Source organism: Collinsella aerofaciens (assembly GCF_040926265.1).
GTDB classification, from domain to species: Bacteria; Actinomycetota; Coriobacteriia; order Coriobacteriales; family Coriobacteriaceae; genus Collinsella; species Collinsella aerofaciens_BB.
In genome coordinates this window covers 1-57,671 of the sequence record NZ_JBCOIL010000015.1, presented here as the reverse complement: position 1 = coordinate 57,671, position 57,671 = coordinate 1, and the positions used below count along the sequence as shown (strand labels likewise).

General features: G+C 60.7%; 45 protein-coding genes and 5 tRNA genes (1 of these 50 running past the window's edge). 13 read left to right on the top strand and 37 right to left on the bottom strand.

The window, feature by feature from the left end; all coding sequences use genetic code 11:
* The 10 genes from rpsG to AB5767_RS05920 all read right to left on the bottom strand — a co-directional run.
* Positions 1-135: the 5' portion of a 30S ribosomal protein S7 gene (rpsG, locus tag AB5767_RS05965; RefSeq protein WP_006235013.1), read on the bottom strand. The gene continues 339 nt to the left of window position 1, outside the view; 135 of the gene's 474 nt are visible here — the first part of the coding sequence; it begins with the start codon at positions 133-135; the stop codon falls past the left edge of the window.
* Positions 136-208: 73 nt separating this feature from the next.
* Positions 209-586 carry a 30S ribosomal protein S12 gene (gene rpsL, locus AB5767_RS05960; protein ID WP_006235012.1) on the bottom strand — a complete coding sequence of 126 codons (378 nt, stop codon included), beginning with the start codon at positions 584-586 and terminating at the stop codon, positions 209-211.
* 336 nt (positions 587-922) lie between these two features.
* Entirely contained in the window at positions 923-1,999 is a 1,077-nt protein-coding gene (locus AB5767_RS05955; RefSeq protein WP_368132572.1) for a DUF4179 domain-containing protein, read from the bottom strand.
* On the bottom strand, positions 1,950-2,468 hold the full coding sequence (locus AB5767_RS05950) for an RNA polymerase sigma factor (RefSeq protein ID WP_368132847.1): 519 nt from the start codon (positions 2,466-2,468) through the stop codon (positions 1,950-1,952). The genes AB5767_RS05955 and AB5767_RS05950 overlap by 50 nt, the downstream gene beginning before the upstream one ends.
* Positions 2,469-2,778: 310 nt before the next feature.
* The gene (locus AB5767_RS05945; RefSeq protein ID WP_368132848.1) at positions 2,779-7,257 is read right to left on the bottom strand and encodes a DNA-directed RNA polymerase subunit beta'; all 4,479 of its coding nucleotides are present in this window, start codon (positions 7,255-7,257) and stop codon (positions 2,779-2,781) included.
* A gap of 6 nt (positions 7,258-7,263) precedes the next feature.
* Positions 7,264-10,755, bottom strand: coding sequence for a DNA-directed RNA polymerase subunit beta (rpoB, locus tag AB5767_RS05940; RefSeq protein ID WP_271745422.1), 3,492 nt, complete (start codon positions 10,753-10,755; stop codon positions 7,264-7,266).
* 287 nt (positions 10,756-11,042) lie between these two features.
* Positions 11,043-11,951: a UTP--glucose-1-phosphate uridylyltransferase gene (locus AB5767_RS05935; protein ID WP_055250255.1), complete on the bottom strand. Its 909-nt coding sequence runs from the start codon at positions 11,949-11,951 to the stop codon at positions 11,043-11,045.
* A gap of 315 nt (positions 11,952-12,266) precedes the next feature.
* Entirely contained in the window at positions 12,267-12,644 is a 378-nt protein-coding gene (gene rplL / locus AB5767_RS05930; protein ID WP_006235005.1) for a 50S ribosomal protein L7/L12, read from the bottom strand.
* Positions 12,645-12,746: 102 nt separating this feature from the next.
* Positions 12,747-13,268, bottom strand: coding sequence for a 50S ribosomal protein L10 (gene rplJ, locus AB5767_RS05925; RefSeq protein WP_006235004.1), 522 nt, complete (start codon positions 13,266-13,268; stop codon positions 12,747-12,749).
* A gap of 505 nt (positions 13,269-13,773) precedes the next feature.
* Positions 13,774-14,910: a pyridoxal phosphate-dependent aminotransferase gene (locus AB5767_RS05920; protein WP_368132134.1), complete on the bottom strand. Its 1,137-nt coding sequence runs from the start codon at positions 14,908-14,910 to the stop codon at positions 13,774-13,776.
* 93 nt (positions 14,911-15,003) lie between these two features.
* On the opposite strand from AB5767_RS05920, the gene AB5767_RS05915 reads away from it, so the two are divergent.
* Positions 15,004-15,672 carry a hypothetical protein gene (locus AB5767_RS05915; RefSeq protein ID WP_368132133.1) on the top strand — a complete coding sequence of 223 codons (669 nt, stop codon included), beginning with the start codon at positions 15,004-15,006 and terminating at the stop codon, positions 15,670-15,672.
* On the opposite strand, the gene AB5767_RS05910 is transcribed toward AB5767_RS05915, so the two are convergent.
* From AB5767_RS05910 to AB5767_RS05890, 5 genes are all read right to left on the bottom strand, one after another.
* On the bottom strand, positions 15,669-16,232 hold the full coding sequence (locus tag AB5767_RS05910) for a uracil-DNA glycosylase family protein (RefSeq protein WP_368132132.1): 564 nt from the start codon (positions 16,230-16,232) through the stop codon (positions 15,669-15,671). The two genes, AB5767_RS05915 and AB5767_RS05910, sit on opposite strands and share 4 nt — an antisense overlap.
* A gap of 3 nt (positions 16,233-16,235) precedes the next feature.
* Positions 16,236-17,612 carry an alpha-amylase family glycosyl hydrolase gene (locus tag AB5767_RS05905; RefSeq protein WP_368132131.1) on the bottom strand — a complete coding sequence of 459 codons (1,377 nt, stop codon included), beginning with the start codon at positions 17,610-17,612 and terminating at the stop codon, positions 16,236-16,238.
* Between the two features lie 153 nt (positions 17,613-17,765).
* Positions 17,766-18,962 carry an MFS transporter gene (locus AB5767_RS05900; RefSeq protein WP_368132130.1) on the bottom strand — a complete coding sequence of 399 codons (1,197 nt, stop codon included), beginning with the start codon at positions 18,960-18,962 and terminating at the stop codon, positions 17,766-17,768.
* A 120-nt stretch (positions 18,963-19,082) separates the two neighbouring features.
* A complete protein-coding gene (feoB, locus tag AB5767_RS05895) occupies positions 19,083-21,494 on the bottom strand; it encodes a ferrous iron transport protein B (protein WP_368132129.1) in 2,412 nt (803 codons plus the stop codon).
* Between the two features lie 417 nt (positions 21,495-21,911).
* A complete protein-coding gene (locus AB5767_RS05890; protein WP_368132128.1) occupies positions 21,912-22,811 on the bottom strand; it encodes an alpha/beta hydrolase in 900 nt (299 codons plus the stop codon).
* A 243-nt stretch (positions 22,812-23,054) separates the two neighbouring features.
* Between AB5767_RS05890 and AB5767_RS05885 the strand changes: the two genes are divergently transcribed.
* The 9 genes from AB5767_RS05885 to AB5767_RS05845 all read left to right on the top strand — a co-directional run bounded on the left by AB5767_RS05885 (position 23,055) and on the right by AB5767_RS05845 (position 33,124).
* A complete protein-coding gene (locus tag AB5767_RS05885; protein ID WP_022093882.1) occupies positions 23,055-23,618 on the top strand; it encodes a PTS sugar transporter subunit IIA in 564 nt (187 codons plus the stop codon).
* Between the two features lie 181 nt (positions 23,619-23,799).
* Positions 23,800-25,203, top strand: a complete 1,404-nt coding sequence (gene asnS, locus AB5767_RS05880) for an asparagine--tRNA ligase (RefSeq protein WP_055285210.1) — start codon at positions 23,800-23,802, stop codon at positions 25,201-25,203.
* Between the two features lie 258 nt (positions 25,204-25,461).
* Positions 25,462-26,250: a hypothetical protein gene (locus AB5767_RS05875; protein ID WP_368132127.1), complete on the top strand. Its 789-nt coding sequence runs from the start codon at positions 25,462-25,464 to the stop codon at positions 26,248-26,250.
* Positions 26,251-26,410: 160 nt separating this feature from the next.
* Positions 26,411-27,391, top strand: a complete 981-nt coding sequence (locus AB5767_RS05870; protein WP_368132126.1) for an ABC transporter substrate-binding protein — start codon at positions 26,411-26,413, stop codon at positions 27,389-27,391.
* A gap of 204 nt (positions 27,392-27,595) precedes the next feature.
* The gene (locus AB5767_RS05865; RefSeq protein ID WP_006234992.1) at positions 27,596-28,519 is read left to right on the top strand and encodes an ABC transporter permease; all 924 of its coding nucleotides are present in this window, start codon (positions 27,596-27,598) and stop codon (positions 28,517-28,519) included.
* Positions 28,512-29,306, top strand: coding sequence for an ABC transporter ATP-binding protein (locus AB5767_RS05860; RefSeq protein ID WP_368132125.1), 795 nt, complete (start codon positions 28,512-28,514; stop codon positions 29,304-29,306). Before AB5767_RS05865 ends, AB5767_RS05860 begins: the two co-directional genes overlap by 8 nt.
* Before the next feature lie 335 nt (positions 29,307-29,641).
* Positions 29,642-30,409, top strand: a complete 768-nt coding sequence (locus tag AB5767_RS05855) for a mechanosensitive ion channel family protein (RefSeq protein WP_368132124.1) — start codon at positions 29,642-29,644, stop codon at positions 30,407-30,409.
* Between the two features lie 91 nt (positions 30,410-30,500).
* Positions 30,501-32,417, top strand: coding sequence for a BMP family ABC transporter substrate-binding protein (locus tag AB5767_RS05850; protein ID WP_368132123.1), 1,917 nt, complete (start codon positions 30,501-30,503; stop codon positions 32,415-32,417).
* Positions 32,414-33,124, top strand: coding sequence for a metallophosphoesterase family protein (locus AB5767_RS05845; protein WP_368132122.1), 711 nt, complete (start codon positions 32,414-32,416; stop codon positions 33,122-33,124). Before AB5767_RS05850 ends, AB5767_RS05845 begins: the two co-directional genes overlap by 4 nt.
* Positions 33,125-33,249: 125 nt before the next feature.
* On the opposite strand, the gene rplA is transcribed toward AB5767_RS05845, so the two are convergent.
* The 17 genes from rplA to disA all read right to left on the bottom strand — a co-directional run bounded on the left by rplA (position 33,250) and on the right by disA (position 44,125).
* Positions 33,250-33,957 carry a 50S ribosomal protein L1 gene (gene rplA / locus AB5767_RS05840; protein WP_022093892.1) on the bottom strand — a complete coding sequence of 236 codons (708 nt, stop codon included), beginning with the start codon at positions 33,955-33,957 and terminating at the stop codon, positions 33,250-33,252.
* A gap of 117 nt (positions 33,958-34,074) precedes the next feature.
* Complete coding sequence (gene rplK, locus AB5767_RS05835) at positions 34,075-34,503, bottom strand: 50S ribosomal protein L11 (RefSeq protein ID WP_022093893.1); 429 nt, start codon at positions 34,501-34,503, stop codon at positions 34,075-34,077.
* Positions 34,504-34,623: 120 nt separating this feature from the next.
* A complete protein-coding gene (gene nusG, locus AB5767_RS05830; RefSeq protein WP_368132121.1) occupies positions 34,624-35,160 on the bottom strand; it encodes a transcription termination/antitermination protein NusG in 537 nt (178 codons plus the stop codon).
* A 3-nt stretch (positions 35,161-35,163) separates the two neighbouring features.
* A complete protein-coding gene (gene secE, locus AB5767_RS05825; RefSeq protein ID WP_035137537.1) occupies positions 35,164-35,502 on the bottom strand; it encodes a preprotein translocase subunit SecE in 339 nt (112 codons plus the stop codon).
* A gap of 76 nt (positions 35,503-35,578) precedes the next feature.
* Positions 35,579-35,654 (bottom strand) — tRNA-Trp (locus tag AB5767_RS05820).
* A 13-nt stretch (positions 35,655-35,667) separates the two neighbouring features.
* Positions 35,668-35,817, bottom strand: coding sequence for a 50S ribosomal protein L33 (gene rpmG, locus AB5767_RS05815; RefSeq protein WP_022093895.1), 150 nt, complete (start codon positions 35,815-35,817; stop codon positions 35,668-35,670).
* A 279-nt stretch (positions 35,818-36,096) separates the two neighbouring features.
* Positions 36,097-37,287, bottom strand: a complete 1,191-nt coding sequence (gene tuf, locus AB5767_RS05810) for an elongation factor Tu (RefSeq protein WP_035137538.1) — start codon at positions 37,285-37,287, stop codon at positions 36,097-36,099.
* Positions 37,288-37,383: 96 nt separating this feature from the next.
* Positions 37,384-37,460: transfer RNA gene (locus AB5767_RS05805), tRNA-Met, on the bottom strand.
* 3 nt (positions 37,461-37,463) lie between these two features.
* Positions 37,464-37,539, bottom strand: a tRNA-Thr gene (locus AB5767_RS05800).
* A gap of 10 nt (positions 37,540-37,549) precedes the next feature.
* Positions 37,550-37,631, bottom strand: a tRNA-Tyr gene (locus tag AB5767_RS05795).
* A gap of 733 nt (positions 37,632-38,364) precedes the next feature.
* A tRNA-Thr gene (locus tag AB5767_RS05790) sits at positions 38,365-38,439 on the bottom strand.
* A 224-nt stretch (positions 38,440-38,663) separates the two neighbouring features.
* Positions 38,664-39,341 (bottom strand): NYN domain-containing protein, encoded by a 678-nt coding sequence (locus AB5767_RS05785; RefSeq protein ID WP_006234978.1) that lies wholly within the window; start codon positions 39,339-39,341, stop codon positions 38,664-38,666.
* Between the two features lie 3 nt (positions 39,342-39,344).
* The gene (gene rlmB / locus AB5767_RS05780) at positions 39,345-40,259 is read right to left on the bottom strand and encodes a 23S rRNA (guanosine(2251)-2'-O)-methyltransferase RlmB (RefSeq protein WP_368132120.1); all 915 of its coding nucleotides are present in this window, start codon (positions 40,257-40,259) and stop codon (positions 39,345-39,347) included.
* Between the two features lie 143 nt (positions 40,260-40,402).
* Positions 40,403-41,869 (bottom strand): cysteine--tRNA ligase, encoded by a 1,467-nt coding sequence (gene cysS / locus AB5767_RS05775; protein ID WP_368132119.1) that lies wholly within the window; start codon positions 41,867-41,869, stop codon positions 40,403-40,405.
* Between the two features lie 3 nt (positions 41,870-41,872).
* The gene (gene ispF / locus AB5767_RS05770; RefSeq protein WP_138374749.1) at positions 41,873-42,367 is read right to left on the bottom strand and encodes a 2-C-methyl-D-erythritol 2,4-cyclodiphosphate synthase; all 495 of its coding nucleotides are present in this window, start codon (positions 42,365-42,367) and stop codon (positions 41,873-41,875) included.
* Entirely contained in the window at positions 42,357-43,085 is a 729-nt protein-coding gene (ispD, locus tag AB5767_RS05765; protein WP_138374748.1) for a 2-C-methyl-D-erythritol 4-phosphate cytidylyltransferase, read from the bottom strand. Before ispD ends, ispF begins: the two co-directional genes overlap by 11 nt.
* Positions 43,085-44,125, bottom strand: coding sequence for a DNA integrity scanning diadenylate cyclase DisA (gene disA / locus AB5767_RS05760; RefSeq protein ID WP_369796797.1), 1,041 nt, complete (start codon positions 44,123-44,125; stop codon positions 43,085-43,087). Before disA ends, ispD begins: the two co-directional genes overlap by 1 nt.
* Before the next feature lie 373 nt (positions 44,126-44,498).
* On the opposite strand from disA, the gene AB5767_RS05755 reads away from it, so the two are divergent.
* From AB5767_RS05755 to AB5767_RS05745, 3 genes are all read left to right on the top strand, one after another.
* Positions 44,499-45,077 (top strand): manganese efflux pump MntP, encoded by a 579-nt coding sequence (locus AB5767_RS05755; RefSeq protein WP_368132455.1) that lies wholly within the window; start codon positions 44,499-44,501, stop codon positions 45,075-45,077.
* Between the two features lie 120 nt (positions 45,078-45,197).
* The gene (locus tag AB5767_RS05750; RefSeq protein WP_368132454.1) at positions 45,198-45,665 is read left to right on the top strand and encodes a helix-turn-helix domain-containing protein; all 468 of its coding nucleotides are present in this window, start codon (positions 45,198-45,200) and stop codon (positions 45,663-45,665) included.
* Positions 45,666-45,668: 3 nt separating this feature from the next.
* Positions 45,669-46,973, top strand: a complete 1,305-nt coding sequence (locus AB5767_RS05745; protein ID WP_368132453.1) for a type II toxin-antitoxin system HipA family toxin — start codon at positions 45,669-45,671, stop codon at positions 46,971-46,973.
* A gap of 127 nt (positions 46,974-47,100) precedes the next feature.
* Here the strand turns inward: AB5767_RS05745 and AB5767_RS05740 are convergent, their stop codons facing one another.
* From AB5767_RS05740 to AB5767_RS05720, 5 genes are all read right to left on the bottom strand, one after another.
* Complete coding sequence (locus tag AB5767_RS05740) at positions 47,101-48,558, bottom strand: aminoacyl-histidine dipeptidase (RefSeq protein WP_195232412.1); 1,458 nt, start codon at positions 48,556-48,558, stop codon at positions 47,101-47,103.
* Between the two features lie 214 nt (positions 48,559-48,772).
* Positions 48,773-51,415: an ATP-dependent Clp protease ATP-binding subunit gene (locus AB5767_RS05735; RefSeq protein ID WP_368132452.1), complete on the bottom strand. Its 2,643-nt coding sequence runs from the start codon at positions 51,413-51,415 to the stop codon at positions 48,773-48,775.
* 192 nt (positions 51,416-51,607) lie between these two features.
* On the bottom strand, positions 51,608-52,297 hold the full coding sequence (locus AB5767_RS05730; RefSeq protein ID WP_368132451.1) for a TetR/AcrR family transcriptional regulator: 690 nt from the start codon (positions 52,295-52,297) through the stop codon (positions 51,608-51,610).
* The gene (locus AB5767_RS05725; RefSeq protein ID WP_368132450.1) at positions 52,281-56,720 is read right to left on the bottom strand and encodes an acyl-CoA dehydratase activase; all 4,440 of its coding nucleotides are present in this window, start codon (positions 56,718-56,720) and stop codon (positions 52,281-52,283) included. The genes AB5767_RS05730 and AB5767_RS05725 overlap by 17 nt, the downstream gene beginning before the upstream one ends.
* Positions 56,721-57,001: 281 nt before the next feature.
* Complete coding sequence (locus tag AB5767_RS05720) at positions 57,002-57,550, bottom strand: DUF2798 domain-containing protein (protein WP_022094319.1); 549 nt, start codon at positions 57,548-57,550, stop codon at positions 57,002-57,004.
* Positions 57,551-57,671 lie beyond the last annotated feature (121 nt).

Genomic DNA, 57,671 nt, shown 5'->3' with positions numbered 1-57,671 from the left:
GGTGTAAACGATGCGCTCAGCGGTGGCCTTCTTGCCGTCAAGAAGGACCTTGTTGATGAGCTGAGTCACCAGGCGGTTGTTGTAAACGGCGTCAGGCTGAACCTCACGACGATTAGCTGCTGCACGACGCGGCATGTGAAATCTCCTTAAGTGTCTACCGTGCGGCGCTTAGGCGGCACACGGCGAAAGTATCAAAACGTTATCTGGCTTATTTAGCCTTAGGGCGCTTAGCACCGTACTTGGAACGGGCCTGCATACGGTTCTGGACCGGAGCAGCGTCGTAGGCGCCACGGATGACGTGATAACGGACACCAGGGAGGTCACGGACACGACCGCCGCGGACGAGCACGATAGAGTGCTCCTGCAGGTTGTGGCCCTCACCCGGGATGTAAGCAGTAACTTCGATGCCGTTGACGAGGCGAACACGGGCAACCTTACGAAGAGCCGAGTTCGGCTTCTTGGGGCTCGTGGTGAAGACGCGGGTGCACACGCCGCGCTTCTGGGAGTTGTGCTGCAGAGCAGCGTTCTTGGACTTCTTGGGCACGGAACGACGGCCCTGGCGAACCAGCTGGTTAATAGTAGGCAAAGCGTACTCCTTCTCGAATGATTCCAGCTTTCTGTAAAGTGCAACGGCTTGAATCGAGGGGTCAGCATCCCCCTACGAAACACGCAGTTCGATAGGATACGTGGCGTTAGCTGTGCCGTCAACAGACCACGCCGCCGGGCGTATCCTAAAATAAGCATATTTCCGCAAAGCCTACACAAATGGAATCCCCTCCTGTGCGCGGTGGTGGATCCCCGGCCCGGGCGGCCTATCAAGATTTTGCCGCATACTTCCGAAATTCAGACGAATACCGCTCGCTTTAACCGCCCATTTACCGCAAAAGAGGCCGCTTCCCCTAGTAGGAAGCGGCCCCAAATCTTACGAATAGACGATGGCAAAGGGTACTTCTGTTTCGGTCTCTCCTGCTGATGTGTATCTCGTGCCCTCAAGGGTTACCGAGACCACTTGGTCGACATCAATCAACTTCGTTGGCACCCAGTTGTTCTCTCCGCTATTGCGTGCCAGCGAAACATAGAAGTTGAACACCCCTGCGTCGTCATCTTCGATAATCTGCTCCGATCCATCCTTGTAGGTGACGGTCAGTTTATGATCAACTGCTTCATAGCCCAGATCATCGATATGCGTCTGGATGGAAAACGGACTGATCTCGAGAGGCGAGTCATCGGAGCGGAGTTCCTTTGTATCGACGTGCGCTCCGACGTTAAACTCTGGCGTCGATACCTCGATCACCTTCGCATCCTCACCTTTGCCCTCCGTCCAGCTGATATTCCAGGTGACCGCATGTCCCAAATCTCGCTCGCGATCCCACGAGGCAAAGTACATCGTGCCGTTAATGACCGTGTCGCTTGATGTGTCCTTATCAATTGTGCAGCGTGTGTCAGCCCATTCCTCGCCGAAGTTCATGCTTGGCGTGCCGATGCCTTGTTCTTCTTTACCATAAAGAACAAGTTCGCCTGTCTCTGCTGCTGGCTTGTAGTAGTTAACTCCATTTGGATTTGACAACGTAAACGTCACGGCGCCGCAGCCGTTTTGGTCAATAGCCATCTCATGGATATCGAGCGTATAGCCGTTACCCTCGACGGACAGATTAACTTTCTGAACTGCACCCTCCAGGCTTTGGGGCGCGATGCCATCACCAAACTCTCTGGTGTAGGTGTATTTAGTCCCCGATGAGCCACCGTTGGTCCAGGTAATGGAATCCCCGTTGCCGTGGTTTCCCCAGGCTGAGGCAAAATATCTGGAATTGACGACGGCGTAGGCGACCCCTCCGGTCGCCAGCACTCCGACAAGACATCCGATTACGGCAACATAGAGAGGCTTCGCGTGGCCCTTTCGATGAAGCGGCTCACCCGCAGCGGTATTAAGGACGCGATCTGCAAGATTGCTATCGGCTTGGATGGACTCGAAGGCCTGCTTGATTTGATTGGATTTCACGGTCGCCCTCCTCTAGGATGAATTTGAGCTTCGATCGACCGCGAGCTAAACGCGTTCGAACGGTCGCGGCTGGTACATGCAACAACTCGGCAATCTCTGAGGTCGAAAAGCCTAGATAGTAATAGAGCACGATGGGAACACGGAATCGTTCCGGAAGTCGCATAACGTCTGACAGGACCACCTTGGTCTCATCCTGCGCTGCCGAGAGTGAATCGGCCAAGTTCTCAATATCCTCTATGCGCCTCCATGGCTTTCGAAAGAGCGATTTGCATTCATTGATCGTGACCCGAATAAGCCAGCGACGAAGATGCTCCCAACTTTCAAAGTGTCCATCGCTTTTGAGCAACTTAAGAAAGACATCTTGGGCAACATCGTCGGCATCGGCACGATCGCGTAGGTACGTCAATGCGATCCGAAACACGACATCCCGGTGATCTTCGACCGCCTGTCTAAATGCTTGTTCTTCCATAATCACCTCCCGGTGATGCTGATGTTTCTTGCTGAGGCCCTCACCATAGATACGCTTTGACCGAACGAAATGTTTCAAATTCAAGCAGGAATAACCTACCAAAAAAACCCTGCCCCTTATTGGCAAGGGAGCGACGGAACGCAACAGGTTGAGCATACGCAAGCGAGCGGCCCCCAGAGCGTACAAGGTGGCATGAAAAAGGCAGGGCATTGACCTTTTGGTCATGCCCTGCCTTTTGAATGACAGATTGTAGCTCTGGGGGCCGCGCAGCGACGGAGATCGCCGCCGTTCGTTAGAACGGCGGAACTAGTTACTCCTCGTCGTTGTCCTTGGCCTCTTCGGCGTCGTCGGTGTCCACGAGCTGGTTGAGCAGCTCGTCGAGGGAAGCCATGTCCTCGTTGATGGCACCGTTGGCGGGAGCCTTCTTGTCGTCGATCGGGGCGCCCAGGAGCTCCTCGTCGGCGTCGGCGTGATGCGTCGGCGCAGCGGAGGTGCCCAGCAGGATGTCGTCCGGACCGTCGGGGCTAAAGACCATCTGCAGCAGCTGCGAGAGGTCTTCCTCGTCGGCAACGTCGTCGTTGTTCTCGAGGATGTAGAGCAGGTCGTGGGCCTCCAGACCGTCACGGAGCTCCTCGATCGCCTTGGCACCGATGCCATCGATGCGCAGCAGATCCTCCTCGGACTTGCCGACCAGGTCGCCGACCGTCTCGATGCCGACGTCGCTGAACTTGTTGGTCCAGCGCTGCGACACGCCCAGGTCGTCGAACAGGTACAGGCGAGCCTTCTCGGCGGAGATGGTGTGGCCGTTGCGGGTGAACGAACCGTCAGCACCACCGAACTCGTCGTAGCCGGCCCAGTCGAGCTGCTGCGGGAGCTGCTCGTCCAGGTCCTTGAGCTCCACAGGAGCCCACTCGGGCAGCGACTTGGCGTTGGGCGAAGCCGGGCCGTCGATGTCCACGTAGCCGTCGGCCGTGCGATACGTCAGCTTGGCGTTGGCGTACGGCTTGAGGCCGGTACCAGCCGGGATCTTCTTACCGACGATGACGTTGGACTTAAGGTCGAGCAGGTGGTCGACCTTGCCCTCGATGGCAGCCTCGGTAAGGACGCCGGCGGTACGGATGAACGAAGCGCTCGACAGCCAGGAGTCGATGTTGGACGCGACCTTGAGCGTACCCAGGATGACGGGCTCGGCCACGGGAGCCTGACCGCCCAGACGGGCAACGCGCTCGACCTCGTCGGCGAACTCGTAGCGGTCGACGTACTGACCGAGCAGGTACTTGGAGTCGCCGGGGTTGGTGATCTGAACGCGACGCAGCATCTGACGTGCGAGCACCTCGATGTGCTTGTCGTTCAGGTCAACGCCCTGGCTGGTGTAGACGTCCTTGACGCTCTCGACGAAGGTGTGCATCGTCGACTCGATATCGGTCAGCTTGCGCAGGTTGCGGAAGTTGACGAAGCCCTTGGTGATCTGGTCGCCGGCGCGAACCTCGCAGCCGTCCTCGATCTCGGGCATAAAGCGCACCGAAGCGGGGACGCGACGCTCGTCGAGGACACGGGTGTGATCCTCGGAGTCGGTGAGCGTCAGCACGTACTCGGACTTCTCGGGCTTAATCGAGAGGTGGCCGGAGTACGGAGCCAGCTCGGCCTCGCGACCCAGGATCTTCTCGTTGACGTTGCCGACGATATCGAACATACGGCTGACCGTAGGCAGACCCTGCGTAATATCGTCGACGCCAGCGACGCCGCCGGAGTGAATGGTACGCATCGTAAGCTGCGTACCGGGCTCGCCGATGGACTGGGCGGCAATAATGCCGACCGCGGTACCGATGGCGACCGGACGACGGGTGGAAAGATCCCAGCCGTAGCACTTCTGGCACACGCCGTACTTGGAACGGCAGGTGAGCAGCGCGCGAAGCTTGACCTTCTTAAGGCCGGCATCGACCATCTTCTGGATGTCGGCGACCTTCTCGATGTAGCCGTCCTGCTCAAAGAGCACGGTGCCATCGGGAGCCACGACGTCCTCAATGAAGCAACGGCCGACGAGGTCGGTGTTGAGGTCGGTGGTGCCGGGGATGATGAGGTTGTAGGTGACGCCCTCGTGCGTACCGCAGTCCTCCTCGCGGACGATGACGTCCTGGGCCACGTCGACCAGACGACGGGTCAGGTAACCAGAGTCCGAGGTGTGGGATGCGGTATCGACCAGGCCCTTACGGGCGCCGTAGGTCGAAATGAAGTACTCGAGCGGCAGCAGGCCCTCGCGGAAGTTCGCCTTAATGGGAAGGTCGATCGTCTCGCCGGACATGTCTGCCATCAGGCCACGCATGCCGCCGAGCTGACGCAGCTGGGTCTTAGAACCACGGGCGCCGGAGTCGGCCATCATGTAGAGCGGGTTCTCCTCGTCGAACATGTCGAGCATGAGCGCTGCGACCTTGTCGGTACAAGCGGTCCACTCGTTAACGACTTCGATGTGGCGCTCCGTCTCGTTGATGAAGCCCTCCTCGAAGTACTCGTTGATCTGGTCGACGTTGGCCTGGGCGCGATCGAGCAGCTCCTGCTTCTCGGCAGGGATGAGAGCGTCCCACACCGAGATGGTAAGGCCGGCGCGGGTAGCGTAATGGAAGCCGGAGTACTTGATGGCGTCGAGGATCGGACCGACCTTGGCCTCGGGGTAACGATCGCAGCAGTCCGCAACCAGCTTGGCCACGTCGCCCTTGACCATCTTGTAGTTCATGAACTCATAGTCTTCGGGCAGGCACTGGCGGTTGAAGATGATGCGGCCGATAGAGGTCTCGAAGCGCGCGGTCTTGTTGCCGGTGACGTCGTAGTCGACAAACTCGTTCTTGCCGTTCTTGACGCGGAAGATACGGGTGCCGTCCTCGTTGATCACGTTGGCATCGGCAGCGGACACGCGGACCTGGATCTTGGCCTGCATGTCGACCTCGGAGCGGCAGTCATAGGCGTGCAGCGCGTCGTCGAAGCTGGCGAACACGTGGTTCTCGCCCGGCAGACCCTCGCGAACCTGGGTGAGGTAGTACACACCGATGATCATGTCCTGCGAAGGGATGTTGACCGGCTTGCCGGATGCCGGCGAGCGCAGGTTGTTCGCAGAGAGCATGAGCACGCGGGCCTCGGCCTGAGCCTGGCTGGACAGCGGCACGTGGACAGACATCTGGTCGCCGTCGAAGTCGGCGTTGAAGGGCGAGCAGACCAGCGGGTGCAGGTGGATAGCCTTGCCCTCGACCAGCACCGGCTCAAAGGCCTGGATGGACAGACGGTGCAGGGTCGGTGCACGGTTGAGCAGCACGACGCGGCCGTCGATGACCTCTTCGAGGATATCCCACACAAAGGTGGCACCGCGGTCGATAGCGCGCTTGGCGCCCTTGATGTTCTCGACCTTGCCAAGCTCGACCAGGCGCTTCATGACGAAGGGCTTGAAGAGCTCCAACGCCATGGTCTTGGGCAGACCGCACTGGTGCAGCAGCAGCTTGGGGTCGGTAACGATGACCGAACGGCCGGAGTAGTCGACACGCTTGCCCAGCAGGTTCTGACGGAAACGACCCTGCTTGCCCTTGAGGGCCTCGGCGAGCGACTTGAGCGGGCGACCGCCACGGCCAGAGACCGGGCGACCACGACGGCCGTTGTCGAACAGGGCGTCCACGGACTCCTGGAGCATGCGCTTCTCGTTGTTCACGATGATCGCAGGGGCGTCCAGGTCGAGCAGGCGCTTGAGTCGGTTGTTACGGTTGATCACGCGACGATACAGGTCGTTGAGGTCGGACGCGGCGAAGCGGCCGCCGTCGAGCTGGACCATCGGGCGCAGATCGGGCGGAATGACCGGGATGACATCCAGAATCATGTTCGCGGGGCTGTTGCCGCCCTTCAGGAAGGCGTCAACGACCTCGAGGCGCTTGACGGCCTTCTCGCGCTTCTGCTTCTGGGAGTCCTCGTCGGCGATGATGGCCTTGAGCTTCTCGGCCTCGGAAGGAAGGTCGATGGCAGCGAGCAGGTCGCGGACGGCCTCGGCACCCATGCCACCCTTGAAGTACATGGAGTAGTAGCGAGTCATCTCGCGGAACAGCGGCTCATCGGAAATGAGGTCGCGCTCGCTGAGCTTCATGAAGGCGTTGAAGGCGTCCGTGCGGAGCTGCTTCTCGTCCTTGCACTCTTCCTCGATGTCGACGATGCCAGAGGCGATCTCCTCGGGAGTCAGCGGCTCCTCGTCGGAGAACTCGTCAAAGTTCTCGGGGTTGCCCTGCTCCTTGAGGGACTCGATCTGGCGGGCGCACTCGGCATCGATCTCTTCCAGATCGGCGGCGAGCTCCTCGCGCAGGTCGTCGGCGTCCGCCTCGCGAGCCTCGTAGTCGACCTCGGTGATGATGTAGCTGGCAAAGTACAGAACCTTCTCGAGGTCCTTGGACTTGATGTCGAGCATACGGCTCATCGGGAAGCTCGTGGGGCTCTTGAAGTACCAGATGTGGGACACGGGAGCGGCGAGCTCGATGTGGCCCATGCGGTCGCGACGCACCTTGGCCGAGGTGACCTCGACGCCGCAGCGCTCGCAGACGATGCCCTTAAAGCGGATGCCCTTGTACTTGCCGCAGGAGCACTCCCAGTCCTTGGCGGGACCGAAGATCTTCTCGCAGAACAGGCCGTCCTTCTCGGGCTTGAGGGTACGGTAATTGATGGTCTCCGGCTTCTTGACCTCACCGTGCGACCAGGAACGGATCTGGTCGGCGGAGGCAAGGGAGATCTTTACCGAGTCAAAATCAGTAGCTTCGAAATCTGCCACAGTCAACTACTCCTTATCAGTGGTCGTGGCGGCGACAGCCTCGGGTGCCTCGGCGGTCTCGGCATCCTGGGCCTCGACGTCGGCGTCAACGCCGGCGAGCGCAGCCAGGTCGTCGAGAGCAGAGGTCTCCTCGGCGGTCACAGGGGCGGAGGCGTCCTCGTCAGCATCGTGCATGGGCTCGATGTCCAGCGCGAGGGAACGGATCTCCTTGACGAGAACCTTGAAGGACTCGGGGATACCCGGAACCGGGACGTTCTCGCCCTTGACGATGGACTCGTAGGTCTTGACGCGGCCCACGGTATCGTCGGACTTGACGGTCAGGATCTCCTGCAGGACGTTGGAAGCACCGTATGCGTACAGTGCCCAAACTTCCATCTCGCCGAAGCGCTGGCCGCCGAACTGGGCCTTGCCGCCCAGAGGCTGCTGGGTAACCAAGCTGTAAGGGCCGGTCGAACGGGCGTGGATCTTGTCGTCGACCATGTGGCCGAGCTTGAGGATGTAGGACGTACCCACGGTAATGGGCTCGCGGAACTCCTCGCCGGTGCGGCCGTCGAACAGACGGGTCTTGCCGCGCTCGTCAAGCTGGGTGACGAACTCGGGACGCATGTGATCGCCAAAGGCAGCGGTGGCCTTGTTGAGCATGTTCTTGTTGGCACGACGAATGACCTCGGCGATCTCGTCCTCCTTGGCGCCGTCGAAGACGGGCGTGGCGGTGAAGAACGGACCGGGGACGTACTTGTCGGAGTCGGCCTGCTCGGTATCCCAACCGCAGGCAGCAGCCCAGCCAAGGTGGCACTCGAGCAGCTGGCCGACGTTCATACGCGAAGGAACGCCCAGCGGGTTGAGGATAACGTCGATCGGGGTACCGTCAGCCATGTAGGGCATGTCCTCGACCGGCAGAACGTTACAGATAACACCCTTGTTGCCGTGGCGGCCGGCGATCTTATCGCCCTGCTGGATCTTACGACGCTGGGCGACGTAGACGCGCACCTGCTCGTTGACGCCGGGGGCCAGATCGTCGCCGTTCTCGCGGCTAAAGCGGACGACGTCGATGACGCGACCGTAAGCGCCGTGAGGCATCTTAAGGGAGGTGTCGCGGACGTCGTGGGCCTTGGCACCGAAGATGGCGCGCAGCAAGCGCTCCTCGGCGGTCAGAGCGCTCTCGCCCTTAGGCGTGACCTTGCCGACCAGGATGTCGCCAGGGCCGACCTCGGCGCCGATGCGGATAATGCCGTCCTCGTCGAGGTTGGCAAGCATATCCTCAGAGAGGTTCGGGATCTCGCGGGTGATCTCCTCGGGGCCGAGCTTGGTGTCGCGGGCATCGATCTCGTGACGGGTGATGTTGATGGTCGTCAGCAGGTCCTCGGCCACCAGGCGCTCGGACACGACGATACCGTCCTCGTAGTTGAAGCCTTCCCACGGCATGTATGCCACGGTGAGGTTCTGACCCAGTGCGAGCTCGCCATGATCGGTCGAAGGACCGTCGGCCAGAGGCTCGCCCTGCTCAACGGTGTCACCGACGCGCACGAGCGGACGGTGGTTGATGCAGGTGGACTGGTTGGAGCGCTGGTACTTGGCCAGGTGATACTCGTCCATGCCGCCGGCATGCTTGACGATAATCTTGGCGGCGTCGGCAAAGATGACCTCGCCGGCGTTCTTGGCCAGGGTGACCTCGCCGGAGTCCAGAGCGGCGCGACGCTCCATGCCGGTACCGACATAGGGAGCGGCAGGGTGAACCAGCGGCACGGCCTGACGCTGCATGTTAGCGCCCATCAGCGTACGCTTGGCGTCGTCGTGCTCGAGGAACGGGATCAGCGTGGCTGCGACGGAGAGCATCTGACGCGGCGAGACGTCCATGTAGTCGACGTCCTCGACGGGCACGTCGGCGGGAGCGCCGAAGGAGCCGTCGAAGTCGCGGGTACGGGCGATCACGCTGTGCGGGCGGACGATCTTGCCCTCGGCATCGGTCGTGATGAACTCGTTGGTCTTGGGATCGAGCGGCGTGTTGGCCGGCGCGATGACGTGCTTCTCTTCCTCGTCAGCGGTCATCCAGTCGATCTGGTCGGTAGCAACGCCGTTCTCGACGCGACGGAACGGAGCCTCGATGAAGCCGTACTCGTTGACGCGGGCGTAGAGGGCGAGCGAGCCGATCAGGCCGATGTTGGGGCCTTCGGGGGTCTCGATCGGGCACATGCGGCTGTAGTGCGAGTTGTGAACGTCGCGGACGGCCGTCGGCACGTTGGTGCGGCGGCTGGAGCCGGACTTGTGGCCGGCAAGACCGCCAGGGCCGAGTGCGGACAGACGACGCTTGTGGGTCAGACCGGTCAGGGGGTTCGCCTGGTCCATGAACTGCGAGAGCTGCGAGGAACCGAAGAACTCCTTGATGGAGGCCACGATCGGGCGGATGTTGATGAGCGACTGCGGGGTGATCTCGTCGATGTCCTGGGAGCTCATGCGCTCACGGACGACGCGCTCCATACGGCTCATGCCGATACGGAACTGGTTGGCGACGAGCTCGCCGACGGTGCGGATACGGCGGTTGCCAAAGTGGTCGATGTCGTCGACCTTGAAGCCCTGCTCGCCGGCAGCGAGGGACAGCAGGTAGCGCAGCGTCGCGACGATATCCTCGTCGGTGAGCACCGTGACCTCTTCCTCGGTGGTGAGGTTAAGCTTCTTGTTGACCTTGTAACGACCGACGCGGGCCAGATCGTAGCGCTGCGGGTTGAAGAGCAGACCCTCGAGCAGGCTGCGGGAAGCATCCACGGTGGGAGGCTCGCCCGGGCGCAGGCGACGGTAGATCTCGATAAGGGCATCCTCGCGGGTGAGGGCGGTGTCGCGCTCCAGGGTGCGCTTGATCACATCGGAGTTGCCGAGCAGCTCGATGATGTCGTCGTTGGTGACGGCAATGCCAAGGGCGCGCAGGAACATCGTGGCGCTCTGCTTTCGCTTACGGTCGATGGAGACCATGAGCTGGTCGCGCTTGTCGACCTCAAACTCAAGCCAGGCACCGCGGGACGGGATGATCTGGGCCTTGTAGATCTGCTTGCCCGAATCCATCTCGGAGCTGTAGTACACACCCGGGGAACGGACGAGCTGCGAGACGACGATACGCTCGGTACCGTTGATGATGAAGGTGCCCTGATCGGTCATCATGGGGAAGTCGCCCATAAAGACGAGCTGCTCCTTGATCTCGCCGGTCTCCTTGTTGGTGAGACGGACGTCGGTCAGAAGCGGGGCCTGATAGGTCATGTCCTTCTCGCGGCACTCCTCGACGGTGTGCGCGGGGTCGCCGAACTGATGCTCGCCGAAGGTAACCTCGAGAACATGGTTCTGGCTCTGGATGGGGCTGGATTCCTTGAACGCCTCACGAAGGCCCTCGTCCTTAAAACGCTCAAAGGATTCCCTTTGAACAGAGATAAGGTTGGGGAGCTCCATGGCCTCCGGGATTTTCCCGAAGCTGACGCGCTTGCGCTCAGTGGCAGTGTATGCGTAGGTCACCAGGTTTTTCCTCCTTCACGGAAATGCTCGGTGGGTTGGCGAGGCATAGCTTCGCCAGTTATCGCAACCTAATAGTTTATCAGGTAGCGACCGTTGGGCAAGAAAAGCCTTGACGCGATTGAGTTTTTGGAGTAGCAAAGTTTTTCGACAGAAAACACGCAGGTAGATGTATGTGTATCGAACATCTGTTCATATATTTTCTGTGAACAGAGAGCCGGCAATCGCAGCTCTTATAAAAAACGGGCGCGAACCGAGGTCCGCGCCCGTAAATGTCGATGCCCGAAGGCTTACTTGCGCATCAATCCGCCGCGCTCGTCGATGGCGTCCCAGAAGGCATCGGCAAAGCGGGGATCGCTTGCAGCCATGAGGGCGTTGGTGGCCATCCAGCCAGAGGGAGTGCCGGTGTCGTAGCCCGACAGCGGGTCGATGACGACGGCATACATGGCCTCACGGTCGAGCGAACGGGCCATGGCGTCGGTGAGCTGGATCTCGCCGCCCTTGCCGGCCTGCTGATCTGCCAGCAGGTCCATGACCAGCGGGCTCAGCAGGTAGCGACCGACGATGTACAGGTTGGACGGAGCCGCCTCGGGAGCGGGTTTCTCGACCAGACCGCCGATACGCCAGACAGCGCCCGGCTCTGCATCGGCAACGTCCTCGGCGCCCTCGAGCGAACCGACGCGCTCGCCGGCGATAACGCCGTAGCGGCTGACTTCCTCGGGCGAGCAAGCAGCGACGGCGATAACCGAAGCTCCACCGTGCTCCTTGGAAACGGCGAGCATCTTGTCGCAGATGTCGCGATTAGGCACAACGTAGTCGCCCAGAAGAACCAGGAAGTTCTCCCCTGCCACGGCGTCGGCAGCAGAGCGAATAGCATGGCCGAGGCCCTTGGGCTCGTACTGATAACGGAAGTCGACCGGCATACCGCCAGCGTGGGCGACGGCGTCGGCATAGGCGTTCTTGCCGCGCTCGCGCAGCAGGTTCTCGAGCGAGCGATCGGGCTGGAAGTAGTTCAGTAGCTCGGGCTTACCGGGAGAAGTAACGATGATAGCATCGTCGACTTCCTCGGGGTCGAGCGCCTCCTCGACGACGTACTGAATGACGGGCTTGTCGAGCACCGGCAGCATCTCTTTGGGCGTGCACTTGGTGCCAGGCAGAAAACGCGTGCCAAGACCGGCGGCGGGGATGATTGCCTTCATGTTATTCAAAGATCCTTTCGCAGGCGCAAAAGCGCCCTGTGCGTGCGGCACGGCGGCCGCAGACCAAATTGCGATACCCAAGCATCTTACCGCTGGAACTATATGTCGCTACAAGGCAGAGACAATTCTTCAGCAGGTCAACGCAAATTATTGCTCGAATGGTGCAATTTTATTGCCCAACGGCAGGGTGCCCGATACGACGCAAATTACAGAACATGGCAGTTTGAGCAACCGATGTCGAGGGACCGAAAAACAAAAAAGACGGGGCTCGCAATGCGAACCCCGTCTGCAAAGAAATCTGGCGAGAAAGCCTGATTACTTGAGGGTGACAGCAGCGCCAGCAGCCTCGAGCTTCTCCTTGGCAGCCTCGGCGTCCTCCTTCTTGGCACCCTCGAGAACAGCCTTAGGAGCGCCCTCGACGACCTCCTTGGCCTCCTTCAGGCCAAGGTTGGTGAGCTCACGGACGGCCTTGATGACCTGGATCTTGTTGTCGCCGAAGCCCTCGAGCACGACGTCAAACTCGGTCTTCTCCTCGGCCTCAGCAGCGCCAGCAGCGGGAGCGGCGACAACAGCGGCAGGAGCAGCGGCGGAAACGCCGAAGGTGTCCTCGATAGCCTTAACGAGCTCGGAAGCCTCGAGAAGGGTCATTTCCTTAAGAGCATCGATGATCTCATCGGTGGTAAGCTTAGCCATTTCTAAGTCCTTTCGGTTTCCGTGCGAATGCACGGAGATCAGTTAAAACACGGCGCGAATGCGCCAGGGGTGCGGCGTTGCCGCCGCGGGTGAAAACAGCGACTAGGCTGCCTTCTGCTCGGAGACCTGCTGGATCGAACGAGCGAGACCAGAGGAAACGCCGTTGACGCAGACAGCGATGTCGCGAGCGAAACCGGAGATGAGACCGGCGATCTGGCCGAGAAGCTGATCCTTGGTGGGCAGCTCGGCGATAGCCTTAACATCATCAGCGGAAACGGCCTTGCCGTCGGAGATACCGCCCTTGATCTCAAGGACGCCCTTGGACTTAGCGGAGAAGTCCTTAAGGGCCTTAGCGGCCTCGACCGGCTCGGACTCGTAGAACACATAAGCGACGGGGCCGGCGAGAATCTCGTCGAGCTCGGGCTGCTCCTGGTTCTTGAGAGCGATCTTGACCAGGTTGTTCTTGTAGACCTTCATCTCGGCGCCGCACTCGCGAAGCTGATGACGCAGCTCCTGAGCCTGCTTAACCGTCAGACCGTTGTAGTTGACGACGAACAGACCGGCGTTCTCGGCGATACGGGACTCGATCTCTGCAACCTTGTCGATTTTGTACTGCTGGGGCATGAATTACACCTCCTCGAATTCTTTCCGGGCACGGTCCGCCACAAGGACGTGACGGGGGCATGTCCAAAAAGAAAGCCCCCGCGCTGCATGAGCGACGGGGGCGAGAAGACATATCTACTCGACCACCTCGGCTGGCGGGAAGTCCCATTAAGCTCGCGGGTAAGGCCCGTTTGCGCCGGCTGTCTCTGGCAGCGGATTCGTGCGTGAACCGAAAGTATTATGGCGGGGACCCCGGCGTCGGTCAACGGACACGAGGATTCGTACACAAACCCTGCATACGCTCCGACCGGGAGGGGCAGGGCGAGTTTTCCGCTCGGTCAAGTCCTGGGCTCGCACGAAGGCCACATTAAGTGGCCTTCGGCTCGTGCGGAATCTACGGAAAACTCGCCCTGCCCCTCCCGGCCGGAGCTACGTTGCCTTTGCTGCGAATCCTCGTGTCCGTTGAGCGACGCGCCCCACTCATAATGCTTGGGTCGGTGGGCTGATGATTTTGGGTCCCGTTGGGCTACAGGGTTGAAACGAAGTTGGACAGGCGGCTGAGGCCTTCGTCCAGATCTTGGTCGGAGACGCAGTAGCTTAGGCGGATGTGGCCTTCGGTGCCGAAACAGTCGCCCGGGACTAGGGCTACGTTTGCTTCTTTGATGGCTTTGATGCAGAAAGCTTCGCTGGTTAGGCCGAACTTTTTGATGCTCGGGAAAGTGTAGAAGGCTCCTGCGGGCTCTACTACGTCGAGGCCCATGGCGTCTAAGGCTGCGAGTACGCGTTCGCGGCGGGCTCGGTAGACTTTGAGCATGGGGGTTGGGTCGACGGTCAGGGCTCGGGCTGCGGCGTCCATTTCGAAGGAGACGGCACTCGATACTAAGTATTGGTGAGCCTTGGCGATCTCGGCGATGACGGGTGCCGCTGCCGCGAGCCAGCCCAGGCGCCAGCCGGTCATGGACCAGGGCTTGGAGAAGCTCTCGATGATGACCGTCTGTTCACGCAGCTCCGGGTGACGCTGGGCAAAGCGCTCGTAGCCATCCACATAAACCAGGCGGTTGTATACGTCGTCGCAGACCACGTAGATGCCCGCCTGCTCTGCCACGCGCGCCACGGCGTCGAGCGAAGCCGCGTTGAGGATGCAACCCGTAGGATTGTTGGGCGTGCAGATGACGATGGCCTTGGTCGCCGGCGTCACGCAAGCACGAAGTGCGTCCTCGTCAATCTGGAATTGCGCAGGCTCCGTATCCAAAAAGACCGCCTTGGCGTGGTTGGCCACGACGATGCTCTCGTACAGGCCAAAGGCAGGCGTGGGGATGATGACCTCGTCGCCGGGGTTGAGCATAGCCATGAATGTTGCCGACAGTGCCTCGGTCGCACCGTCGGTCAGGATGACCTCATCGGCGGAAAACGTAAGGCCCGCGTCCCCCATGTAGGCAGATAACGCCTCACACAGGGCGGGGCGCCCGTTGTTGGGCGGATAGTGCGTGTCACCGCGGTCCAGTGCGGCGGTCACCTCGGCGCTAATCACATCGGGCGTGGGAAAATCGGGCTCGCCAAGCGCAAGCGCAATGCACCCCGGGTGCTGGGCGGCGAGCGCGTTGATTCGGCGGATACCGGAGGGCTTGAGCGTGGCAAGCGAGGTATTCATGGGCAGTCGCATGGCGTTCCTTTCGTAAGGGTTGCACTAGGATAGCGCGGCGGGGCGCCGCCGGACGGTGTAACCTAAACGGAAACCAACCGGAAAGGAGGCAGCATGGAGCCGACCGCGCGCAGCGATGTACCAAAAACGCTGCAAACCATTGCGTATATCAGCATTCCCAATAGTGCCGATCTTGAGTTTTTGCTCTGGGACCTGCAGGATGCCATCGCCGCCTATGCACAGCTTTCCGGCACCGCACTCCCCCGCCCGGTCGACTTGAAGGCAAATGACGCCGGCAGCGTTGCCGATGGCATCGTGCTGGCCATTGAAGATGTGGCTGACGATGAGACGTTGACAGCCATCGAGCAGGCGCTTGAGCGCTTTGGCGGTACGGGAACGCGCGTCTATGCCGCGATTCGAGCCGCACAAGAGAGCACTGAGCAGGCGCGTGGGACCGCCGTTCGCCTGCACAAGGCATGTGAGCGCCATGACCAATTGTGGTGTGGCGGCGTTGCCATCTGCGCCGGCAGCGGCATCGCAGCGCTTCGCCATTCCCCACGCATGGGCCTCTTGCGCCGACCATTTTCGGAAGCGATAGATAAGCTTGTGGGCGCTGTGCGCATGGGCTGCTCCGTCGAGCATGCACAGCGACTTGGCGGCGGCAATGCCGCCAACGTCGACACCGACGGCATGGTTTGCGCCGAGCCAGCCGTGCCCGCGCCGATCTGGCGAGGCGTTCTGAAACGTCTGGGCGCCCACGCTCAAGACAAAAATCTAAATTAAATTACAACCCAGTCAACGGCCTCGCGCCAGCGCTCGACAAGGCGTTCCAGGCGCCATGCCGCATTGGCGGGACTTGTCGACGGCAGAACGATGGCCGGCAGCCCGGTGCGCTCTTGTAGATAGCGCTTGTAGAGCCGCCCTGCCGTGCCGCCGTTACAGACAACGACCTCGATAGGAGCTGCGCCGGTAATGCGCTCGACATGCGCCGGAACGACGTTTTTGATGCTGGCGTCACTCGAACCCTTAATGTCGCAGCTCTCGATCACATCCCACAGGGCCACGCCGCCGTTCAGCAGCATGGACCGCTTGGCGGCAATGGAGGCATCAAGCGTCGCGGGCTCACCGCTTGCCAAAGGGTCGCCCTCGTTGGGCGGCACAGGCACACCGAGGCACGCGGCCATCACGCGCCAAAAACGATTCTGAGGGTTGCCGTAATAAAAGGAATTGGCGCGCGAAAGCACCGAGGGAAACGACCCCAGCACCAAAATGCGCGAGCGCTCGTCAAACACGGGCTCAAACCCATGCTCAATATGTTGATAACCCTCATCCAGTGTGGCCACGAGCTAGGCCCTCAGCAGATAGCGCACCTCGTAGGGTGCAAGCTCAAGGGTGCCCGCCAGCTCGACCGTGGGCGCATCGTCGGCAAGCAGATCGACAAAGGAGCCGTTGAGTTCGCCGGCGCCAAAGGTGTAAGGCTCACCCACGGCATTCACCGCCACGAGTACCGTCGCGTCGTCGCAGGCGCGCTCGAACAGCAGCTGCTTGTTCTGGATTACCACGTTGCGATAGGCACCGTAGTTGAGGGCACGGGCTGCCGCGTCATCGGCCGAGCGTAGGTGCGCAAGTTGCGTGATGAAGGCCGTCAGCTCGTTGGGCGCAGGCTCATCGAGCGCAGGGCGCAGCGCCCAGTCGCCATCGGGGCCGCCCTTTTCGCCAGGAATCCCCCACTCGCTGCCATAGTAGACGCACGGGATGCCTGGCATGCCAAAGAGCATGCCGTAGGCGGGACGCAGACAGGACTTGTCGGTGAGGATGCTCGCCAGGCGCGGCACATCGTGGTTGTCGACAAACGACAGCAGATGTTTGCCGCGGTAGATGCACCAAGGGTCGCCGCCAAACTGACGGTGCAGCGAATGGGCGATCTCGAACATGTTGACCGAGTTAAAGCTGGAGTACAGGCCCTTGTAGCACTCGTAGTTGGTGCAGGAGTCGAGCATCTCGTCGTTGACGATTTGGTTGTAGTCGCCGTGGAGCGTCTCGCCGATCAGCACAAAGTCGGGCTTGAGCTCACGGGTAAAGACGTGCAGGCGGCGCATAAAGTCGCGGTCGAGCATATAGGCAACGTCCAGGCGCAGGCCGTCGACGCCAAAGACGTCGGCCCAACGGCGCACGGACTCTAGCAGGTAATCGACCACAGCGGGATTTTGCAGGTTGAGCTTCGCAAGCTCAAAATGGCCTTCCCAGCCCTCGTACCAAAAGCCATCGCCATAGCAGGAATCGCCGTCAAAGCTAATGTGGAACCAGTCCTTGTACGGCGAGTCCCACTTGCGCTCCTGCACATCGCGGAAGGCCCAAAAACCGCGGCCGACGTGGTTGAAGACGGCATCGAGCACCACGCGGATGCCATGGGCATGCAGTGTGTCGCACACGGCGGCAAAGTCGGCATCCCCACCCAGGCGACGGTCGATATGGCGCAGGCTGCGTGTATCGTAGCCGTGACTATCGGACTCGAGCGGCGGGTTGATGAGCACGGCGCCAACGCCGAGTTCCTGCAGGTAGTCGGTCCATTGGGCGACCTTCATGATAGGAGCATCGGGGTTGGGCGCGGCGTTGGCAGCCTGGGCGAGCTCATCCTCGGCAACGGGCGCGGCGTTTTCGCGCGGAGCCCCGCAAAAGCCCAGCGGATAGATCTGATAGAACGTCGTCTCGTATGCCCACATAACAGCCTCCCGGTAAGCTCAACACAACGACATCCATTGTATGCCCAGCTTGTATCCCCTCCCCCAAAATAAGTTGCGGTGGAATAGTTCCTGCTTGGGCCTTCAAAGGCCTTAAACAGGAACTATTCCACCGCAACTGATGAGGGGACGTGGCTAGGCGACGGGCTTGGCGCGGCGGATGGCTGGGAACATCACCGTGACGGCGAGGATAACGCCCACGACGGCAATCGCCCCGCCCACAAAGCCGATCCAAGCGATACCGGGACCCGAAACCACGGCACCGCCGATTGCGGTGCCCGTGCCAATACCCAGATTGAACAGGCCCGAGAAGATTGACATGGCGACAGCCGACGAATCCGCGGGCGTGTACTTGATGAGCTCGGCCTGAAACGCCACGTTAAAGGCCGTGGCGCAGCAGCCCCACAGCGCGCAAACGCCAAGAACCGCGGCGAGCGACGACGCGGCAGGACCCATAAGCAGCAAGGCGACCGGTACCCCGGAGAGCGTGATAGCAAGGAACGGGAAGCGATGCCCATCGAACAGGCGGCCAAACAGCCAGCTTCCGAGCAGACCAGAGCAGCCAAACGCCGTCAGCGTCATGGTGATGGCGCCCGCATCGACGTGCGCGACCTGCGCCAGGAAGGGCTCGATATAGCTGTAGCTTGCGTAATAGCCGGTCGCCATGAAGACCGTGACTGCGTAGAGCGCGATGAGGAGCGGGTTCTTGAGCAGCTCGGGCAGCTGTTTGACGGTAAAGCGCTCACCCGCCGGCATGGCCGGGAACACCGCTGTCTGGTAGACGACCGCGATGGCTGAGAGGCCCCCGACCACGGCAAACGTCATGCGCCAGCCCACGGCCAAGCCAATGGCGCGACCGAGAGGCAGGCCAAAGATCTGCGCGATGGACGAGCCCGTGGCGATCATGCTGATGGCGAGCGCGCCGTGGCGAGTGTCGACCAGGCGCGAGGCCATAATCGAGGCGACTGACCAGAACACGGCATGTGCGCAAGCGACCACCAGGCGCGCGCAGACCAGGATGGGATAGGTCGGCGCCACAGCGGACAGGAACTGACCGAGCGAGAACACGGCAAGCACGCCCAGCAGCATCCGCTTAAACTCGAAACGCGAAGCGAACACCATGAGCGGCAACGACAGCAGCATGACGCCCCAGGCATAGACCGAGATCATGATGCCCGCCTGGGCCTCGGTGAGCGAGAACGACGCGGCGATATCAGTCAAAAGGCCGATGGGCATAAACTCCGACGTGTTGAACACGAACGCACAGCAGGTGAGCCCGACGAGTGGGAGCCACTGCCTGAGCGTGATGCCGTCTTGCCTTGCCTGAGTCATATATAACGTCTCCAATCGTTTTGAGCGGAGGCGATTATATAGCAACGGCCCCGCATCCGTCAGTACAGAAGCGGGGCCGAAAACAATTCGATACACAGAGGTTGCGTCGTCAATTCATAACTAAGCCAACCCCAGCAATATGCCCGCCGAATGCACGACAAACGCCACGATCCAGGCAACGGCGACCTGAAACGCGAATACGGCCACGGCATAGCGCGCGCCCAACTCGCTCTTGACAGCGCCGATAGCGGCCACGCAAGGCGGGTACAGCAGCGTAAAGACCAAGAACACGTAGGCGGTAAACGGCGAAAACATGGTTGACAATGCCGCGGGCGAGGTTGCACCCAAAAGCACCGTGAGTGTCGAGATGACACTCTCCTTGGCGATAAGTCCGGTGACGAGCGCCGTCGAGGCGCGCCAGTCGCCAAAGCCGAGTGGGGCCAACACCGGCGCGATGATGCTACCCAGACCGGCAAGTAGACTCTGCGACTGATCGGCGACCACATTAAAGCGAATGTCGAACGTCTGAAGGAACCAGATGACCACGGTAGCGGCAAAGATAATGGTAAAAGCCTTGGTAATAAAGTCCTTGGCCTTATCCCATGCCAGCATCACCGTCGTCTTGACGCTCGGCAGGCGGTAATTGGGGAGCTCCATGATAAACGGCACCGGGTCGCCCTTAAATGCCGTGCGGTTGAGCACCAAAGCCGCGATGCAGCCGACCACGATACCGATCAGATAGAGCGAGACCATGGCGGGAACCGTCGCCTGCGGGAAAAAAGCCCCGCACAGCAAGCCGTAAACCGGCAGCTTGGCTGAGCAGCTCATAAACGGCGTGAGCATGACCGTCATCTTGCGGTCGTGCTCGGATGGGAGCGTACGGGTCGACATGATAGCCGGCACGGTGCAGCCAAAACCGACGAGCATGGGCACGAAGCTGCGGCCCGACAGGCCAAAGCGACGCAGCACCTTATCCATGACAAAGGCTACGCGTGCCATGTAGCCGGAGTCTTCCAGAATGGAGAGGAACAAGAAGAGCACGACGATAATCGGTAGGAAGGTCAGCACGCTGCCCACACCCGTAAGTACGCCGTCGACAGCCAGTGAGCGCACCACGTCGTTGGTTCCGAATGCCTTGAGGCCCGCATCGGCCGAGGCGATGATGGCAGCGATACCGTCCTCCATGAGTCCCTGCAACGCCGCGCCAATCACGCCAAACGTCAGCCAAAAGACGAGGCCCATGATCACCAGAAACGCCGGAATGGCTGTGTAACGACCTGTCAGGATGCGGTCAATCTTGACGGAGCGCACGTGCTCGCGGCTCTCGTGCGGCTTGACGACGCAACGCCCGCACACGTCGCCGATAAAGCTAAAACGCATATCGGCCAGCGCAGATAGGCGGTCGGTGCCGGCCTCGCCCTCCATCTGGGTAATGATGTGCTCGATAGCGTCGAGCTCATTGCGATCCAGGTGAAGCGCCTCGGTTACCAGCTCATCGCCCTCGACCAGCTTGGTCGCCGCAAAGCGCACCGGAATGTGCGCCGTCACGGCATGGTCCTCGATCAGGTTAGCAATACCGTGGATGCAGCGATGCAGCGCACCGCCGTCCGGGCCGTCGGGCGCACAAAAGTCCAGGCGACCAGGGCGCTCGCGGAACCGTGCCACGTGCAGGGCGTGGTCCACCAACTCGCCGATGCCCTCGTTGCGGGCAGCGCTAATGGGGACAACGGGCACGCCCAACAGGCTCTCGAGCAGGTTGACGTCCACGGCGCCGCCGTTGGCGGTCACCTCGTCCATCATGTTGAGCGCGATGACCATAGGACGGTCAAGCTCCATGAGCTGCAGTGTCAGGTACAGGTTACGCTCGATGTTGGTGGCGTCAATGATGTCGATGATGGCGTCCGGGCGCTCGTCAAGGATGAACTGACGGCTCACGACCTCTTCGCCTGTGTACGGCGACAGGGAGTAAATGCCAGGCAGGTCGGTAACGCTCGCCTCGGGATGGTTACGGATGGTGCCATCTTTGCGGTCGACCGTCACGCCGGGAAAGTTACCGACGTGCTGGTTGGAGCCCGTCAGCTGGTTGAATAACGTGGTCTTGCCGCAGTTTTGGTTGCCGGCGAGGGCAAAGTGCAGCGGCGCGCCCTCGGGCACGGCCGTCTTTGCCGCACGGGGCGAATACGTCCCCTCGCCCAGGGCCGGATGCTCCGTCGTGCCGATTGCGGCGTTAGCGCGCGGACCCGTATCGGTGTCGTGAATACCCACGAGCTCGATGCGAGCGGCATCGTCCTTGCGCAGCGTCAACTCGTAGCCACGTAGGCGGATCTCGAGCGGGTCACCCATGGGGGCGTACTTCATCATGGTGACTTCGGTGCCCGGCGTTAGACCCATGTCCAAAATATGCTGTCGGAGTGCCTGATCGTCCGATGCCACCGATGCGACAACGGCGTCCTTTCCAATCTCGAGTGTATCGAGCTTCACGTCCGTGCTCCTCCCCCGGCGCCCGCAGGGCGTTGTATTTATGTTCACCATGGCTAACCGTTTGCCATGGCTAACCAATTTTAAACTTACATGATAGCGTGAACACACAACGACGTTCAATCAGCAGATTGGCGCAATGGGGACAGGCAGGAGAGTTCAGGGCCATAGTTTCCCGATGAGGCCTCTCGGGGAAACTACATCCCAGAATTCTGGCTCGAAACGGGATATAGTTTCCCAAACAGGCCTCTTACGGAAAATGCATCCCGGAATCCCCACTCGAAACGGGACGCACTTTCCCAGTCGAGGCCCTATGGGAAACTGCGTCCCACCTTGAAGGGCGAGACTGGGATGCAGTTTCCGGACGGGGCATCAAAACCAAAATTGCGGTGGAATAGTTCCTGCTTGGGCTGGTTGAGGCCTTAAATAGGAGCTATTTCACCGCAAGTTATTGAGGGGATATCCGTCCTCTTACAGATAGCGCTCCAGGAAGCGGAAGGCTAGGCGAATCCAAGGGCGGACCGCCACCTGCTTGTCCTCGTTGTCGACCGCGGTGTTGGCGTTGCCGAGCGAAAGGCCGTGACCACCCTGGTCGAAGACGTGCATCTCGCATGCAACGCCCTCCTCGGCCATGCGCTGCGCAAACGGGTAGACCTGCGCGATCGGCGCCGTCTTGTCGTCGGACACGCCCCACACAAAGGTCGGCGGCATCTGACGCGAAACATGCGTGGTGGGGCAGATGTCGGCCAAATGCTCGTCAGTTGCCTCGCCGCCCGTCACCATCGACAGGTAGTCGTTGAGCAAATCGCGCCCCGTCTTGCCGCCCGTCTTGGGCACACGCAAGTCAATGCGCGGATCGCGCGTCTGCATGTCGCGCACATAAGCAAAGTCGAGCAATGGATAACCCAGCACCACGGCATCGGGACGAATGTCGTCCGGACGCGCCCCGGCAAGTGCCGCGAAGGGGCCGGTCTTCCACTGCGTTGCCAGCGAGGCACAGATCATGCCGCCCGCCGAGAATCCCACGACGCACACGCGCTTAGGATCGACATGCCACTCGTCGGCGTTGGCGCGCACCGTGGCGACCATCTTGGCAAGGTCTGCCTGGGGGTGCGGAAAGCTCACGTCACCCGTAGAGCTCGTGACATAGTTGAGCACAAAGGCCTGGTAACCGTGATCCAAAAACGCAAACGCCACCGGGTCCTGCTCGTGCGGAGCGATATGCGTAAACCCGCCTCCGCCGCAGATGATCACCGCGGGGCGGCGGCCATTCGGTTTATCGGGCAACGGCTCGGCACCCAAATACGTAAACGTCGCCGGATAATCCTCGGTCGGCTCCTCGCCCCACAGCGCATGGTTCTCGACAATCATATGTGCTCCCTTCGCGCAAATTATGCGCCCTTGTTTTTCGCCTTCAAGCGTACCCCACTTGAACCCGTGGTGCAGAAACACTCCGGCAATAAGTTTCCCTTCAACTGATATATCACATAATCCCAGTTCAGAGGTATCGTTGAGCAGCGTAGAATAGGGGCGTTGACCAAGCCGCGAAACACATGTGAAACGTTTCCGGCAAACCAAACGCGCGATATGCGCCTATTTAAGTTGGAGGCAACTATGGGTCTGCTCGATTCGCTTAAGTCCACCTTCACCTCGACCGGCGAGGCGTCCGTTCCGCCCGCAGCAAGCTTCGCTACCCGCGAAGGCGTCATCTACGCCCCCGTCAACGGCGTGCTCGTCAACCTGGACGAGGTTCCCGACGAGACGATCGCCTCGGGCATGCTTGGCCAGGGCTATGGCATCGAGCCCATTACCGGCACCATCTATGCGCCCGCCAACGGCCGCATCGGCGCCACCACTGTCACCAACCACTCCATTGGCATGATCACCGAGGACGGTCTTCGCGTGTTCATTCATGTTGGCCTGGGTACCGTGGAAATGAACGGCAAGGGTTTTGCCCGCTTTGTCGAGATGGGCGATGTGGTCAAGGCAGGCCAGCCGCTCATCAGCTTCGACCGCGAGGCCATTAAGGCCGCTGGTCACGAGGACATCGTGACCGTCATCGTCTCCGAGCTCGACCGTCTTAAGAGCATCGACCATGTCGGCGAGTCCGGAACGCTTATCGGCGGCAACCCGCTCGTCAAGCTGGGCGACCCGCTGCTGGTGGCCAAGACCAAGTAGCCAAGTCCCGCGCCACACAGCCAAAAGGCACCACGCCAAGCGCCCGCGACCATTTGGCCGCGGGCGCTTTTCGTTTGAAAAACCATCCCGCCAATGCCTTATCTGTATAGCCCAAATGAGCCGAGCTGCTAGAATATCGAACTGTATGGATAACTATCATTCAACCGTTATGGGAGGATACGTGAACCGCACCAAAATCGCGCAGCTCTATGCCGATGCCGAGTCGCTCGGCGGCCAGACCGTCACCGTCGCCGGCTGGGTCAAGTCCGTCCGCGACATGAAGAACTTTGGCTTTGTTACGCTCAACGACGGCAGCTGCTTCCGCGACCTGCAGGTCGTCATGAACCGCGAGGCACTCGACAACTACGACGAGATCGCCCATCAAAACGTCTCGGCCGCACTCATTTGCACCGGCACCGTCAAGCTGACCCCCGATGCGCCCCAGCCTTTCGAGCTTTCTGCCACCTCCATCGAGGTCGAGGGCACGAGCGCCCCGGATTACCCGCTGCAGAAGAAGCGCGCAACCGTCGAGTTCCTGCGCACCCAGCAGCACCTGCGCCCGCGCACCAACCTGTTCCGCGCCGTGTTCCGCATCCGCTCTGTCGCGGCTGCCGCCATCCACCGCTTCTTCCAGGAGCAGGGCTTTGTCTACGTCAACACCCCCATCATCACCACGAGTGACTGCGAGGGCGCCGGCGAGATGTTCCGCGTGACCACGCTCGACCCCAAAAATCCGCCCCTCACCGAGTCCGGCGAGGTCGACTGGAGCCAGGACTTCTTTGGCAAGCATGCAAGCCTCACCGTGTCCGGCCAGCTCAATGCCGAGAACTTTGCCATGGCCTTTGGCGACGTGTACACCTTTGGCCCCACCTTCCGCGCCGAAAACTCCAACACCACGCGCCACGCCGCCGAGTTTTGGATGATCGAGCCCGAGATGGCCTTTGCCGACCTTAACGACTACATGGATAACGCTGAGGCCATGCTCAAGTATGTCCTCAAGGACGTCATGGCCACCTGCCCCGACGAGCTCAATATGCTCAACAAGTTTGTGGACAAGGGTCTGCTCGAACGCCTAGACCATGTCGCCAACTCCGACTTCGCCCGCGTTACCTACACCGAGGCCGTCGAGATCCTGGAGCAGGCCGTCGCCGCCGGTCACAAGTTTGACTACCCCGTGAGCTGGGGCATCGACCTGCAGACCGAGCACGAGCGCTTCCTGACCGAGGAGCACTTTAAGCGCCCGACCTTCGTAACCGACTACCCGGCCGAGATCAAGGCCTTCTACATGCGCATGAACGAGGACGGCAAGACCGTCGCCGCCGCCGACTGCCTGGTTCCCGGTATCGGCGAGATCATCGGTGGCTCCCAGCGCGAGGAGCGCCTGGACCTGCTCGAGGCCCGCATCAAGGACCTGGGCATGAATCCCGAGCAGTACAAGTACTACCTTGACCTGCGCCGCTACGGTTCCTGCAAGCACGCCGGCTACGGTCTGGGCTTCGAGCGCTTGGTCATGTATCTGACCGGCGTGGGCAACATCCGCGACGTCCTGCCGCACCCGCGCACCGTGGGCAACGCCGACTTCTAATCGTCGGACGCTAGCTCGTGTCGCCACACGCCAACGCTCATCGCACAAGCGCCTCTCGGCATCGGTCGAGAGGCGCTTTTTTCAACAGCATCCATCAAGCTTTTGGCAAGTTTTTGGTCAGTTGAGCAGGGCTGTTGAAAACTCAACCCGCCGTTTGCCGACGACTACCGACCGCCCAGAGCGCCCTGCGCCCCTGGGAAAGCCCCACGTCCTAGGCTCCATACCGTCGCCACCCAAAACGGAAAGGACGTGGGCACGATGACCGAAGCCGCTGTTGAAACCTACGACATCACGACGAGGGGCGCCGCCTCGATGGCAGCCTATCGCGCCGTTCGCATCCTGCAGCTCTTGAGCGAAAACACCGGCGAAGACAAGGCCATGCTTTCCGATGAGCTGATCCGGCGCCTCGCCCATCCCGACGACCCCGCCCGCATGCCCATCTCGGCGGCGCGGCGCAGCATCTACACCGCCATCTCCGCGCTTCGCCATGCCGGATACGAAATTGAGTACAAACGCGGCGTGGGCTACAAACTTCTTACCCGCCCGCTCACCGACGAAGAGATCATCCGGCTCCACGGTATGGTCATGCGCAACCGCTCCACGCCTATCGCTATCCGCAAGAGCATGGCGCAGCACTTAGTTGCCATGGCGAGCGCCGACGTTCGCGGCTACCTCGATACACCCGAACCCGCTCCAAGCGCAGGCAGCAAGGCTACCAAGGCAACACGCACGCCCATCAAGCGCATCGACACGTGCGAGCTCGTCGAGCAGGCCATCGACCACGGAACCACGGTGAGTTTTGATATTTCGAGCGTCACGACACGCGGCGAAACCGAAGCAGCACGGATGACACTCCGTCCCTTTGCCATCAGGCAGCGCGATGGCATCTCGTATCTGCTGGGAACGGTCTACGACGCCCGAGGCACCGACGATACGCTGCGCACCGTCGAGATCGCCCGCATGAGAAACGTCACCACACGTCTCCTCGACGGCAAGAAGCTCTTCGCCGCCCTCGACGAGGAGGACGACGCCTCCTCCGCCGCATAAGACCCTCCGCCGCCCATTCGACTACCCGTACCGCCCATCCGATTCTGTATTAAAAAACCCGCCAGGCTGTTGTAAAAATGGACATCAGCGCTACTATAGTTCCACTTGCACTTTGTCCCAGTGCAGTGTTTCCAGCCATTTTTATACTGGGGGTAATGATATGAAGGACATCACCATCAGTCGCAGGAGCCTTCTGGTCTCCGCCGGCCTGCTCGCGCTCGCCCCGCTCGCCGGATGCGGCGGCAACTCTGGTTCCGGCTCTGCTGCCGCCGGTTCCGACTACACCATCGGCGTTCTGCAACTCACCGAGCATTCCGCACTCGATGCCGCCAACGACGGCTTTGTCAAGGCCATCAAGGAGAGCGGCCTTAAGGTCAAGATCGACCAGAAGAACGCCCAGAACGACCAGTCCACGTGTAAGTCCATTGCCGACAAGTTTGTGGGCGACAACGTCAACCTGATTTATGCCATCGCCACGCCCGCCGCGCAGGCTGCCGCCGGCGCCACGGCCGATATCCCCATCGTGGGCTGCGCCATCACCGACTACGCCGCCTCCGGCCTGGTCCAGGACAACGACAAGCCCGGCACCAACGTCACGGGCGCTTCCGACCTCACCCCGGTCGCCGAGCAGCTCGAGATGATGCAGAAGGTCCTGCCCGACGTTAAAAAGGTCGGCCTGCTCTACTGCACCGCCGAGTCCAACTCCGACGTCCAGATCAAGGCCGCCAAGAAGGAGCTCGACAAGCTGGGCCTCGAGTACACTGACTTCACCGTCTCGAGCTCCAACGAGATTCAGTCCGTCGTCGAGTCTGCCGTGGGCAAGGTCGACGCGCTGTACTCCCCCACCGACAACACCATCGCCGCGGGTGCCTCGCAGGTCGGCCAGATCTGCAAGGAAAACAAGCTTCCCTTCGTGACTGGCGAGGAGGGTATGTGCATGGCCGGCGGCCTGTTCACCCTCTCCATCAACTACGAGGATCTGGGCTACGCCGCAGGCGAGATGGCCGTCAAGATCCTGAAGGGCGAAGCCAAGCCCGAGGACATGGCGATCAAGCACCTCTCGAGCAAGGACCTGGTCGTCGTCAAGAACGACGAGATGGCCGAGGCTCTGGACATCGATCTTTCCGCTCTGGACGAGTAGCGCCATGCGCGGTAGCGCGTCTAGGGCACGCACTCGCGCCGTTGACGCGTTATTCAATATCTGAGCCACAGGGGCGAACGCCAAAGACCGGCGTTCGCCCTGCTTGTTTCGGATGAGTCAAAACATCCGGCCGCAGCTCTTTTATGCATTGTTACCGCTATCATGGTGACTCACGTGTCCACCCTATCCTAGGAGGTATGAAGCATGCTCATTGCATTGCAGGGCGCCGTTTCGCAGGGCGTCCTCTGGGGCATTATGGTGCTTGGCGTGTTTATCACGTTCCGCCTGCTCGACATTCCCGATATGACCTGCGACGGCAGCTTTGCCCTCGGCGGCTGCGTCTGCGCTGTGCTCATCGTCAATAACAACGTCGACCCGCTGCTCGCCGTGCTGGCCGGTATGTGCGCCGGCGCCATCGCGGGTGCCGTCACGGGCATTTTGACCACCGTCTTCGAGATTCCCGCGATCCTCGCCGGAATCCTCACCCAGATCAGCCTGTGGTCCATCAACCTGCGCATCATGGGCAAGTCCAATACGCCCATTCTTGCCAAGGGCACCGTGTTTTCGGCCGTCAGCAATATGACCGGCCTGCCGCAGTCCACCGTTGCCATCATCTTGGGCATCCTGCTCGCCGTGGCTATCGTTGCCATCCTGTATTGGTTCTTTGGCACCGAGATCGGCTCGGCGCTGCGAGCCACCGGCAACAACGAGTACATGATCCGCGCTCTGGGCGTCAACACCAACTCCACCAAGATGATCGCCCTCGTGCTCTCCAACGCCCTCATCGGCCTTTCGGGCGCGCTCATCTGCCAGAGCCAAAAGTATGCCGACATTGGTATGGGCACCGGTGCCATCGTTATCGGTCTTGCCGCCATTGTTATCGGCGAGGTGCTCGGCCGTCTGCTGCCCGGCGGCCTCACGCAGTTTAGCGTCCGTCTTGCCTCCGCCGTCTTTGGCTCCGTGGTGTACTTCCTTATCCGCGCCATCGTGCTGCAGTTGGGCATGGACGCCAACGACATGAAGCTGCTCTCCGCCGTAATTGTCGCTGTGGCCCTGTGCGTGCCCGTGGTTTGGGAGCGCTATAAGCTCCGCAGCTCCTACACGAAGGGGGATGAGGCAGATGCTTAAGCTCTCGCACGTCAAGAAGACCTTTAACAAGGGCACCGTCACCGAGAAGCGCGCGCTCACCGGCGTCGACCTCACCCTGAATGACGGCGACTTTGTAACCGTGATCGGCGGCAACGGCGCCGGCAAGTCCACGCTGCTCAACATGATCGCCGGCGTGTACCCGCTCGATTCGGGCGTTATTGAGCTCGACGGCACCGACATCTCGCGCCTGAGCGAGTCGCAGCGCGCCAAGTACTTGGGCCGCGTGTTTCAGGACCCCATGCGCGGTACCGCTGCCGACATGCAGATTGCCGAGAACTTGGCCCTCGCCAAGCGTCGCGGCCAGCGTCGCGGCCTTTCGTGGGGCGTCACCAAGGCCGAGAAAGATGAGTACGTTGAGTTGCTCAAGCGCCTGGACCTTGGTCTGGACACGCGTCTCAACGCCAAGGTCGGCCTGCTCTCGGGTGGCCAGCGCCAGGCACTCACCCTGCTGATGGCCACGCTCACCAGGCCGCGCCTGCTGCTGCTCGACGAGCACACCGCGGCCCTCGACCCCAAGACGGCCTCTAAGGTGCTTAACCTGACCGAGGAGATCGTCGACGAGAACCACCTGACCACGCTCATGGTCACGCATAACATGAATGACGCCATCCGTCTGGGCAACCGTCTGATCATGATGCACGAAGGCCACGTGATCTACGACGTGGCGGGCGATGAGAAGAAGTCGCTCACCGTAGCCGACCTGCTGCAGAAATTCGAGGAGGCCTCGGGCGGCGAGCTCGCCAACGACCGCATGCTGCTAAGCTAAACCTACCAAAAAGGGACAGGTTTATTTTGGCAGGTTTTATCTGCGCAAACGTCAAAACCGCCGCTAAGGGACAGGCGCCCTTGCGGCGGTTTTCGCATATTATGTCGATAATCCAGCGTCAGCAGGAACTACTGGTTAAGGACTAAGGAAACTGCCTCGAGAAGCTCTCTTCCCCGTCTCGCCTTGACCGCCGCACTCCTTGCCGGCGTGCTCGCCGGCGCCCCAGCTTACGCCACCGCGGCCACCCCATCTCAAGTTATCGGCCCGTCCGATGTGATCGGACGGGCTTCTTGGTGGGTATCATGGTTGGACGATCATTAGGAGGTTTTCCCTACATGGAATTGTTTGAGCCGATTCTTCATTTCTTTGAGCAACGGTGGGTCCACAACATCATCTGGGCCGTCATCTTGGCGATAGGCACCGCCGTCGCCGCCAAGGTCGTATCCAAGACCCTGAACCATCTGCTTAACCGAGACGATAACCCGCTTCCGGCATCGAGTATCTTCATCAACATCGCGCGCGCCGTCATCTGGATGATCGGCGGCAGCTTTATCCTCGACAACTGCTTTGGCATTAACGCAAACGCCCTCGTTGCCGCTCTTGGCGTCGGCGGCATCGCCATTTCGCTCGGCTTTCAGGACACGCTGTCAAACCTTATCGGCGGCATGCAGGTGACCTTTATGGGCATCATCAAGCCCGGCGACAATATCGAGGTCGGCGGCGTATCCGGCGTGGTCCAAGACATCACTTGGCGCCATACAACGATTGAGGATGCCTGTGGACAGACCATCATTGTGCCCAACTCCAACATTTCCAAGAACACACTCGTGCATTTGATGCCCTTTGGGCGCGTGGCCGTGCCCGTTGCCGTAAAGGACACGTCCAAGTGGGCTTCCCTTGACGTGCTGGCAGACGAGCTGACCAGCGCCACCAAGGCCGCCGTGCTTCCCATCTCGGGCTTTGACAAGGAGCCCTACGTACTCTTTAGCGAAATCGGCGACTTTGGCATCAAAGGAAAGATCATCTTTATCGTCAGCGACGACAGCACTACTTTCACGGCAGCCGACGCCTGCATCCGTGCCATCGCCCCCATCATCGTCTAACCCGCCAAAAAGGGACAGGCACCTTTGTGGTGGTTTTCATTCGTGGTACCATGGTTCATATAGTTGTTTAAACGACTAAGGGAGCAACATCATGGAAGAGGCCTATCGTCAAGCACGCAAGCGCGGCGAGCAGGGACGCCGTCGCGCCATCAGCCAAAGCGAGCACCCGTACCTTACGGACCTCGACAGCCTCGTTGCCCAGCTCCCCTTAGGTCAGCGAGAGAATGTCGGCCTAAGGGATATTCCGCTCGAAATGGTCGTCGGCACAGTCACCAAAGGCCGTCAGTCCGCCTTTTCATGCAACTTTATGCCCCTGCTGCCGTTTAACACTGAGTTCGCCCGCAAGTGGTCCAACCTCTACGACATCCAGGTAACCGAGGGCTATCGCGATCCCATCATCGTCACCGAGTTCATACATCGGTTCTATGTCCAGGAAGGCAACAAACGCGTCAGTGTCCTCAAATTCCTGGACGCTCCAACGGTTTCGGCCAGGGTCACCCGTCTCTACCCCGGCACATGGGATTCCGTCGAAAGCCGCCTGTACGGTGAATTCTGCGCGTTTTGGCGCGTCTGCCCCCTATACGAAATCGAGTTCTCGCGTGAGGGAAGCTACGAGACGCTCGCCAAGATGCTCGGTCAGAACCTCATCGAAAAATGGCCGCAAAAAAAGGTTGACTACCTGCGCCACACCTTCCTGCTCTTTAAGCGCGCCTACCTTCGCGCAGGCGGCGACCACCTGGATATTACGCCCGCCGACGCCATGCTCGTCTACCTCAATGTGTACAACCAGGACCGCCTGCTAGATACGCCGACAGATATCGTCGTAAACCGCCTGTGCAAGATTTGGCGCGAGCTGGTCATTGCCGGCAAAAATGACGAGGACAAGGTCGATCTTGTCGAAACACCGAGCGTCGACGAGGAGGAGACGCCCGCCAAGTCCACCTCCGGCGTGCTCAACTTCTTTATGGGCAAGACCGTCTATTCGGCGGCCAATCCCCTGCACATCGCCTTTATCCATGAGTTCCCGTGTGCGACGTCGAGCTGGGACAGCCTGCACGACCAAGGGCGTCAGTATCTCGATGAGCACTTTGGCGGTATCGTGCGCACCGAGGCGTTCGAGGACTGTCACGATCCGGACGTGTTCTACGCCGCCGTGGAAACGGCTGTCAAACATGGGGCAAACGTCATCTTCTCGACCTCGCACCGCCTGATGGAATACACGCTCAGGGCTGCCGTTGAGTATCCCCGGGTTCGGTTCCTCAACTGCTCTATCGGCCTTCCCCACCAAAGCGTCCGTTCGTACTTTGGCAAGATGTACGAGGCCAAGTTTCTCCTGGGCGCCCTTGCCGCCAGCATGGCGGACAACCACCGCATCGGCTACCACGCGTCGGTCTTCGCCTCGGGCGCACTCAGCGAGATCAACGCCTTTGCGATTGGCGCCTCGCTGCTCGACCCCCGTGCGCAAATTATCCTGACCTGGGGCGATGTGCCCGCCGGAGGCCTTGCCGAGGCTATGTGCCGCGAAGGTGTAAGCGTCATGACCGGCGCCGACATGTCAAAGTCGCTCGAAGACCCCACGGCCTACGGACTTCACCGCCTGGTCGATGGCAAGGTTACCGGCATTGCCATGCCGGTATGGAACTGGGGCCGATACTACGAGCTTATCGTGCGAAGTCTACTGCATGGCACCTGGGATGAGACCAGTGACGCCAGCCAGGTTCGCGCCGTCAACTACTGGTACGGCATGAGCTCGGGCGTTATCGACATTCGCTACGCTCCGGGCCTGCCCTATCAGACGCGCAAGCTTGTTCAACTCCTCCGCAATGGCATCGTCGAGGGCTCCATCAATCCATTTGGCGGCGAACTCCACAGCCAAGACGGCGTGGTGCAGATCGAGGACTTTCCCCCACTGCCGAGCACGCAAATCGTCGAGATGGACTGGCTGGCCGACAACGTAGTGGGCACCATTCCGCAACTCGACGATGAGCCGAAAGTCCGCGCCCTATGAAAATCCTTGCCATAGCCGATACCGAAGAACGATGCCTATGGGAGTGCTTTCGCAAGGAGCGCTTTGAAGGTGTTGACCTGATTTTGTCCGCTGGCGATCTGGACCCGGATTATCTTGAGTTTTTGGTCACGGTTATCAACAAACCGCTCATCTACGTGCGCGGCAATCACGATGACCGCTACGCGCGTCATGCGCCGGGTGGCTGCATCTGCGTCGAAGACACCGTGTACGTGTATCGCGGCGTCCGCATTGCGGGGCTTGGCGGCTCCATGCGCTACCGAGATGGCGCCAACATGTACACCGAGCGCGAGATGGCCAAGCGCGTGCGCAAGCTGTCACGCAAAGTGAGGATGGTCGGCGGCTGCGATATTTTACTGACCCATGCCCCCGCCGCCGGCATGGGCGATCTGGACGATCTGCCACATCGAGGATTCGAATGCTTTAACACAGCGCTCGAATCCTGGAATCCCGACTACATGGTGCACGGGCATGTGCATCAGAGCTACGGTCCCGATTTTCAGCGCGAGCGGCAACACGCGTGCGGGACGACGATCATCAACGCCTGCGGCTATACGCAATTTGAACTGGACGAGACACGCTACCCCATCCGTGGCTGGCAGGCAGCTTGGCTCAATTCCCAAACCATGCGCCGCGAGCTCAAGCTCCACGAGGCCATCGAGTCCTCAACCGCTAGAACACCCTGGTAACTACCTCAACGGGGGCACTGTCCCCTTTGAGGTAGTTTTGACGCGATAGCAAGAAACCCGGTCCTGCACAAGGCAGAACCGGGTTTCTTTAGCAATGCTTGCTGTACTCAGGCAGTAACTAGCAGTTACTCAGCCAGGAAGTCACGCTGGACAGCGGGATCGACCTTGACGCCAGGGCCCATGGTGGAAGACACGGAGATGGACTTGACGTACTTGCCCTTAGCAGAAGAGGGCTTGACGCGCAGAATCTCGGTGTACAGGGCAGCGTAGTTCTCGACGAGCTGCTGCTCAGAGAAGGACTTCTTGCCCAGGGGCACGTGGCAGATGCCGTAGCGGTCGGCGCGGTACTCAACGCGGCCAGCCTTGAGCTCGGAGACCATCTTGGCGACGTCCATGGTCACGGTGCCGAGCTTGGGGTTCGGCATGAGACCACGGGGACCAAGGATCTTACCGATGCGGCCAACCTTGGCCATCATGTTCGGCGTAGCGATAGCGGCGTCGAAGTTGATCTCGCCCTTCTGAATCTGGGCGACGAGCTCGTCGGAACCGATGATGTCTGCGCCGGCAGCCTCAGCCTCACGGGCCTTCTCGCCCTCGGCGAAGACGGCAACACGAACGGTCTTGCCGGTGCCGTGGGGCAGGGAGATGGAACCACGGATGTTCTGGTCAGCCTTACGAGTATCGATGCCCAGACGGAAGTGAGCCTCGACGGTCTCGTCGAACTTGGCGGTGTCGAGCTCCTTGATGAGCTTGGCAGCCTGAAGGGGGGTGTAGAGCGTGGCGCGGTCGATCTTCTCGGCAGCGGCGTTATAGCTCTTACCATGCTTAGCCATGTGCATTACCTCCTGTGGTTAAACGGGCGTGAGCCCTCCCACATCGTATCGTGTGCCCTATTGCACACATTTAACGGGCGCCCCGGTCGGAGCACCCGCCGTTACCATAAGAAATCGCTACTCAGCGATGGTGACGCCCATGGAACGGGCGGTACCGGCGATGATCTTCTTGGCGGCGTCAATGTCGTTGGCATTGAGGTCCGGCATCTTGATCTCGGCGATCTTGGTGAGCTGCTCCTGGGAGAGCTGACCAACCTTGTCAGCCTGGGGCTTAGCGGAACCAGACTTGAGGTTCAGCTCCTTCTTGATAAGGTGAGCCGCCGGCGGGGTCTTGGTGATGAAGGAGAAGGACTTGTCCTCGTAGACAGAGATCTCAACGGGGATGATGTCACCCTTCTTGTCCTGCGTCTCGGCGTTAAAGGCCTGGCAGAACTGCATGATGTTCACGCCAGCAGCGCCCAGGGCGGGGCCGACGGGAGGAGCGGGGTTTGCTGCACCAGCAGGAATCTGGAGCTTAATGACGTTGGCAACCTTCTTCTCAGCCATGGTCATTCCTTTCGAATCACGAGTGTGAAGTACTTGCTATATCGTAAGCACGCACGTGTTAGAAGCACTCCTGAGATGAGCAGTCACAGAAGAAGCACGCTCGCGCGAACGGACGAAAACTTAAGCGATGACAGCGACCTGGTTAAAGTCGAGCTCGACCGGCGTCTCGCGGCCAAAGATCATCAGCGTGACCTTGAGCTTGCCAGTCTCGGTGTTAACCTCGGAGACCTTGCCATCAAAGTCGGTAAGCGGGCCATCGGTGACGCGGACGGACGTACCGACCTCAATATCAACCGAGGTGCGCTTGGGCGAATCGCCCTTACCGGGACGACGAGTCATCTTGTTGTACTCGTCGCGGGAAAGCGGAGCGGGCTTGCCGTTGCCGCCTAGGAAACCGGTGACGCCAGGCGTGTTACGAACACACGTCCAAGCATCGTCATCCATCTCCATGCGGACCAGGACATAACCCGGGAAGATCTTGGAATCCTTGGTCTCACGCTTGCCACCCTCTTTAATCTCGGTGACGCGCTCCATAGGAATCTCGATATCAAAGATACGGTCCTGCATGCCCATAGTCTCGATGCGATGCTCGAGATCGGACTTAACGCGGTTCTCGTATCCAGAGTAAGTGTGAACGACGTACCAACGCTTAGACATGGTTTAGCCCCTCAATCCAGAGAACAGAGCAAGAGCCTCGCCAAAGCCAGCATCGAGCAGAGCGATGACGACGCCGACGACGATCAGAGAAGCGCAAACAACAACCGAGTAGTTCACGAGCTCCTTCTTATCGGGCCACGTGACACGCTTCATCTCGGACTTGACCGAAGCGAAATACTTCTTGGTGCGGGCGAAGAAACCAGGCTTCTCGTTCTTCTTGGACTTCGCAGCCTTCTCGTTCTTCTTGGCAACGGCCTTCTTGGCCTCAACCTTGGAGTTGGCGGCAGCTTTGTTGGCAGGTGCCGGCTGCTGAGCCTTCTTCTTGTTCTTCTTGTTGGCCATTTGGGTTACCTCCGCGCAATGCGCTTATACATGAGTAAACCGTAAGCCCCCAAGTGGGAGCTTACGGAATAATGACTGGCACGCCAGGAAGGACTCGAACCCTCAACACTCGGTTTTGGAGACCGATGCTCTACCAATTGAACTACTGGCGTATGTGACTAGAGACTAGCGAGTCTCTTTGTGCAGCGTGTGGTGACGGCACCAAGGGCAATACTTCTTGATCTCCATACGATCAGGCATGGTCGACTTGTTCTTGGTGGTCGTATAGTTGCGGCGCTTGCACTCAGTGCACGCAAGAGTAACTAGAGTACGCATGTATCCTGAACCTTTCATTTCCGCCCCGTACGGGCACGAGTTGTTACTTTATCAGCTCCACGTAAGTGCTGTCAATGAAAACCTCGAGTCAATTGGTTCTCGGTGGATCCATTCATATTTGGAACACATCAATGAAGCCATCGAGAGCTAATCGACGGTGCATCCAGGACCATTATCGATCCTCTCGACACCAGCAACGGCTCAATATCCATTGCAGAAAAGAACCCGGCACCCATATAAGTGCCGGGTTCTCTAAGTCAGCTATATCAAAGAGCTAATTTACTCAATGATCGTGGAGACGATGCCCGAACCGACGGTGTGGCCACCCTCGCGGATAGCGAAGCGCAGGCCCTCCTCCATGGCGATCGGGTGGATGAGGTCGCCCTCGATGGTGATGTGGTCACCAGGCATAGCCATCTCGGTGCCCTCGGGGAGCTTGACCGTACCGGTAACGTCGGTGGTACGGAAGTAGAACTGAGGACGATAACCATCGAAGAACGGGGTGTGACGGCCGCCCTCCTCCTTGGTCAGAACGTAGATCTCGCCAGTGAACTTGGTGTGCGGGGTAACCGAACCGGGCTTGCAGAGAACCTGGCCGCGCTCGATGTCCTCACGCTTGATGCCGCGGAGCAGCAGACCGACGTTGTCGCCAGCCTCGCAGAAGTCCATGGACTTACGGAACATCTCGATACCGGTAACGACGGTGTTCTGGGTATCCTTGATGCCGACGATCTCGACGGGCTCGTTGAGCTTGAGCTCACCGCGCTCGACACGGCCAGTAGCAACGGTACCACGGCCGGAGATGGTCATAACGTCCTCAACGGCCATCAGGAACGGGAGGTCGTTGTTACGAGCAGGCGTCGGGATGTACTCGTCGACGGCCTTCATGAGCTCGCGAATGGCGTCCATCCACTTGGCGTCGCCCTCGAGAGCGCCCAGAGCGGAACCACGGATGACGGGGATGTCGTCGCCGGGGAAATCGTACTCGGAGAGGAGCTCACGGGTCTCCATCTCGACGAGGTCGATGAGCTCGTCATCGTCGACCATGTCGCACTTGTTCAGGAAGACGACGATGTAGGGAACGCCGACCTGACGGGCGAGCAGGATGTGCTCGCGGGTCTGAGCCATGGGGCCGTCGGTAGCAGCGATGACCAGGATAGCGCCGTCCATCTGAGCAGCGCCGGAGATCATGTTCTTGACGTAGTCAGCGTGGCCCGGGCAGTCAACGTGAGCGTAGTGACGGGCAGCGGTCTCGTACTCAACGTGGGAGACGGAAATCGTAATGCCGCGCTCGCGCTCCTCGGGAGCCTTGTCGATGTTCTCGAACGCAGTAAAGTCAGCCTTGCAGCCCTCGGTCTCGGAGAGAACCTTGGTGATGGCAGCGGTCAGCGTGGTCTTGCCGTGGTCGACGTGACCAATGGTGCCGATGTTAACATGCGGCTTAGTGCGCTCAAACTTCTCTTTGGCCATAAAGCCCTCCTCTTAACAGGTCGTCCCCGGACGGGACTTTGCCTTTATACCATAGTGGCCTCTCAACATACTATTGAGAAGCCACCGTGTTACCTATGGTAGCGGTGACTGGATTCGAACCAGTGACGCCACGGGTATGAACCGTGTGCTCTAACCAACTGAGCTACACCGCCGGATGGAGCCTGCAACCAGACTTGAACTGGTGACCTCTTCGTTACCAACGAAGTGCTCTACCGACTGAGCTATACAGGCACTTGACGGGTGGGAGCTATAGGATTCGAACCTATGTAGGCAGAGCCAACGGGTTTACAGCCCGTCCCCATTAACCACTCGGGCAAACTCCCAATCGTTCAAGTATCCGCAGGTTCTTTGGTCTTTTGGACCGCCGCCCCCGCGAACGAAAAAGATAATACGATGCAACCTTGTGGGCTGTCAACGAAAACCTCTAGATACACGGCCCCGGGCGTATCTATACAGCCGTGACCTGCGGTTTTATTGAGTTTGGATATGAAGGACGGTGGTTTTGGATACTGAGGTGACGTTTCCCGAGGTAACACTTTGCTGTAGTGGAGTACACCTTTAGTATCGAACTTCGATACCAGCTTATTTGCACCTATATATAGGTCGAGATCGGGGCTTCCCAGATAGAAGATTGCTCTTCCCAGGCAAAATCGAGCGTGGATTTTCTTCCGTTTGAAATCGAGCGTGGATAATCTTCCACTTTGCCGTGCCATCGAATCCAAAGTGGCAGATTATCCACGCTCATTCACTAAGCGGAAGATTTTCCACCCTCGTGCGTCCGAATATCCTCGCTCGACCAGGATGACTGGGACCGGTCCGACCTTTGTCTCGATCTGTAACATTTAGAGAGCACTTTCTCCCCTATCTTTTACAGGTCGAGATATTACGCAGAGACCTCCGCTTACGTCTCATTCTGTAACAGTAAGAACGGTTTTCAGCTTCTTCGTGTTACAAATCGAGACAAACCGGAAGCTTGGTTGGCGCCAAACACGCTGACTTATCGACATAAATAGAAACGGGCCCTGTCCCACAAGGGAACAGAACCCGAAACTCTCATGGAGCCAGTGACAGGAATCGAACCTGCAACCCACTGATTACAAATCAGTTGCGCTACCGTTGCGCCACACTGGCACACTTGGCGCTTTCGCGCGAAGCCTGTTAAGAATAAAGGAATTGCGGACGAGGCGCAACAGACCCTTTGACCGACCACATCTCAAAACCCTTCGTCAGAGCGAATAGTTTTATCTGTTCGCCAGAACCAAAAACTATTCGTTTTGGCGAGGCCGACCTGCAACCCACTGATTACAAACCAGTTGGTTGGTCAATCGAGAAAGTAGCCCCCATTGAAGGTCTACCTACCTTCCGCGCAGGGCCTTGAGCTTGGCCAGGGCATCGGGGCTCAGGCGGCTGCCCAGAGTCATCTTGATCTGCGGAGCTTCCTCTGCCTCGTGAACGTCGTTATCGATCTGTTTGATCTCGTCCACCAGCATACGACTCGAGATGCGCGTGACGCCCTTGCCCATGACGACGGCCTGGATCGTGCCGTCGCTCGATACCACGGAGCACGCGCGACCTTCCTCACGTGCCTCGATGCAGAGCTTCTGCACCACGGTATCGGCCGAAACACCCGTCGGCGAAAACTCAATGCGCACGCCGCGGGCCGGTAGGTTGGGGCGCTCGCTGGAGATATTGCCCGCACCGTCAAACACGATTACGGCCTCGTAACGGCCCTGGGCAAAGGCGGCGACGTCGTTGATGAGGGCGGTGCGCGCCATATCGTGAACGTCGCTGGAATACGGATCGTCGGAATGGTCGTACACGAGCTTTTCGTAGCGCGGCGTGCAGTGGATCACGTTGTAGCCGTCGACCACCAGCAGCTCGGGCTTGTTGGAGTGCACCGTCGAGACCGGGTCGGCGATGGCCTGCGCAAACGCATTGCCGCCCACGCCATAGGTCGCGGCCGAAACAATCGGCTTGGCCGAGCCCTCGCCAAAGCGCTTGGCCTTGGACTTGGCACGGTTCTTTTTGGACATGCGCTACTCCTCCCCCATGAGCTCGCCAGCGTTGCGGCGCAGCCACTCAAAGCACAGCGCCGTGGTCGCCTGGGCAACATTGAGGCTCTCGGTCATGCCGCGCTGGGGAAGCTTGGTCAAAAAGTCGCATTTCTCGAGCACCAGGCGCGAGATGCCGTCGCCCTCGGAGCCCATGACGAGCGCCACGCGGCCCTCGAAGGGAGCATCCCAGCAACTACCTTCGGCGTGCTCGGAGGCACCGCCCACCCAAAAGCCAGCGGCCTTAAGACCATCGAGCGCACGGGCGATGTTGGGCACCTGTGCGATAGGCAGATGCATGACGGCGCCGGCTGAAGTCTTGTAGCTGCCCACGGTCACGCCGGCGGCACGCTTGTTGGCGATGATGACGCCGGCCGCGCCCACAACCTCGGCGGAGCGCACGATGGCGCCAAAGTTGCCGTCGTCGGTCACATGGTCGAGCACGACGACGAGCGCCGGTCCGTCACCCGCGCGGTCGAGAATGTCGGCGACATCGGCGTAAGGGAAGTTGCCAACCTCGAGCGCAACGCCCTGGTGAGCGCCGTGGCTCGATAGCGCATCGAGTTGTGCGCGTGGCACGTACTTAATGCGGACACCCGCGGCGTTGAGGTCATCGACCAGGCGCGACAAGGCGGCATCGCGCTCCCCGCCCTCGGCAATGAGCGCGCACTTGATGGGAAAACCAGTGCGCAGCGCCTCGGCGGCAGCACGGCGACCTTCGATAAACTCGCCCTTGGGAACCTGGACGTTATCGCGGCTACGCTCGCGCTGCGGACGAGCAGCCTGTGAGCGCTCGCGCTGGCCCTTGGGAGCGGCAGCGCGGTCGTTGCGGCGAATCGGACGCGAGCCAGAAGCAGCCTGCTTGCCGCCACGAGGCGCACGCTTGCGATTGTCGGCCATAAAGCGACCTCCTTAAATAGATAACGAACAAGAATCGACCGTCCGAGCCACGGCACCTTGCCTTTCAATCGTCGGGCATGACCACCAGGTCTATGCCCTCCTCTTTCAAGGCAATCTGCCGCACCTCGAACGGTCGACAAATACTAGAGACTCTTAATACGAGTACCCGCGGCAGTATCTTCAATCGTCAGGCCCAAGTCCTTGAGCTGATCGCGGATGGCGTCTGCCAGATCCCAGTTCTTGGCGGCACGGGCCTCGGCACGAGCCTCGAGAATCTTGGCAGCGGCCTCGTCCACGTCGTCGCCCGTGTAGGCAACCAGACCGGCGGCAACGCCCAGCAGACCCAGCGGCAGCTCGACCTTGGGCTCGGGGAGCTCAACGCCAAGCGTATCGAGCAGCTCGGCCAGCGTGTCGGCGGCGGCAAGCGCGGCAGCCTTGTCGGCAGCGTCGCCCGCCTGCTCCAAATACTGGTTGCACTCGGTCACAAAGCCAAAGACGGCACCCATGGCACCAGCGGTGTTAAAGTCGTCGTCCATGCACTCCTTAAAGGTGGCACGAGTCTCGGCGGCCTTGGCGGCAAACGCCTCGGATGCTGCCTCATCGGCATCGGTCGTCGCATGGTTCGCGGCCCAGCGCAGATTCTCGACCGTACCGGCGATACGCGTGAGCGAGTTCTCGGCACCCTCCAGGCGCTCCCAAGAAAAGTCGAGCGGCGAGCGATAGCTCGTCTGCAGCATCAGCAGACGCAGGGCGGCAGCGGAGTGCTGCTCGAGGACCTCGGCCAGCGTAAAGAAGTTGCCGAGAGACTTGGACATCTTCTCGCCGTCTACCAGCAGCATGCCCGTGTGCATCCAGGTGTTGGAGAAGCCCTGGTGCCAGGCGCAGGTGGCCTGGGCGCACTCGTTCTCGTGATGCGGGAAGGCAAGGTCGGAGCCGCCGCCGTGGATGTCGATCGGAGTGCCCAGGTAGCGATGCACCATGGCGGCGCACTCGGTGTGCCAACCGGGACGGCCCTCGCCCCAGGGACTCGGCCAGCTGGGCTCGCCGGGCTTGGCGGCCTTCCACAGGGCAAAGTCGAGCGGATCGTTCTTGTCCTCGTTCTCCTCGATGCGCGCGCCAACCATAAGGTCGTCGATGTTGCGGCCCGAGACCTGACCATAGTTGGGATCGCTGCGCACGGCAAAGTACACATCGCCGTTATCGGCGGCGTAAGCGTGGCCCTGCTCGATAAGCGTCTTGATCATGGCGATCATGGGGCCGATCTCCTTGGTGGCGCGGGGGCGCACATCGGGATCGAGCACGTTGGCGGCGCGCATAACGCCGATGAACTTGTCGGAGAACTCCGTCGCGACCTCGGCGGCCGTACGGCCCTGCTCGTTGGCGCGCTTGATGATCTTGTCGTCGACATCGGTGAGGTTCTGGGCGAACGTGACCTCGTAGCCGCTCGCGATGAGCCAGCGGCGAATCACGTCAAAGCTGATGAACGTGCGGGCATTGCCGATGTGGATGTTGTCGTAGACCGTGGGGCCGCACACGTACATGCGGACCTTGCCGGACTCGATGGGCTGGAGCTCTTCCTTTTTATGGGTAGCGCTGTTGTAGATACGCATTCGTTACTCCTTAACGGTTTTCTGTAGCAGGCAGACGGCCCAGGCGCCGATTCCCTCGCCCTGGCCTTCCCAACCGAGCCTTTCGGTCGTAGTGGCGGCGACGCCCACGTTTTCGACATCGACGCCCAGGGCATGGGCGAGGTTGGCGCGCATGGCATCGCGGTGCGGGGTGATCTTGGGTTGCTGACAGGCAATGGTGCAATCGGCATCGACAAACTCAAAGCCCAGCTCGCGCGCATAGTCCATCACGCGGGCAAGCAGCACCATCGAATCGGCACCCTCGTAGGCGGGATCGGTGTCGGGGAATAGCTTGCCGATGTCTCCCCCGCGGCAGGCGCCCAGAATGGCGTCGGCCAAGGCGTGCGCGAGCACATCGGCATCCGAGTGGCCCAGCAGGCCGCGCTCGTAGGGAATGTCGACACCGCCGATGATACATCGACGCCCCTCCACCAGACGGTGGACGTCGTAGCCATGGCCAATGCGCAGGTTACTGAACATGGGGAAGGTCCTCTCCCTCGGCCATGCGGCCAAGCAGAATCGCGGTTACGGGACGCAAGTCCTCGGGCACCGTCACCTTAAGGTTATCGCGCGGGCTCTGGACGCAGCGGACGCGCCCACCCATGCGCTCGACCAGCGACGAATCATCGGTGCCGATAAAGCCCTCGGCAATGGCTGCAGCGTGGGCGCGCTTCATAGCATCGACGCTAAAGATCTGCGGCGTCTGCGCGGCCCAATAGAGCTCACGCGGCGGCGTCTCGACGATATTATCGCCGTCGACGATCTTGAGCGTGTCGATCGCGGGCTGACCGCACACGACACCGTCGAGCGAGCGGTCACCCATGAGCACGTCGATAGCGTGGTCGATGGCCTCGGTCGTAATGAGCGGACGAGCGCCATCGTGGATGGCGACATATTCGAAACCCGCCGGAACCGCATGCACGCCGGCACGAGTGGAATCCTGACGGGTATCGCCGGCATCGGCAAAGCTGATGGGCGTGTCATAGTCAAACGGGTCGATGGCCAGGCGGCGCATCTCGGCACGGCGCTCGGCAGGACACACCACCACGATGTGGCCGACCTTGTCGCTACGATCGAACGCGCGGATGGACCAGCTCATGAGCGGACGGCCCGCCACGTTAACGAGCTGCTTGCCGCCGGGATTTCCAAAGCGCTGGCCGCTGCCGCCGGCAACGACCACAGCGCATACGGGCGCCATTATGCGTTCCCCTGTTTGGTGCCCTTCATGCGGTACAGCGAGTCCGCAAGAATGGCAGGGTTGTTGACGCCAAAGTCGCCCAAGCGCTCCGGATCCTCGCTGATGTCGTCCATGAGCTCCTGCAGCGAGCCATACTCGTCGACGATCTTCTCGGCCACGCCGTCGCGCACGACGGACACGCGCGAAAGCGTGCGCAGGCCCAGCGGCGTCATGACGGAGTCCTCGTCCAGGTCGTCATAGCCCAGAACTGCCGCCACGTGCTGCGGGTCAGACAGGTCCTTAGGCGTCATGCGACTCAGCTCGGCGCGAATCTTCTCGGCGTTGGCCTCAGAGGAATCGCTTGCGTAGTCGCGGATCATCAAGTCGTATTCGGTATCCATGCTGGAGCCCGCGAGCTGCTCAAGCTGCATCTGCACGAGCTTGCCCTGGTTACCCAGCTTGACGATGCAATCCTTAAGCTCGGTCTTTGCCTGTTGCATGATCTCGAAACTCGAGAAAATGCCGGTGATGTCGGCGAGCGTGACGTAGTCGTCGAGCTCGAGGGCCGTCAGGCGCAGCAGGGAGCGATCGAGCGACTGACGGGTAGTCTGGAGCGTGGCGACGAGCTGGTTGACCGAGCTCATGATGGTGGTGACGGGCTGGATCTCGTAGCTCTTGCCGTGGACGTACACGTTGACGACGGCGCGACGAGCCGAAACCGAGATCACGATGGCATCGGTGAGCACCGACATGCGAGCGGCAGTACGGTGACGCATGCCCGTCTCACTCGTGGCGAGCGAGGGATCGGGATTGAGGTGGAAGTTGGCGCGCAGGATCTGGGTGAGGTCGCCATCGATAACGATGGCGCCGTCCATCTTGGAAAGCTCGAACAGGCGGTTCGAGGTAAACGAAATGTTGAGCGGGAAGCCGTCGTTACCGGCAGCAAGCACGTTTTCGGTGTCGCCGACGCAGATAAGGGCACCCAGGTGACCGGCAATGATCATGTCGAGGGCGGTGCGGATCGGCTGGCCAGGTGCCGTCAGGCGAATGGCCTGTTCCATACGCTTTTGCAGCTCGTTCTTATCCAAGGCATCGCTCCCATCGTATACGCTCCATAAACGTCAATAAGTTTCTCACGGTTTGCCCCTGTGACGCCCGCAAAATCCGATGCTTACAGAATGAGCGAACACAGCTGAGAGCCCCAATCCAAATGAGCTGCTTATGTGGTAGCATCGGGATTCGCATAAATGAGGGAGTAGTCGCGTGGCCGGTTTCGCCTCCGGTGGCGCGGCAAGTCAACATACTGGCCGATGCGGCCTGGCTTGCCTTAATGAACGAGACTCGTGGTTGTGCGCGCAACGCGTACGCCACGGGTCTTTTTGTTACTCCCCCAAAAGGTACACGCGGGCCCGCCCGCAGAGAGGGAGCCAGACTATGGGACTCGCAGAGCTCGTGTTGCTCGCCGTTGGCCTTTCGATGGACGCCTTTGCCGTTTCCATCTGCAAGGGCCTTGGCATGAAGAAGATCAACCTTAAAGTTGCCGTGGTGCTCGGCCTGTTCTTTGGCGGCTTTCAGGCCGGCATGCCCGTAATCGGATGGGCGCTCGGCAGTCAATTCATGGGCATCATCGGACCCATCGACCATTGGATCGCCTTTATCCTGCTCGCCTTTATCGGCGGCAAAATGTTGTGGGAGGCCTTTACCGAAGACGAGGATGAAGGCGACGGCAAGGATGCCGAAAAGATTGACCTGGGCGAGTACCTGATCCTCGCCATCGCCACCTCGATTGACGCCCTGGCCGTGGGTATCTCGTTCGCCGCGCTTTCCGTCGACATCGTTCCCGCCGTGTCGCTCATAGGCATCACGACCTTCATCTTCTCCGTTGCCGGCGTGGCGATTGGCCGCATCTTTGGCGCGCGCTACGAAAAGCCCGCCACCATCGTGGGCGGCGTTGTGCTCATCCTCATCGGCCTCAAGATTTTGCTGGAGCACCTAGGGATTTTAGTGCTGTAAAACACCCTTCAAAACTAAACGTCCGTATAAGGCCTCATGCAGAGTTTTGCATGAGGCCTTTTCATGCAGACTTTTGCATGTCATACTAGGATGCAAAAGCCTGCACGTTAGGAGATAGCCGTGGATATCCTTCCCATCACCACACCACGCCAAGCTGGCATCTACGTGCGCCAGGCACGCGAGACTCAGGGTCTCACCCGTGCCACCCTCGCCAAAAAGGCCGGTGTTTCGGAGCGCCTGCTTGCATCGCTCGAGCTAGGAGACGCCACCGGCATTCGACTCGACAAGCTGCTGGCGATTTTCGACGCTCTTGAACTGGCGCTCGCAGCACAAGGGGATATAAGCGAAACGAAAAATGAGCACCCAGTCGACGCCCCGCATGCTGATCAACCTTGCAGCACCTCCAGACGCCATCACGCTCAACGTCTTCATCATCGCAACCGTCGCAGCACAACCATTCCGGCTCTTGCAGATACCCCCCTTACGTCCGAGCTCTACGACAGGGCCTTCGCCGATTTCGCCATGTCCAATCTCGGAGTCTCGATTGCCGCAAACGCATCTAGCAAAACCAAGCCCGAAGGGAAATAGCCAATGGCCAGAACATCACTTCGGACCATTATTTGCGGCGTGCCTGCTGGAACGCTCACGCAAGATGAGAACGGTCTTATCAGCTTTACCTACGATCATGACTATGACGGGCCAGCCCTATCGACCAACATACCCGTATCGAATCGCGCATACGGACAACAGGTCATGAATCCGTACCTGTTTGGCCTTCTACCCGACAGCGAGGACCAACGAAAAGCGATTGCCGCGGAATTCGACGTTAGGCCCAACAATCCCATCGCACTACTCAGCCGTATCGGACTCGACTGTCCGGGCGGCGTGCAATTTTGTGCCGAAGAAGATATCGACGCCGTCCTGCATCGCCCCGGCGAATACCGCCCTATAGACGACCACGAAATTGCTCTTCGTCTCAAGTCGATCAGAGATGACCGCAATGCATCGTGGATGGGCCTAGATGAAAGTTGGTCACTTGGAGGCAATCAGGGCAAGTTCGCTCTCGCACTCATGGACGGTCGCTGGTGCGAATGCATGGGGTCCTCGCCCACGACGCATATTTTCAAAAATGGCGTTATCGGTTTTAAACTCGAGGCTCTCAATGAGTTTGTCTGCATGAAAAGCGCCCAGCGCGCCGGCATCGCAACGGCAAACGTCGAATATCGTATGTTTGAGGACGAACCTGCCCTCATTGTTGAGCGCTATGACCGCGTGAAAGTCAAAGACGGAACGATCAGGCGCCTACATCAAGAAGACCTCTGTCAGGCACTTGGGGTGATGCCCGCCCAAAAGTACACGGCAGACGGCGGCCCGACCACACGCGACATTCAAGAGCTCCTCGTAAATACGAGCCACCATCAACTTAACCTGTATCTGTTTACGCAGATACTGTTCTTCAACGCCATTATCGGCGCACCGGATGCGCATGCGAAAAACTATTCCCTGCTCCTTGGAAACGACGGCGCAGCCATGATGGCTCGAATGTACGATGTCGCATCGGGGCTGGCATACGAGCGCATGCGCCGCCGGGCGCGCCTTGCCATGAGCGTTGGCGGCGAAAATCGTGTGGGGCGCATCGGTCCAGGTGCTATCCGCCGATACCACGGTATGGGAGACCCCGCGCTGGAGGCGATGCTCACCGATGCCGGGCTATCCGAGAAGTTTTGCTTTGCGACCATGATGGACCTCGCCTACGAGGTGCCCGTTTGCATGGAAGAGGTCATGGACGAATACGCCGACCTGCCCGGCATGGCGGACCTGCGCGAGCATATGCTCGGCCCCGTCCGCGAAAACTGCCAGCGCACCCTCGACCTCATCAGGGCAGAAATGGACTAGGTGGCCGTAATTTCGCAATTATCAAACAAAAGAGAGGGGGCACCCGTCGCAAAAGCTCGGATGCCCCCTCTCATAATGTCATTTGCAATCCGCTAGCACGTGGCTCGGACTGCTGCTAGCGCAACCTTTACGCAGCGAGGCGCTTGAGGACGTCGATGAGCAGCTCGTAGAAGCGCTCGGCAGAAGCGAGCTCCATGCTCTCGTCCGGGGTATGGACATCGGAGAGCGTCGGGCCCACGGCGATGGCGTCCAGGCCGTGCAGAGCCTCGGCAAACAGGCCGCACTCAAGGCCGGCGTGAATGGACTCGATGCGCAGCTCGGAGCCAAAGAGCTCTCGATAGCTCTCGACAAAGACTTCGCGGACCGGCGAATGCTCGGCATAGCTCCAGCCGGGATACTCAAACTCAAACTTGGCGTCGAAGCCCAGGACATCGGCCAGCGTCTGCAGACGGTCCTTGAACTCGTTCTGCAGCGAGGTGATCGAAGAGCGCGGGGACAGCATAATCTTGACCTCGTCATCGGAGGTGGCGACCACGCCGATGTTGGAGGAAACCTCGACGGAGCCGTCGGTGGCGACGTTGCGGCGAATCACGCCGTTAGGGGCAAGGCGCAGGGCGCGGATGAGGGCAAGCGCGGACTTCTGGTCCATGGCCTCAACCTCGGCGTCGTCGGCAATCTCGACGGTGCAAGTAAAGCCGGGGTCGAAGACCTCGAGCTCGGCAGTGACGTCGGCGATGATGCCCTTTGCGATCTGGGCCGCGGCCTCGGCGGCAGCGTGGTCGGCGTAGACCAGAACAGCCTTGCACTCACGGTTGATGGCGTTGTCCTTGGTGCCGCCGTTAAAGCTAACGATGGCGGGCTCGCCGGCAACCATCAGGCGGTCGATGATGCGGGCCATGATGAGGTTGCCGTTGCCGCGCTCCAGGTTGATATCGCTGCCGGAGTGGCCGCCCAGCAGGCCGGAGATGTCGAGCGTGAGGGTGCTACCGGTCTTGTGCTCGCGCGCGATCGGGCAGGTGTAGGTAACGACGACGCCGCCGGCACAGCTGACGGTGGCAACGCCCTCTTCCTCGGAGTCAAGGTTGATCATGGTGCGGGCGCTAATCTGGGACTTGTCGAGCGTCTCGGCGCCGACCAGGCCAGTCTCCTCGTCGGTGGTGAACACGCACTCGAGGGCCGGATGGGTAATCGAATCGTCGTTGAGCACGGTAAGCATAAGCGCGACGGCAATACCGTTGTCGGCGCCCAGAGTGGTGCCGTTAGCGGTGAGGACGCCGTCCTTGACGACCAGGTCGATACCATCGGTCGTAAAGTCGTGCTCAACGGAGCCCAACTTGTCGCACACCATATCGATGTGGCCCTGCAGCATCACGGTCGGGGCATTCTCGGCACCGGCAGATGCGGGCTTGCGAATGATGACGTTGTAGACCTCGTCCTGGTACACATCGAGACCGCGCTCCTTGGCAAACGCAACCAGGAAATCGCTGATGCCCTTCTCGTTGCCAGACCCACGGGGGATCGCGCTGACCTCCTCAAAGAAATGGAACAGCTGGGCGGGCTCGTAGCCGGTAATCTTGTAGTCCATGGTGCCTCCTTGGCGCAACTGGTTAGACAGTAAGACATGCGACTTGTATATTCCCAGACTTTGCGTGCATAAACCAGTCGAAAACGCCGAGCGCCCTCGCATCATCGGCTAACGGTGGACCGTATAGCGTAACGGTCACAACTTCCGCAGCTCTACAAATCGAGGCGCCCTTTCCGGAGCGCCTCGATTGCGCGTATCAAATTGTCGCCACGCCCTACAGCGCGCCGGAACCGGCTTGCATCATGCCGCCGGGGCCCGAGGTCACGCCGCCGCTCACGGGCGCGGCGTTGCCGGTGTGCGGTACCGCCGGGGCGGTATCGCCACCAAGCGTGCCCGCCGGACGCGGTGCCGGGATCTCGCCCGTGCCGCGGCTAAAGACAAACTTGCCATCGGCCACGTCGCACAGGACGGTATCGCCCTCGCCCCACTCGCCAGCCAGCAGTTCCTCGGACAGCGGATCCTCGATGAGCTTTTGGATGGCACGACGCAGCGGACGCGCGCCGTTGGTGAGGTCGGTACCCTCCGCCACAATCTTGTCGTAGGCCGCATCGGTAAGCTTGATGTTCATGCCGTTTGCGATCAGGCGCTGGCGCAGATCGTCCACCAGCAGGTGCGCAATCTTGGTCAGGTTCTCGCCCGAGAGCTTCTGGAACACCACGATGTCGTCGATACGGTTGAGCAGCTCGGGGCGGAACAGGCGCTTGAGCTCGCCCATCGCGCGGCCGCGGATCTCACTCGAGGTGAGGCCCTGCTCGCCGGTGGTGCCAAAGCCAACGCTCGCATCCTGCGCGATCTCGCGGGCGCCCACGTTTGACGTCATGATGATCACCGTATTGCGGAAGTCGACCGTCTTGCCCTGGCTATCGGTCAGACGGCCCTCCTCCAACACCTGCAGCAGGATATTGAAGATGTCGGGGTGCGCCTTCTCGATCTCGTCGAACAGCACGACCGAGTACGGGTGACGGCGAACAGCCTTGGTGAGCTGGCCGCCCTCGTCGTGGCCCACATAGCCCGGGGGGCTACCGATGAGCTTGGAGACTTCGAACTCACTGCCAAACTCCGACATATCGAAGCTGATGAGCGCGTCCTTGCTGCCAAAGAGATACTCGGCGAGCGTCTTGGCGAGCTCGGTTTTGCCCGTGCCGGTGGGGCCCAGGAAGATAAAGCTGCCGCCGGGGCGACGCGGGTCCTTGAGCGGCGAGCGGCTGCGGCGCACGGCCTTGGCAACGGCCTCGACGGCCTCGTCCTGACCGATGATGCGCGTCTTGAGCACGCTTTCGGCCTGCAGCAGGCGGCGGCTCTCGCTCTCGGTGAGCGAGGACACCGGCACGCCCGAGGTCACGGACACGATGTCGGCAATCTGGGAGACATCGATGGTGAGCGGGCTGGCGTCGAGCTCGGCCGTCCAGGCAGCCTTGGCCTCGGCGAGCTCAATCTCGGCAGCCTTTTGCTGCTCGGTGATCTCGGCGGCCTTGTTCATGTCGTCGCTCTCGGTGGCCTCCTGCGCGGCGGCCTTAAGCTCCTCCACGCGATGCTCGGCCTCGCGCACCGGCTCGGGCGCGCGGTTGGCGGCGATGCGGGCGCGGGCGCCGGCCTCGTCAATGAGGTCGATGGCCTTATCGGGCAGGAAGCGATCCTGGATGTAGCGGTCGGAGAGGTTCGCGGCGGCCTCGATAGCACCCTGCGTATAGCGCACATGGTGGTGCTCCTCGTAGCGCGGCTTGAGCGCGGTCAGGATCTTGACCGTGTCCTCGACGCTCGGCTCCTCGACATCGATGGTCTGGAAGCGACGCTCGAAGGCCGGGTCCTTGGTGAGGTACTTGCGGAATTCCTCGGCCGTGGTGGCGCCGATAATCTGGAAGGCACCGCGCGCGAGCACGGGCTTGAGCATGGAGCTCGCGTCGATGGAGCCCTCGGCAGAGCCGGCACCGATGATGGTGTGCATCTCGTCAATAAACAGGATGACGTCGTCAGCTTCGGTGGCCTCCTGGATCACGTTCTTGAGGCGCTCCTCAAACTCACCGCGATACTTGGCGCCCGCAACGAGGCCCGGCAGGTCGAGTGTCCAGATATTCTGGTTCATAAGGTTCTCGGGCACGTTGCCGGCGGCGATCTGCTGGGCCAGGCCCTCGACGATGGCCGTCTTGCCCACGCCGGGGTCACCCAAGATAAGCGGGTTGTTCTTGGTGCGGCGCGAAAGGATCTCCATCATGCGCTGGACTTCCTTTTCGCGACCAATTACAGGGTCGAGCTCGCCGTCGCGCGCCTTCTGCGTGAGGTTAGTCGCAAACTGCTTGAGCGTGTCGGTGCCGCTCCCCTTTTGCTGAGAGCCATCCGAGCCGCTAAAGAACGGCAGACCCGCACCGGGACGGCCGGCGCCGGCACCGGCGAGCGGACGTTTCTTGTCCTGGTCCTTGGCGGTGAGTTTCTCGATAGCCTTTTTGATGGAGGCGGACGACACACCCAGGCGCATGAGGATGTCCATGGCCATGCCGTTACCCTCTTCGACGATGCCAATCAGCAAGTGCTCGGTCGACACGTAGGTCTGGTTGTTCTCACGTGCCACGCGGAAGGAGCGCTCCATCACGCTAATGACGAGCGGCGTAAAGGCAAGCTTGGCAGCCTCGGTCTCCTCGCTGGGCTCGGGAACCGTGGTCTGGACCTCCTTGAGGGTGTCCATGATGTCGTCGTAGGAGATATCAAGCGAGCGCAGCGCCTCGGCAGCGATGCCCTCGTCCTCCTTGGCGAGTGCGAGCAGCAGGTGCTCGGTGCCCACCTTATTTGAGTGCAGATCGAGCGCCTCCTGTTTGGCCATCGACATGACCTTGCGCGCTCGATCGGTAAATCTATCTAACATGCTCGTTTCCTTACATGAGTTCATCGAAATCAAAACGCCCGCCCGTCGGCGGCGCTTTTGTCTCTTTACCCACAGGTTGTCTATGTTAACAGCTGGAGGAATATCTATAAACCCGGCTCACATGAATGCAGGTTATGACCGCATCGCGGGACTCACCGCGCGATGCGCGACAGGCGCCCCGCAAGAGAAACCCTAGGCGTCTTTCACCACGTCGGGACTCGTCGCACGCGATGCGCGATAGGCATCGGCCTCCTTGGAGACGCGTTCGAGCAGCTCGGATGTATCGACGCCCTCGACTTGCGCGACCGTTTCAACCGTCTGCATGGCGACCGCCCTCAGGTACGCGCACGCGCTGTCCCCCAGCTGCTCGAGGTCTATCTCCTCGCCGCCCTCCCGGGCAAAGCCGACCGCCATCACAAAGCCCATGATGCCCGAGACCAGAAAGCCCACCGCAAAGCTCGAATCTGCCTTGAGCTCTTCTCCGTCGGGGTGGACGATCTCTCTCACGCGGTCGATGATGATCGTATGGATGCCCTGCACGACCCGCTCGGCGGCACCCGCCCTCATGGTGATGACGATGCGCCGCAGCAGGCAGCGGACGTCGCGCCGGTCGAACGCCGAAAGGTCGCCCTCGCTCGAAAAATGCCAGAGGGCATCGGTGATAAGCTCGTTATCCTGCAGCAGCTGGGTCATGGCGATGGCGACGAGTTCATCGAAATCGTGAAAATAGTAGTAAAACGTTCCGCGATTGCACTGGGCGGCGCGGGTCACCTCGCCAACCGACAGCTCGAAGATACTGTTGTTCTCGATGAGCTCCCAAAACGCCTCGATGATACGGGTGCGCGCATCGGGCGCATCGGCGTCCTTACGCGGTCTCGCCATGCGCCTCACCGCACCCCTGCGCCCTGGCGTTCATGATGAGCATCTGAAGACGGTTCTCCACGTTGGCGAAGCTCACGTCGGGATCGTAGTCGAGCGGCAGGAACTGCGCCGTGGGATACTGCTCCTTGAGCGCATGGATGAGCCCGCGCCCCACGACATGGTTGGGCAGACACCCGAACGGCTGCAGGATCACGAAGTTGCGGCAGCCGCGCTTGGCGTGCTCGAGGATCTCCGCCGGAATCAGCACGCCCTCGCCCGCATCGAACGTATGGTGCAGGATCTTATCGCTCGCGCGCACGAGCTCGGGCATGCGCGTCGGCGGCTCGTAGAGCGGGCTCGCCGCGCCCAGGCGGTCGCAACGGTCGTGCGCAAGCTCGAACAGGTTGTCCGCCGTGGCGTACCAGGCCTTTTCGGGCAGCGACAGGTCGACGTGGAACTCGCGCGACTGCGCATGCTTGTAGAAATAGGTCTTGCGGATCACGTCGGTCATGCGCGCCTCGATGACCTCGAGCCCGTTGTCCTCGAGGTAGCGCTCGATCTCGTGGTTGGCGCCGAGATGGAAATTGAGCAGGTACTCGCCCACGATGAGAACGGTCGGATGCGGGTTCGAGCGGTCGTACGGAACGGCGTCCATGATCGCAAGCGCGCGTTTGAAGCCCGTCGCCTGGCCTCTCAGCCCGGAGCGCTCCATGCCCTCGATAACCTCATCGAGCGCGCGGTCGAACGCAGCGTCCGCCGCGCCCTTCTCGAGCTCGTAGGGACGGATGCGCCTAAGCATGGCCTCGAGGGCATCGATCATGGGAAGACCGTAGGCGATCTGGATGCTCGGGCCAAGGCCGAGCTTGAAGCCCGGATGCGCATTGTGGGCATCGACGTCGTCGTTGGTGAGCACCGGGACATAGTCGTATCCCGCGTCGTCGAGCGCGCGGCGCAGCAGGGGCATGTAGTGCGTCAGGCGGCAGTCGCCGATATACTTGCCAGTCACCACGGCGACGTCGTGCGGGTCGTACTTACCGCTCTTGAGTGCCGCGAGCGCCTCGCCGATCACGATTTGCGCGGGGAAGCAGATGTCGTTGTGCACATAGCGTTTGCCCAGGCGGATGGCATCCTCGCGCCCGATATCAAGGGCCTCGGCGCGCACGCCCTGATTGCGCATCGCCGCGGTCATGAGCCTGCAGAACGCATGGGAGGTGTTGGGGACCAGCGCGATCTTGTCGTGCCGGTCGCGCTTGGTGTACTTGACCTTATACGGGTCGTCGAGCGGATGGACCGCGTGCACCCGGGCGCCCTCGGCACGCTCCTCCGCGCGACGACGGTTGACCGACTCGATAAACGAACGCACGCGAATGCCCATGGGACCGGCGACGTCGCTCTCATCGAGCTTGATCATCATCGGAACCTTGGAGCCCATCTCGCCCATCATGCGCGCGATCTCGTCGGTGAGATACGCATCGTGGCCGCAGCCGAAGCTGCCCATCTGCACGAGCTCGAGCTCGGGCGTCGATGCGACGATGACCGCGCACGACAGCATGCGCGCATGGTAGTTGTTCACGATGTCGATGCGGCTGTTGGAAAGATCGACGTTGCAGACCCCCGGCACCGCATCGGGCGTCAGCACGGGGATGCCGCGCTCAGAGAAGAGCTTGGGCAGCCCGTGGTTGACCAGCGGGTCGTTGTGGTACGGGCGCGAAGCGATCACCACCGCGTAGCCGCCGTCCTCGTGCACGTTCTCGAGCACCTGCCTGCCGCGCAGCTGCAGCTGGTTCTCAAACGTCTCCTGCGCGCGGTCCGCCTGCTCGGTCGCCTTGGCAACCAGGTCGGCATCGATATCGAAGGTCTCCTTGCACCACGCCTTGAGCTGGCGGTTTCGGTCGCCCTCGTCGTACCAGTGGAACAGCGGCGTATCGAACGGAACGCCGAAACGCTCCTCCGGGTTATCGGAATTGCGCATCACGTAGGGGTATCCCTTTACGACGGCGCACATCCACTCGCTGGTAGAGGCGGTGTTTTCGGTGGGCACCGTCGTGATGATGGGCATGAAGATGCGGTCGACGCCGGCGTCGACGAGATTGCGGATGTGCCCGTGGACGAGCTTGGCCGGGAAGCACACGGTGTCGGATGTGACGTGCGCCAGACCGCGCTCGTACATCGCCTTGGTGCTGCGTCCCGAGACGCGCACCTTAAAGCCGAGCGTGCTGAAGAACGTCGACCAGAACGGCATGGTGTCCCAGAACTCGAGCACACGGGGAATGCCGATCGTGACATCGCGCCCCCCGCTGACGGGAACCGTGGGGTACGACTCGAACAGCAGCTTCTCGCGGTCGACAAAGAGATTGGGGGCAGCCGCGGTCCGGTCGCGCCCCGTGCCGGGTGCCTGTGCCTCGCAAGCACCCTGCGGACGCAGCTCCTCCGCCGCGGGAACCTCGCGCACGAGCTCATCCCATGAGATGGCGCCGCCGCGCGGGCAGCGATTGCCCGTGACGTAAAGCGAGCCGTCGCCAAATGCCACGACCGCGCGCTGGCAGCGGTTGTTGCACCGACGGCAGGTAACGCCGCCGAACTCGCGATGCTCGAAGCGCTCCACGGCATCGAGCCCGATAAACGACGTGCCGGCGTCGCCCTTGCGGCATTCCTCGCGCGCGAGCAGGGCGATACCGATAGCGCCCATCAGCCCCGGGTGGGGCGCACGCGTGACGGGTTTGCCCAGATACTGCTCGAATGCGCGCAGCACCGCGTCGTTTCGGAACGTGCCGCCCTGGACGACGACTTTGTCGCCCAGACGGTTGAGATTTGAAACGCGAATGACCTTGGTGAACACGTTCTCGATAATCGAACGGCAGAGACCGGCCATGATGTCGCCCGGACCCTTACCGCGCCGCTGCTCGGAAACGACGCTGCTGTTCATGAACACCGTGCAGCGGCTGCCGAGAACGGCGGGGGCTTTGGACGAAAATGCCTCGGTCGCGATATCCTCAACGGCTATTCCGAGGTTTTTGGCAAAACCCTCGAGGAACGAGCCGCAGCCCGCAGAGCACGCCTCGTTGACGACGATATCGGTCAGCACGCCGTGGTTGAGCCAGATGGCCTTCATATCCTGTCCGCCGATGTCGAGCACGAAGGTCGCATCGGGAACGCATGCGCACGCGGCACGGGCGTGCGCGACCGTCTCGACCGTATGGTAGTCGGCGTGGAACGCGCGCGCGAAAAGCTCCTCGCCGTATCCCGTGGTGCCCACGGCATCGATCGCAAGCGTGACTCCCGCTGTCTCCCAGCGGTTCTTCAAGCTGACAAGACCCTGTTGGGCGACGTCGAGCGGTCTGCCGTTATTAGACGCGTAGAACGAATCGACAAGCTCACCCGCCTCATCGACCAGGGCGAACTTGGTCGTCGTGCTCCCCGAATCGATACCGAGCGCCACACGCACCGTCTCTCCGGGCGCATACGCATCCGGACCCTTTGCCGGCGTCTCTTTGCCATGGCGTGCCGTAAAATCCGCCTGCTCGGCAGGTGTGGCAAAAAAGGGCTGGGCAAGACGTCCCTCCCCGCTTGCGGGCGCGACCGTCTCGAGCTTATCCAGCCGGACAAAAGCGTCGGGAAGGTCGATCGGTTGGGACGATGCGAACATGTCGGTCAGCGACAGGGCGGCACCGCGCGCGACCATGATCTGCGGATCGCGCGGGACGATAACCTGATCGTCCGATAGATTCAGTTGCTCCCGGAACACGCGGACCAGTGTGGGGTTGTAGGCGAGCGTACCGCCCTCGAAGATTACCGGCGGCTCGATGTCGATACCCTGGGCCAGACCGCCGATCGTTTGGCGGGCGACCGCGTGAAGCGCCGAAAGCGCCAGGTCGGTGGTAGGAATGCCCTCGTTGAGCAGCGGCTGGATATCGGTCTTTGCGTACACGCCGCAGCGGCCCGAGACCTCGTGGACGGTCGTTCCCCGGCTTGCGAGCTGCTCGAACTCGCCCGATTCGGTGCCGACCCCCATGAGCTTTGCCATCTCGTCGATAAATGCACCGGTACCGCCTGCGCACGAGCCGTTCATGCGCATGTCGGCAACCTCGATGTCTCCCTTATCGTTGGTGCGGAAGAAGATCATCTTGGCGTCTTGGCCGCCCAGCTCGATGGCGCAGCGCGTCTGCGGATAGAACCTGCTGATCGCGAGCGCGTTGGCGACCACCTCCTGAGCGTACGAGGCGCCCAGCGCGGTCGCGATATCGCGCGCACCCGAGCCGGTCACCGCAACGCGCAGTGACTCATGGGGAAAGCGCTCGGCGAGCTCGCCGAGCATGGCGCGCACGCTCGCTGTCTGACACGCCCCGTGGCGGCGATATCCCCACCACGCCTCGGTCATATCCTCGTGCATCGCGTAAACTTTGGTCGTCGTCGACCCTACGTCCAGTCCTACTAGCAACGCCATAATGCTCCGTCTCTCGCATTTTTCCCGCTAGAGATATACCACTCTACGTAATACAACAGACTGTTGTATTTAAACTCCGTATAAAAAGCGGCTGCCGAAACGCTTCAGCAGCCGCCGAATGCACCAACAGATTGTTCTGCGCGCTAGCACGTCGGGCAACGGAGCAGCACGGGCCCTCCGGTCATGCGCACCGCTCACGCCCGCGATGTCGCCGAGAGAGCTATCCACGCTTAGGGCTCCAACCAAGCAAGTCGCCCGCGCTCAGCAGATCCCTAAGCGAGCTACTCGCACTCAGGAGCCATAGCCTGCTCCAAGAGCTCGGCATGCTCCTCCTCGAAAACCGTCCCCACAGGGAAGGCGCGACGGAAGACGAAGCGGGAAATCGGACCGGCTACCAAAAGGTTCCACGGCAGCGCCATCACAAAATTATGCGGGATGTTGATCATCCAGATCGCGGGCACGGAATACAGGTTCGCAAGGATGCCGCCGGGCATGTGCGTCAGACCCTCACAGGCACCGTACAGCGACATGATGATGACCATGGGAACGACCATGCAGGAGCTGACGGCGAGCGTCATGGCAAGTGGCGAGCTCTTGCCCGGCGTGACCAAGTACTTAAAGGCGAAACCCTTGGCGAGCGGGCTGGCGACGAACCAGTCGCAGCACATGGCAAAAATGTAGGCAACGGGGAAGCCGAGCCACGCAGTGGCAACGACCTCGCCGTTGATGGCCCCGTGCTGCAGGGCAACGTTGTAGATGCTCATCCAGAGCACCATGCAAAAGCACATGATAAAGGTGAACAGCAGGCTCTCTCGTTTGTTGATAGGCATAAAGGGCAGATTCCTCTCTGTGTTGTACCGCGGCGCCACGCAACAATCAGAACCACCCTTAAAAAGGGTGGTTTGCTCTTAGGGTATAACCCACGGGCCCCGGGCTCGCGTCTAAAGGCGC

Coding starts and splice junctions, on each gene's coding strand:
- AB5767_RS05855 (WP_368132124.1), top strand. CDS start 29,642: ATGGAATTGTTTGAGCCGATTCTTCATTTCTTTGAGCAACGGTGGGTC.
- disA (WP_369796797.1), bottom strand. CDS start 44,125: ATGGAACAGGCCATTCGCCTGACGGCACCTGGCCAGCCGATCCGCACC.
- rplL (WP_006235005.1), bottom strand. CDS start 12,644: ATGGCTAAGCTTACCACCGATGAGATCATCGATGCTCTTAAGGAAATG.
- rplJ (WP_006235004.1), bottom strand. CDS start 13,268: ATGCCCCAGCAGTACAAAATCGACAAGGTTGCAGAGATCGAGTCCCGT.
- AB5767_RS05920 (WP_368132134.1), bottom strand. CDS start 14,910: ATGCGACTGCCCATGAATACCTCGCTTGCCACGCTCAAGCCCTCCGGT.
- ispD (WP_138374748.1), bottom strand. CDS start 43,085: ATGGCGCCCGTATGCGCTGTGGTCGTTGCCGGCGGCAGCGGCCAGCGC.
- AB5767_RS05900 (WP_368132130.1), bottom strand. CDS start 18,962: ATGACTCAGGCAAGGCAAGACGGCATCACGCTCAGGCAGTGGCTCCCA.
- AB5767_RS05850 (WP_368132123.1), top strand. CDS start 30,501: ATGGAAGAGGCCTATCGTCAAGCACGCAAGCGCGGCGAGCAGGGACGC.
- AB5767_RS05860 (WP_368132125.1), top strand. CDS start 28,512: ATGCTTAAGCTCTCGCACGTCAAGAAGACCTTTAACAAGGGCACCGTC.
- AB5767_RS05725 (WP_368132450.1), bottom strand. CDS start 56,720: ATGGCGTTGCTAGTAGGACTGGACGTAGGGTCGACGACGACCAAAGTT.
- AB5767_RS05950 (WP_368132847.1), bottom strand. CDS start 2,468: ATGGAAGAACAAGCATTTAGACAGGCGGTCGAAGATCACCGGGATGTC.
- AB5767_RS05870 (WP_368132126.1), top strand. CDS start 26,411: ATGAAGGACATCACCATCAGTCGCAGGAGCCTTCTGGTCTCCGCCGGC.
- secE (WP_035137537.1), bottom strand. CDS start 35,502: ATGGCCAACAAGAAGAACAAGAAGAAGGCTCAGCAGCCGGCACCTGCC.
- AB5767_RS05735 (WP_368132452.1), bottom strand. CDS start 51,415: ATGTTAGATAGATTTACCGATCGAGCGCGCAAGGTCATGTCGATGGCC.
- AB5767_RS05905 (WP_368132131.1), bottom strand. CDS start 17,612: ATGTGGGCATACGAGACGACGTTCTATCAGATCTATCCGCTGGGCTTT.
- AB5767_RS05915 (WP_368132133.1), top strand. CDS start 15,004: ATGGAGCCGACCGCGCGCAGCGATGTACCAAAAACGCTGCAAACCATT.
- feoB (WP_368132129.1), bottom strand. CDS start 21,494: ATGGTGAACATAAATACAACGCCCTGCGGGCGCCGGGGGAGGAGCACG.
- AB5767_RS05720 (WP_022094319.1), bottom strand. CDS start 57,550: ATGCCTATCAACAAACGAGAGAGCCTGCTGTTCACCTTTATCATGTGC.
- AB5767_RS05740 (WP_195232412.1), bottom strand. CDS start 48,558: ATGGACTACAAGATTACCGGCTACGAGCCCGCCCAGCTGTTCCATTTC.
- AB5767_RS05890 (WP_368132128.1), bottom strand. CDS start 22,811: ATGATTGTCGAGAACCATGCGCTGTGGGGCGAGGAGCCGACCGAGGAT.
- rlmB (WP_368132120.1), bottom strand. CDS start 40,259: ATGGCCGACAATCGCAAGCGTGCGCCTCGTGGCGGCAAGCAGGCTGCT.
- AB5767_RS05875 (WP_368132127.1), top strand. CDS start 25,462: ATGACCGAAGCCGCTGTTGAAACCTACGACATCACGACGAGGGGCGCC.
- nusG (WP_368132121.1), bottom strand. CDS start 35,160: ATGTCTAAGCGTTGGTACGTCGTTCACACTTACTCTGGATACGAGAAC.
- AB5767_RS05845 (WP_368132122.1), top strand. CDS start 32,414: ATGAAAATCCTTGCCATAGCCGATACCGAAGAACGATGCCTATGGGAG.
- AB5767_RS05745 (WP_368132453.1), top strand. CDS start 45,669: ATGGCCAGAACATCACTTCGGACCATTATTTGCGGCGTGCCTGCTGGA.
- AB5767_RS05885 (WP_022093882.1), top strand. CDS start 23,055: ATGGGTCTGCTCGATTCGCTTAAGTCCACCTTCACCTCGACCGGCGAG.
- rplK (WP_022093893.1), bottom strand. CDS start 34,503: ATGGCTGAGAAGAAGGTTGCCAACGTCATTAAGCTCCAGATTCCTGCT.
- cysS (WP_368132119.1), bottom strand. CDS start 41,869: ATGCGTATCTACAACAGCGCTACCCATAAAAAGGAAGAGCTCCAGCCC.
- AB5767_RS05935 (WP_055250255.1), bottom strand. CDS start 11,951: ATGAAGGCAATCATCCCCGCCGCCGGTCTTGGCACGCGTTTTCTGCCT.
- tuf (WP_035137538.1), bottom strand. CDS start 37,287: ATGGCCAAAGAGAAGTTTGAGCGCACTAAGCCGCATGTTAACATCGGC.
- AB5767_RS05730 (WP_368132451.1), bottom strand. CDS start 52,297: ATGGCGAGACCGCGTAAGGACGCCGATGCGCCCGATGCGCGCACCCGT.
- rpmG (WP_022093895.1), bottom strand. CDS start 35,817: ATGCGTACTCTAGTTACTCTTGCGTGCACTGAGTGCAAGCGCCGCAAC.
- AB5767_RS05865 (WP_006234992.1), top strand. CDS start 27,596: ATGCTCATTGCATTGCAGGGCGCCGTTTCGCAGGGCGTCCTCTGGGGC.
- rplA (WP_022093892.1), bottom strand. CDS start 33,957: ATGGCTAAGCATGGTAAGAGCTATAACGCCGCTGCCGAGAAGATCGAC.
- AB5767_RS05755 (WP_368132455.1), top strand. CDS start 44,499: ATGGGACTCGCAGAGCTCGTGTTGCTCGCCGTTGGCCTTTCGATGGAC.
- ispF (WP_138374749.1), bottom strand. CDS start 42,367: ATGTTCAGTAACCTGCGCATTGGCCATGGCTACGACGTCCACCGTCTG.
- AB5767_RS05785 (WP_006234978.1), bottom strand. CDS start 39,341: ATGTCCAAAAAGAACCGTGCCAAGTCCAAGGCCAAGCGCTTTGGCGAG.